The organism is Pseudomonas sp. CFBP 8771, from assembly GCF_014841695.1.
GTDB lineage: Bacteria > Pseudomonadota > Gammaproteobacteria > Pseudomonadales > Pseudomonadaceae > Aquipseudomonas > Aquipseudomonas baltica.
Genome location: NZ_JACYUJ010000006.1, coordinates 396,303 through 453,973 on the forward strand (window position 1 = coordinate 396,303; position 57,671 = coordinate 453,973).

General features: G+C 62.0%; 43 protein-coding genes and 1 pseudogene (2 of these 44 cut by a window edge). 18 read left to right on the forward strand and 26 right to left on the reverse strand.

What is annotated here, in order from left to right:
* From IFT80_RS16330 to IFT80_RS16365, 8 genes are all read right to left on the reverse strand, one after another.
* On the reverse strand, window positions 1–240 hold the 5' portion of the coding sequence (locus tag IFT80_RS16330) for a TldD/PmbA family protein (protein ID WP_192137879.1). 1,089 nt of this gene lie to the left of the window's left edge; the window shows 240 of its 1,329 coding nt (coding positions 1–240); it begins with the start codon at window positions 238–240; its stop codon lies beyond the left edge, outside the window.
* Window positions 237–1,679, reverse strand: coding sequence for a TldD/PmbA family protein (locus IFT80_RS16335; protein WP_192054997.1), 1,443 nt, complete (start codon window positions 1,677–1,679; stop codon window positions 237–239). The genes IFT80_RS16330 and IFT80_RS16335 overlap by 4 nt, the downstream gene beginning before the upstream one ends.
* 174 nt (window positions 1,680–1,853) lie before the next feature.
* Window positions 1,854–3,560, reverse strand: a complete 1,707-nt coding sequence (gene betA, locus IFT80_RS16340) for a choline dehydrogenase (RefSeq protein ID WP_192054995.1) — start codon at window positions 3,558–3,560, stop codon at window positions 1,854–1,856.
* A gap of 90 nt (window positions 3,561–3,650) precedes the next feature.
* Window positions 3,651–5,123 (reverse strand): betaine-aldehyde dehydrogenase, encoded by a 1,473-nt coding sequence (betB, locus tag IFT80_RS16345; protein ID WP_192137880.1) that lies wholly within the window; start codon window positions 5,121–5,123, stop codon window positions 3,651–3,653.
* A 48-nt stretch (window positions 5,124–5,171) separates the two neighbouring features.
* A complete protein-coding gene (gene betI, locus IFT80_RS16350) occupies window positions 5,172–5,765 on the reverse strand; it encodes a transcriptional regulator BetI (protein WP_122479801.1) in 594 nt (197 codons plus the stop codon).
* Window positions 5,766–6,332: 567 nt separating this feature from the next.
* Window positions 6,333–7,514, reverse strand: a complete 1,182-nt coding sequence (gene choV, locus IFT80_RS16355) for a choline ABC transporter ATP-binding protein (protein ID WP_122715900.1) — start codon at window positions 7,512–7,514, stop codon at window positions 6,333–6,335.
* On the reverse strand, window positions 7,511–8,356 hold the full coding sequence (gene choW / locus IFT80_RS16360; protein ID WP_043192362.1) for a choline ABC transporter permease subunit: 846 nt from the start codon (window positions 8,354–8,356) through the stop codon (window positions 7,511–7,513). The genes choV and choW overlap by 4 nt, the downstream gene beginning before the upstream one ends.
* A gap of 75 nt (window positions 8,357–8,431) precedes the next feature.
* Window positions 8,432–9,379: a choline ABC transporter substrate-binding protein gene (locus IFT80_RS16365; RefSeq protein WP_122479799.1), complete on the reverse strand. Its 948-nt coding sequence runs from the start codon at window positions 9,377–9,379 to the stop codon at window positions 8,432–8,434.
* A 650-nt stretch (window positions 9,380–10,029) separates the two neighbouring features.
* On the opposite strand from IFT80_RS16365, the gene gbdR reads away from it, so the two are divergent.
* Window positions 10,030–11,124, forward strand: coding sequence for a choline metabolism transcriptional regulator GbdR (gene gbdR, locus IFT80_RS16370; RefSeq protein WP_122479798.1), 1,095 nt, complete (start codon window positions 10,030–10,032; stop codon window positions 11,122–11,124).
* Between the two features lie 105 nt (window positions 11,125–11,229).
* Here the strand turns inward: gbdR and IFT80_RS16375 are convergent, their stop codons facing one another.
* Entirely contained in the window at window positions 11,230–11,487 is a 258-nt protein-coding gene (locus IFT80_RS16375; protein ID WP_185794758.1) for a hypothetical protein, read from the reverse strand.
* A 212-nt stretch (window positions 11,488–11,699) separates the two neighbouring features.
* Between IFT80_RS16375 and IFT80_RS16380 the strand changes: the two genes are divergently transcribed.
* Both IFT80_RS16380 and IFT80_RS16385 read left to right on the forward strand, forming a co-directional pair.
* Entirely contained in the window at window positions 11,700–12,932 is a 1,233-nt protein-coding gene (locus tag IFT80_RS16380) for an AAA family ATPase (RefSeq protein ID WP_192054993.1), read from the forward strand.
* Window positions 12,929–13,555, forward strand: a complete 627-nt coding sequence (locus IFT80_RS16385; RefSeq protein WP_192137881.1) for a hypothetical protein — start codon at window positions 12,929–12,931, stop codon at window positions 13,553–13,555. Before IFT80_RS16380 ends, IFT80_RS16385 begins: the two co-directional genes overlap by 4 nt.
* Before the next feature lie 140 nt (window positions 13,556–13,695).
* Here the strand turns inward: IFT80_RS16385 and IFT80_RS16390 are convergent, their stop codons facing one another.
* From IFT80_RS16390 to choX, 4 genes are all read right to left on the reverse strand, one after another.
* Entirely contained in the window at window positions 13,696–14,148 is a 453-nt protein-coding gene (locus tag IFT80_RS16390; RefSeq protein ID WP_185794761.1) for a thioesterase family protein, read from the reverse strand.
* Window positions 14,145–15,110 (reverse strand): L-carnitine dehydrogenase, encoded by a 966-nt coding sequence (locus tag IFT80_RS16395; protein ID WP_122715894.1) that lies wholly within the window; start codon window positions 15,108–15,110, stop codon window positions 14,145–14,147. The genes IFT80_RS16390 and IFT80_RS16395 overlap by 4 nt, the downstream gene beginning before the upstream one ends.
* Before the next feature lie 136 nt (window positions 15,111–15,246).
* A complete protein-coding gene (locus IFT80_RS16400; protein ID WP_122796258.1) occupies window positions 15,247–16,131 on the reverse strand; it encodes a 3-keto-5-aminohexanoate cleavage protein in 885 nt (294 codons plus the stop codon).
* A 281-nt stretch (window positions 16,132–16,412) separates the two neighbouring features.
* The gene (gene choX, locus IFT80_RS16405) at window positions 16,413–17,333 is read right to left on the reverse strand and encodes a choline ABC transporter substrate-binding protein (protein WP_185794763.1); all 921 of its coding nucleotides are present in this window, start codon (window positions 17,331–17,333) and stop codon (window positions 16,413–16,415) included.
* Between the two features lie 245 nt (window positions 17,334–17,578).
* Between choX and IFT80_RS16410 the strand changes: the two genes are divergently transcribed.
* Both IFT80_RS16410 and IFT80_RS16415 read left to right on the forward strand, forming a co-directional pair.
* Window positions 17,579–18,532 carry a GlxA family transcriptional regulator gene (locus tag IFT80_RS16410; protein ID WP_192137882.1) on the forward strand — a complete coding sequence of 318 codons (954 nt, stop codon included), beginning with the start codon at window positions 17,579–17,581 and terminating at the stop codon, window positions 18,530–18,532.
* Between the two features lie 378 nt (window positions 18,533–18,910).
* Window positions 18,911–19,168: a hypothetical protein gene (locus tag IFT80_RS16415; protein WP_122479790.1), complete on the forward strand. Its 258-nt coding sequence runs from the start codon at window positions 18,911–18,913 to the stop codon at window positions 19,166–19,168.
* Between the two features lie 19 nt (window positions 19,169–19,187).
* Here the strand turns inward: IFT80_RS16415 and IFT80_RS16420 are convergent, their stop codons facing one another.
* Entirely contained in the window at window positions 19,188–19,604 is a 417-nt protein-coding gene (locus IFT80_RS16420; protein ID WP_122479789.1) for a DUF3010 family protein, read from the reverse strand.
* A gap of 2 nt (window positions 19,605–19,606) precedes the next feature.
* On the reverse strand, window positions 19,607–20,008 hold the full coding sequence (locus IFT80_RS16425) for a lysozyme inhibitor LprI family protein (protein ID WP_192137883.1): 402 nt from the start codon (window positions 20,006–20,008) through the stop codon (window positions 19,607–19,609).
* Between the two features lie 286 nt (window positions 20,009–20,294).
* On the opposite strand from IFT80_RS16425, the gene IFT80_RS16430 reads away from it, so the two are divergent.
* From IFT80_RS16430 to etfB, 6 genes are all read left to right on the forward strand, one after another.
* On the forward strand, window positions 20,295–21,272 hold the full coding sequence (locus IFT80_RS16430) for a dipeptidase (RefSeq protein WP_122479787.1): 978 nt from the start codon (window positions 20,295–20,297) through the stop codon (window positions 21,270–21,272).
* 212 nt (window positions 21,273–21,484) lie between these two features.
* Window positions 21,485–22,015, forward strand: a complete 531-nt coding sequence (locus tag IFT80_RS16435; protein ID WP_122479786.1) for a DUF5943 domain-containing protein — start codon at window positions 21,485–21,487, stop codon at window positions 22,013–22,015.
* Window positions 22,016–22,033: 18 nt separating this feature from the next.
* Window positions 22,034–24,094 (forward strand): dimethylglycine demethylation protein DgcA, encoded by a 2,061-nt coding sequence (gene dgcA, locus IFT80_RS16440; protein ID WP_185794768.1) that lies wholly within the window; start codon window positions 22,034–22,036, stop codon window positions 24,092–24,094.
* 119 nt (window positions 24,095–24,213) lie between these two features.
* Window positions 24,214–26,166 carry a dimethylglycine demethylation protein DgcB gene (gene dgcB / locus IFT80_RS16445; RefSeq protein ID WP_192137884.1) on the forward strand — a complete coding sequence of 651 codons (1,953 nt, stop codon included), beginning with the start codon at window positions 24,214–24,216 and terminating at the stop codon, window positions 26,164–26,166.
* Window positions 26,166–27,386 (forward strand): electron transfer flavoprotein subunit alpha, encoded by a 1,221-nt coding sequence (gene etfA / locus IFT80_RS16450; protein ID WP_192137885.1) that lies wholly within the window; start codon window positions 26,166–26,168, stop codon window positions 27,384–27,386. Before dgcB ends, etfA begins: the two co-directional genes overlap by 1 nt.
* 28 nt (window positions 27,387–27,414) lie before the next feature.
* Window positions 27,415–28,188, forward strand: coding sequence for an electron transfer flavoprotein subunit beta (gene etfB / locus IFT80_RS16455; protein ID WP_122479782.1), 774 nt, complete (start codon window positions 27,415–27,417; stop codon window positions 28,186–28,188).
* 11 nt (window positions 28,189–28,199) lie between these two features.
* Here etfB and IFT80_RS16460 read toward each other — a convergent pair whose 3' ends face one another.
* The 3 genes from IFT80_RS16460 to gbcA form a co-directional block, all read right to left on the reverse strand.
* Complete coding sequence (locus IFT80_RS16460; protein WP_192137886.1) at window positions 28,200–31,220, reverse strand: RHS repeat domain-containing protein; 3,021 nt, start codon at window positions 31,218–31,220, stop codon at window positions 28,200–28,202.
* A 138-nt stretch (window positions 31,221–31,358) separates the two neighbouring features.
* Window positions 31,359–33,359, reverse strand: a complete 2,001-nt coding sequence (locus tag IFT80_RS16465) for an acyltransferase family protein (RefSeq protein WP_192137887.1) — start codon at window positions 33,357–33,359, stop codon at window positions 31,359–31,361.
* A gap of 197 nt (window positions 33,360–33,556) precedes the next feature.
* On the reverse strand, window positions 33,557–34,852 hold the full coding sequence (gene gbcA, locus IFT80_RS16470) for a glycine-betaine demethylase subunit GbcA (protein WP_122480123.1): 1,296 nt from the start codon (window positions 34,850–34,852) through the stop codon (window positions 33,557–33,559).
* Between the two features lie 286 nt (window positions 34,853–35,138).
* On the opposite strand from gbcA, the gene gbcB reads away from it, so the two are divergent.
* Window positions 35,139–36,239 carry a glycine-betaine demethylase subunit GbcB gene (gbcB, locus tag IFT80_RS16475; protein WP_122480122.1) on the forward strand — a complete coding sequence of 367 codons (1,101 nt, stop codon included), beginning with the start codon at window positions 35,139–35,141 and terminating at the stop codon, window positions 36,237–36,239.
* A gap of 393 nt (window positions 36,240–36,632) precedes the next feature.
* On the opposite strand, the gene IFT80_RS21905 is transcribed toward gbcB, so the two are convergent.
* On the reverse strand, window positions 36,633–37,505 hold the full coding sequence (locus IFT80_RS21905; RefSeq protein ID WP_425312018.1) for a methyl-accepting chemotaxis protein: 873 nt from the start codon (window positions 37,503–37,505) through the stop codon (window positions 36,633–36,635).
* Window positions 37,488–38,258 (reverse strand): annotated as a pseudogene (locus tag IFT80_RS21910) (MCP four helix bundle domain-containing protein); the annotation flags it as partial. The gene IFT80_RS21905 and the pseudogene IFT80_RS21910, both read right to left, overlap by 18 nt.
* A 257-nt stretch (window positions 38,259–38,515) precedes the next feature.
* Between IFT80_RS21910 and IFT80_RS16485 the strand changes: the two are divergent.
* The 3 genes from IFT80_RS16485 to hemE all read left to right on the forward strand — a co-directional run bounded on the left by IFT80_RS16485 (window position 38,516) and on the right by hemE (window position 40,207).
* Entirely contained in the window at window positions 38,516–38,740 is a 225-nt protein-coding gene (locus IFT80_RS16485; protein WP_185794775.1) for a hypothetical protein, read from the forward strand.
* Window positions 38,737–39,030: a cell division protein ZapA gene (locus IFT80_RS16490; protein WP_122479777.1), complete on the forward strand. Its 294-nt coding sequence runs from the start codon at window positions 38,737–38,739 to the stop codon at window positions 39,028–39,030. Before IFT80_RS16485 ends, IFT80_RS16490 begins: the two co-directional genes overlap by 4 nt.
* A 112-nt stretch (window positions 39,031–39,142) precedes the next feature.
* Window positions 39,143–40,207, forward strand: a complete 1,065-nt coding sequence (gene hemE, locus IFT80_RS16495; RefSeq protein WP_185794776.1) for a uroporphyrinogen decarboxylase — start codon at window positions 39,143–39,145, stop codon at window positions 40,205–40,207.
* Window positions 40,208–40,224: 17 nt separating this feature from the next.
* Here the strand turns inward: hemE and IFT80_RS16500 are convergent, their stop codons facing one another.
* Window positions 40,225–45,258 (reverse strand): RHS repeat domain-containing protein, encoded by a 5,034-nt coding sequence (locus tag IFT80_RS16500; protein ID WP_192137888.1) that lies wholly within the window; start codon window positions 45,256–45,258, stop codon window positions 40,225–40,227.
* Between the two features lie 212 nt (window positions 45,259–45,470).
* Between IFT80_RS16500 and IFT80_RS16505 the strand changes: the two genes are divergently transcribed.
* Both IFT80_RS16505 and IFT80_RS16510 read left to right on the forward strand, forming a co-directional pair.
* On the forward strand, window positions 45,471–46,481 hold the full coding sequence (locus IFT80_RS16505; RefSeq protein WP_192137889.1) for a hypothetical protein: 1,011 nt from the start codon (window positions 45,471–45,473) through the stop codon (window positions 46,479–46,481).
* A 159-nt stretch (window positions 46,482–46,640) separates the two neighbouring features.
* A complete protein-coding gene (locus IFT80_RS16510) occupies window positions 46,641–47,708 on the forward strand; it encodes a hypothetical protein (RefSeq protein WP_192137890.1) in 1,068 nt (355 codons plus the stop codon).
* A gap of 180 nt (window positions 47,709–47,888) precedes the next feature.
* Here the strand turns inward: IFT80_RS16510 and IFT80_RS16515 are convergent, their stop codons facing one another.
* Window positions 47,889–49,157 carry an MFS transporter gene (locus IFT80_RS16515; RefSeq protein ID WP_192137891.1) on the reverse strand — a complete coding sequence of 423 codons (1,269 nt, stop codon included), beginning with the start codon at window positions 49,155–49,157 and terminating at the stop codon, window positions 47,889–47,891.
* 186 nt (window positions 49,158–49,343) lie between these two features.
* Here IFT80_RS16515 and IFT80_RS16520 point away from each other — a divergent pair, with 186 nt between their 5' ends.
* On the forward strand, window positions 49,344–50,114 hold the full coding sequence (locus IFT80_RS16520; protein WP_122715876.1) for a ParA family protein: 771 nt from the start codon (window positions 49,344–49,346) through the stop codon (window positions 50,112–50,114).
* Window positions 50,115–50,433: 319 nt separating this feature from the next.
* Here the strand turns inward: IFT80_RS16520 and trxC are convergent, their stop codons facing one another.
* The 4 genes from trxC to IFT80_RS16540 all read right to left on the reverse strand — a co-directional run.
* Window positions 50,434–50,877, reverse strand: a complete 444-nt coding sequence (gene trxC / locus IFT80_RS16525) for a thioredoxin TrxC (protein WP_185794778.1) — start codon at window positions 50,875–50,877, stop codon at window positions 50,434–50,436.
* Window positions 50,878–51,040: 163 nt separating this feature from the next.
* The gene (gene selO / locus IFT80_RS16530; RefSeq protein ID WP_192137892.1) at window positions 51,041–52,486 is read right to left on the reverse strand and encodes a protein adenylyltransferase SelO; all 1,446 of its coding nucleotides are present in this window, start codon (window positions 52,484–52,486) and stop codon (window positions 51,041–51,043) included.
* Between the two features lie 26 nt (window positions 52,487–52,512).
* The gene (gene mscK, locus IFT80_RS16535; protein ID WP_122479771.1) at window positions 52,513–55,893 is read right to left on the reverse strand and encodes a mechanosensitive channel MscK; all 3,381 of its coding nucleotides are present in this window, start codon (window positions 55,891–55,893) and stop codon (window positions 52,513–52,515) included.
* A gap of 254 nt (window positions 55,894–56,147) precedes the next feature.
* Window positions 56,148–57,671, reverse strand: the 3' portion of a protein-coding gene (locus IFT80_RS16540) for a M60 family metallopeptidase (RefSeq protein ID WP_192137893.1). Its footprint extends 150 nt past the window's final position; 1,524 of the gene's 1,674 nt are visible here — the last part of the coding sequence; its start codon lies beyond the right edge, outside the window; the stop codon is at window positions 56,148–56,150.

Here is a 57,671-nt window from a genome sequence, read left to right on the forward strand (position 1 = left end):
CCGGTCCACCTCCAGGTCCTCGGCCAAGGTCAGTTGCAGCTCGGCCTGACGACCGTCTTCGATCAGCTTCAGCGACACCGTGGCCTGGGCAACCTGCCCCGCCTGGCGTACCCGGGCGTGGTTGAAACGGATGAAATCCGAGGCCTCGGCGTTGTAGCTCAGGGTGAAGCGCTGGGTTGGGGCCGCAGCCTGGCGCAGCCACTGCACCAGTGCCTGGAAATGCTCGGCGTGATGGCTCATGCGTCACCTCCAAAAACGTCGATCTGGCTGAACACGCAACTGGGCGAAGCGTGCCCCACACGAATGACCTGGTTGGGCTCGCCCTTGCCGCAGTTGGGCGTGCCCAGCACCTGCAGCGTGCTGGCGTCGCCCACGGCGCTGAGTTTTTTCCAGAAGCTCGCGGAAATACCGCGATAGTTGGGGTTCTTGACCACGCCCTTGAGTTCGCCGTTCTCGATCAACCGACCCCATTCGCAGCCGAACTGGAATTTGTTGCGCGCATCGTCGATCGACCAGGAACGGTTGGTGGACATCAGGATGCCGTGCTCGATGCCGGCGATCAATTGCGCCTGGCTGTGCTCGCCCGGTTCGATGTTGAGGTTGGCCATGCGGTCGATCGGCGCCCGGTTCCAGCTGCTGGCGCGGCTGTTGGCCACGCCCGCCATGCCGCTGCGGTATTGCGACAGCGCGCCGCCCAGTGGCCGGACCAGTACGCCATCGCGAATCAGCCACTGCTTGCTCGCTGCAGTGCCGTCGTCGTCATGGGCATAACTGGCCAGCTCGTGGGGAATGTCCGGGTCGAAGGTCACATTGAGCAGCGGCGAGCCATACTGCAGGTGACCGAAGTCTTCGACCTTGACGAAGCTGGTGCCCGCGTAGTTGCGCTCATCACCCAGGATGCGGTCCAGCTCCAAGGGGTGGCCGATGGATTCGTGAATCTGCAGCATCATCTGGTCGGGCGTCAGCAGCAGGTCGCGCGGGCCCTGTGGGGCGTTGGGCGCCAGCAGCAACTGCAGGGCCTGGTCGGCGACCTGGCGAGCCGCGCCAACGATGCCGCAGCGCTCTATCACGTCGACACCGCCTTGCTGGCCGAAATTGTCGCGGCCCAGGCTGCGGGTCTGGCTGTCGTTGCCATCGAAAGCGGTGACGCTCAAGCCAGGAAAGACGAAGCGCTGCGCCTGGCGGATCTGCGCGCCGGCACTGTTCAGGTAGATCTGTTCGACATCGGTGACGCCCAGGCCGGCATACCAGCTGACCAGGCGGGAGTCGTCGGGCACGCTGGCCGATTCTTCATTGAGCAGTTGGTAGCACTGCGCGAGCGTTGGAAAGGCAGCCTGTACGTCAGGCGAGAGGTAGTCGTTGCGCGCACTGCTGACGGGTTGCTCATTCAGGTCGAGCAGGGCATGGGCGGCGATCGCGCCTGCCTGCTGTTCGGCACGCGTCAATGCCTGCTGCAACCCCCGCAGGGAAAGGTCGCCGGTGGCGGCATAGGCTTCCACGCCATTCACTCGAACGGTGATCATCACCCCTTCGTCGAGATTCAGGCTCGGCGGTTCGGCAATGTTCTTGCGCACGGCCAGGTGCTGGCTGGATTGGCGCACGTGGCGCAGGGAGAAGAATTCGGCGCGGGTGCGCAAGGCGGCGAAACGTTGTTGCAGGGGGGCGGTGAAATCGAACATGGACGGGCCTCTGGAGGGCGTCGGCGCTTGGCCTTTTCGCGGCCGCAGGCCGCTCCTACAGGGGATTACAGTGTCCTGTAGGAACAGCACGCGGCCGCCAAAGGGCCCGCAGACCGACCCGGAATCTGGCAGGCCCACAGCTTAGGCCTGCCACCGGCACGGAGCAAATCCGGATCAGCCGCGGGTGGTCGCGCCCACTTCGCGCATCGGCTTGCCGCGTACTGGCGCATCGCCGGCGACATAGTAGGCCGCGGTCGAACGCGCTTCGGGCTTGCGGCCACGAATGCGGTCGGCGATCTTCTCGGCGATCATGATGGTCGGCGCGTTCAGGTTGCCGGTGGTGATGATCGGCATGATCGAAGCGTCGACCACACGCAAGCCTTGCAGGCCATGCACGCGACCCTGACCATCGACCACGGCCATGTCGTCGGTGCCCATCTTGCACGAGCACGACGGGTGATAAGCCGTTTCGGCATGCTCGCGGATGAACTGGTCCAGTTGCTCGTCCGTCTGCACTTCGATGCCTGGGCTGATTTCACGCCCGCGGTACTGGTCCAGCGCCGGCTGCTGCATGATCTCGCGGGTCAGGCGAATGCCGTCGCGGAACTCCTGCCAGTCCTGCTCGCTGGCCATGTAGTTGAACAGGATGCTCGGGTAGTCGCGCGGGTTCTTCGACTTGACGTTGACGCGGCCGCGACTCGGCGAGCGCATCGAGCCCACGTGAGCCTGGAAGCCGTGTTCCTGAACGCCCTTGGTGCCGTTGTAATTGATCGCCACCGGGAGGAAGTGGTACTGGATGTTCGGCCATTCGAACTCAGGGCGCGAGCGGATGAAACCACCGGCCTCGAACTGGTTGCTGGCGCCGATGCCGGTGCCCAGAAACATCCATTCGGCGCCGATCTGCGGCTGGTTCCACCACTTCAGCGACGGGTACAGCGAGACCGGCTGGGTGCAGCTGTATTGCAGGTACATTTCCAGGTGGTCCTGCAGGTTCTGACCCACGCCTGGCAAGTCATGCACGACGTCGATGCCCAGGGGGTGGAGCACCTCGGCCGGGCCGACGCCGGAGCGCTGCAGAATCTGTGGCGAGGCGATGGCGCCGCCGCACAGCAGCACTTCCTTGCGGGCGCGGGCCTGAATACGCTCGTCGCTGTCACCGACCAGGTAGCTGACGCCAACCGCGCGCTTGCCGTCGAAGACGATCTTGTCGGTCAGGGCGTGAGTGACGATGGTCAGGGTGTCGCGTTGCTTGGCCTGGTCCAGATAGCCGCGCGCGGTGCTGGCGCGTCGGCCCTTGGGCGTCACGGTGCGGTCCATGGGACCGAAGCCTTCCTGCTGGTAGCCGTTGAGGTCGTCGGTGCGCGGAAAGCCTGCTTGCACACCGGCTTCGACCATGGCGGCGAACAATGGGTTGTTGCCGGGCTTGGGCGTGGTGACGCTGACCGGACCTTCGCCACCGTGGTAATCGTTGGGGCCGATGTCACGGGTTTCGGCCTTGCGGAAATACGGCAGGCAGTCCAGGTAGCTCCAGTCTTCCAGGCCTGGCAGCTTGGCCCAGCCGTCGTAGTCCATGGCGTTGCCGCGGATGTAGCACATGCCATTGATCAGCGAAGAGCCACCCAGGCCCTTGCCGCGGCCACATTCCATGCGACGGTTGTCCATGTGCGGCTCGGGCTCGGTCTCGTAGGCCCAGTTGTAGCGGCGGCCCTGCAGTGGAAAGGCGAGGGCGGCGGGCATCTGGGTACGGAAGTCCAGACGATAGTCCGGTCCGCCGGCTTCAAGCAGCAGGACCGTCACGCCCGGATCTTCGGTCAGGCGCGTGGCCAAGGTGTTGCCGGCCGAACCGGCGCCGATGATGATGTAGTCGAATTCCTGGGACATGGAGGTTCCCTCTTTGAAAAAATGGGTCGGTGGGGCTGATGACCCTGTAGGAGCGGTCATCGGCCGCGAACGGCGCGCTGCGGTCCCGGGTCAGAACACCGAAACGTAATCGCCCAGTTCTACCTGTACCGATTTGATCCGGGTGTACTGCGCCAGCGAACTGATACCGTTCTCGCGGCCCACACCGGATTGCTTGTAGCCACCCACCGGCATCTTCGCGTCGGACTCGCCCCAGGCGTTGATCCAGCAAATGCCTGCTTCGAGCTGATGGATCACACGGTGCGCACGGTTCAGATCGCGGGTGACCACACCGGCAGCCAGGCCCATCTCGGTGGCGTTGGCGCGGCGGATCACTTCTTCTTCGCTGTCGTAGCCGAGGATGCTCATCACCGGGCCGAAGATTTCTTCACGCACGATGGTCATCTCGTCGCTGCAGTCGGTGAACACGGTCGGGACGACGAACGCACCCTTGCCCAGTTCACCTTCGCTCAGCCGCTCGCCGCCGCACAGCAGGCGCGCGCCTTCGGCCTTGCCCTTGGCGATGTGGCCCAGCACGTTTTCCATGTGGGCAAAGCTCACCAGCGGACCGAAATTGGTGTTCTCGTCTTCAGGGTTACCGATGCGGATACGCTGCACACGTTCCAGGATCTTCGCTTCCAGCTGGGCCTTCAGCGCGTTGGGCACGAACACTCGGGTGCCGTTGGTGCACACCTGGCCGGAGCTGTAGAAGTTGGCCATCATGGCGATGTCGGCGGCCTTGTCGAGGTCGGCATCGTCGAAAATGATCAGCGGCGACTTGCCGCCCAGTTCCATGGTCACTTCCTTGAGCGAAGAGCTCGAGGCGCTGGCCATGACCTTCTTGCCGGTGCTGACGCCGCCGGTAAACGAGATCTTCTCGATACGCGGATGCTCGGTGAGCCACGCACCGACTTCGCTGCCGCTGCCGGTGAGCACGTTGAACACGCCATCGGGCAGACCGGCTTCGGTGTAGATCTCGGCCAGCTTGAGCGTGGTCAGCGAGGTGACTTCGCTGGGCTTGAAGATCATCGCGTTACCGGCGGCCAGCGCCGGTGCGGACTTCCACAAGGCGATCTGGATCGGGTAGTTCCAGGCGCCGATACCGGCGGTCACGCCCAAGGGCTCGCGGCGGGTGTAGACGAAGGAAGTGTCGCGCAGCGGGATCTGTTCGCCTTCGATGGCGGGCACCAGGCCGGCGTAGTACTCCAGCACGTCGGCACCGGTCACGATGTCGACGTAGCGGGTTTCCGAATAGGACTTGCCGGTGTCCAGGGTTTCCAGCAGGGCCAGTTCGTCGTTGCGTTCGCGCAGCAGGTCGACGGCTTTGCGCAGCACTCGCGAGCGCTCCATGGCGGTCATCGCGGCCCAGACTTTCTGGCCTTTCTCGGCGCTGGCGACGGCTTTCTCGACGTCCTGGGCAGTGGCGCGCTGGACCTGCGCCAGCACCTCACCGGTGGCCGGGTTGACGGCATCGAAGGTGCCGCTGCCGCTGGCGTCCACGTAGCCGCCATCGATGTAGAGTTTTTGCGTTGGGAAACGGGCCATAAGATCCTCGCGGTGCAGTTAAGGTGGCAGCAGGCGAGGCGCGAAGCTTCAGCGCTGCTGTTTTGCCAGTTGCATGTCCATGTATTCGCAGGCGATACGGTGAGCCTGGGCGGTGTCGAAGGCATCGCCCGACAGCGCGCCGCGCAACCACAGACCGTCGATCAGGGCGGCCAGGCCGCGTGCGGCGTTGCGTGCCTGTTCCACCGGCAATTCACGGCGAAACTGGCAGCACAGGTTGGAATACAGGCGGTGATCGTTGATCCGCTGCAACCTGTGCAGAGACGGCTGATGCATGCTGGTGGCCCAGAAGGCCAGCCAAGTCTTCATGGCCGGAGCGTTGACCTGGCTGGCGTCGAAGTTGCCTTCGATGATCACCTGCAGGTGCGCCCTGGCGCTGTCGTCGTTCAAGGCTTGTCGCCGTGTGGCGACGTTGTCGATCAGAACGTTCATCAAGTGGCGCATGGTCGCCGCGATCAGGCCGTTCTTGTCCTGAAAGTAGTGACTGATGATGCCGTTCGACACACCGGCCAGACGGGCAATCAAAGCGATGCTGGCGTCACTCATGCCGACCTGATCGACCGCCTGGAGCGTGGCTTCGATCAACTGTTGGCGGCGGATGGGTTGCATACCGACCTTGGGCATTGGGCAAATCTCCTTGGGCCTGCAGTACGGGCAGTGAGTGACAGCCGACTGAAGCCAGTCTAGTTTATTTTTATTGAACGATCAATCAATAAAAAAGGACAGGTGAATGTGCGCGTGGTTTTAGAGGATTGGGAAGGGGAAGGCAATGGGCTTCGAGAGGGGGGTGTCAGGTAGGTTGCGGTGATGCATTCGCGGCCGCTGACCGCTCCTACAGGGAATCGCACAGTCGTGTAGGAGCGGTCGGTGGCCGCGAAAAGGACGGCGCGGTGGATCAGGGGGAATGCGGCAAGGCCTTCGCGGCCGCTGACCGCTCCTACAGGGAATCGTACAGTCGTGTAGGAGCGGTCCGTGGCCGCGAAAAGGGCGGCGCGGTGGATCAGGGGGGATGCGGCGAGGCCTTCGCGGCCGCTGACCGCTCCTACAGGGAATCGAACAGTCGTGTAGGAGCGGTCGGTGGCCGCGAAAAGGACGGCGCGGTGGATCAGGGGGAATGCGGCGAGGCCTTCGCGGCCGCTGACCGCTCCTACAGGGGATGGCGCCCACAGGGTGTGGCCAGCGGAGGGAAGCTCAGCCCAGGTTCTTGCCCAGCAGGGCGTGGTACAGCTCGGTGTCTCCGAGAATGCCTACCACCTGCTTGTCGCTGTCCTGCAGCACCAGTTTGTGCCCGGTCTGGTAGCGGATCTGCAAGGCGTCGCGCATGCCGATGTCGGCATGGACCAACGTCGGGCGCCGCCCCAGGCCTTCCATGGCTTGCCCCGGTGCCCAGCCTTGCAGGTCGAGCACGGCATCGCCCTGACGTGCGCTGGTCAGCGAGTTGCCGGCGCCCAGGTTCAGCCATGAATCCACGCCTGGGTCCAGGCACACCGAACCATTGACGCGCGTGCACTTGTCCAGCGTGCGCATCAGGCTGCGCCCGCACAGCACATTGAGTGGATTGGTGTGAGCCACGAAGGTCCGCACGTAGTCGTCGGCCGGGTTGAGCACGATGTCCTCGGGCACGCTGTACTGAATGATCCGCCCGTCTTTCATGATGGCGATACGGCTGCCCAGTTTGAGCGCCTCGTCCAGGTCATGGCTGACGAACACGATGGTCTTGTTCAACTTGCGTTGCAGCTCCAGCAGCTCGTCCTGCAGGCCTTGGCGGATCAATGGATCGAGCGCCGAAAAGGGTTCGTCCATCAGCAGGATGTCGGCATCCATGGCCAGCGCCCGAGCCAGGCCCACACGCTGCTGCATGCCACCGGACAGCTCATCGGGTTTCTTGTTGCGCCACTGGGTCAGCCCCACCAGCTCCAGCTTCTCGTCGACCAGCTTGCGCCGTTCCTTTTCCGGACGGCCCTGCATCTCCAGGCCAAAGCTGATGTTCTCGCGCACCGTCAGCCAGGGCATCAGGGCGAACTTCTGGAACACCATGGCGATGCGCTGGGTGCGCATCATCTTCAGTTCCGCAGGTGTGCAGGCGGCGATGTCGATCTGGCGATCTTCATGCTCGACGAACAGCTTGCCGCGGCTCACGGTGTTCAACCCGTTGATGCAGCGCAGCAGGCTTGACTTGCCCGACCCGGACAGCCCCATCAACACGCAGATCTCGCCCTTGTTGACGTCCAGGCTGGCTTTTTCCACGCCCACGATCTGCCCGGTCTTTTTCAGGATCTCGTTGCGGGTCAGGCCCTGGTCGAGCAGCTTCAGCGCTTCGCGTGGATCCTTGGCGAAGATCACATCGACGTTGTCGAATCGAATAATGCTCATGCATCACCCCCTATCTTCACGTCAGGTTGTTTGCAGATTCGGTCCAGCATGATCGCCAGCAATACGATGGCCAGACCGGCTTCGAAGCCCAGGGCGATGTCGGCGGTGTTCAGCGCGTTGACCACCGGCTTGCCCAGGCCATCGGCGCCTACCAGGGCGGCGATCACCACCATCGACAGCGACAGCATGATGCATTGAGTGATACCGGCGGCGATGCTCGGCATGGCGTGCGGCAGTTCGATGCGCGACAGCAGTTGGCGTCGCGAGCAGCCGAAGGCCTTGCCGGCGTCCATCAGCTCTTGCGGCACGTCGCGGATGCCCAGGTAGGTGAGGCGAATCGGCGCGGCGATGGCGAACACCACCGTGGAAATCAGGCCTGGCACGACGCCCAGCCCGAACAGGGTGAGCGTGGGAATCAGGTAGACGAAGGTCGGTACCGTCTGCATCAGGTCGAGGACCGGGCGCATCATCGTGTAGAACATGGGTTTGTGCGCGGCCACGATGCCCAGCGGCACGCCGATGATCACGCAGACCAGGGTGGCGAACAGCACCTGCGCCAGGGTCTCCATGGTTTCCTGCCAGTACCCCAGATTGAGGATCAGCAGGAACGACAGCGCCACGAACAGCGTGAGTCCCCATTTGCGTTGGATGAAGTGCGCCAGCGCGGCGATCAGTGCGGTGAGTACGTAGGGGTTGAACCAGGTGAGGCCGGCGGTGAAACCATGAATGATCGCTTCGAGCGTGGATGCGATGGCATCGAACGTCGAGGCCCCGTGTTGAGTGAGCCAATCGACGAACGCCGCGATGTACTCGCCCAGGGGGATCTTGTGGTCTGTCAGCATGGTAGTGAGTGTCCGCATGCGAGGGAACAAAGTGCCGGCCGGTGAGGCCGGCAACCGCCGGCCCGCTTGCCTGCGTTATTGCGCGAGCTTGGCCTTGACGGCTTCAAGACCCGGCTTGCCATCAATGGTGGTGACGCCAGCCAGCCAGGTATCGAGCACCTGTGGGTTGTTTTTCAGCCAGGCCCGTGCGGCCGCGTCGGGTTTCTGCTTGTCGTCCAGGACATTGCCCATCAGCGTGCTCTCCATGGCCAGGCTGAACTGCAGGTTTTTCAGCAACTGGCCAACGTTGCTGCATTCTTGGGTGTAGCCCTTGCGGGTGTTGGTGTAGATGGTGGCCTGGCCGAAGTTGGGGCCGAAGAAGTCATCGCCGCCGGTCAGGTACTGCACCTTGAAGCGGGTGTTCATCGGGTGCGGTTCCCAGCCCAGGAACACCACGTCGGTGTTGCGCCGCTGAGCACGGTCGACCTGCGACAGCATGCCGGCCTCGCTGGATTCGACCACCTTGAAGCCGGCGTCCTTGAGGCCGAACGCGTTCTTGTCGATCATGCTCTGGATCAGGCGATTGCCGTCGTTGCCCGGCTCGATGCCGTAGATCTTGCCGTCCAGTTCCTTCTTGAACTTGACGATGTCGGCGAAATCCTTGAGGCCCTTGTCGTACAGTCCCTGAGGCACGGCCAGGGTGTACTTGGCGTTTTCCAGGTTGGCCCGTACCGTTTCCACGGTGCCGGCGTCGCGGTAGGGCTTGATGTCGTTTTCCATGGTCGGCATCCAGTTGCCGAGGAAGACGTCCATGTTCTTGCCATCGGCCAGGGACTTGTAGGTCACCGGCACGGAAATCATGGTGGTCTTGGTCTTGTAGCCCAGTGACTGCAGCACCGCACTGGTAACCGCGGTGGTAACGGTGATGTCGGTCCAGCCGACATCGGAGAAATTCACAGTGGCGCATCGCGCCGGTTCCGCTGCTTGAGCCAGTGCAGGCAGGCCCAGCAGAGTAGCCAGCAGAATCGATGATGGACCTTTCATGGTGTGCTCCCGGTTTTTCTCGGCGTGGGCCTGACGGCGCGCCACGCTTGTCTGGATGCTCGATCGCCGCGCATGCGGCGGGTGCGCCGACACGGTGCCAGCGATGAGCCGTGAGTGATCATGTACCAGCGCAAATCAACCGCCTACAGGGTGCGTCGTATCCAGTGCGGACAGAGTCGTATCCAGTGTCGGTGACGTCGCTTACAGCTCATGGGGCTTGCAGCAGCGACCTTACCCGCGACATCGACGTACATCCACCTCTATGAGGTTGCCACACGAGCGTGCAGGCGTGACCGCCACGCCTCATTTTCGCGCGCGGTGCCTGGAATCCATCGACACACGCGTGCAGGGCTCGGCGATAGCGGGCAACGTGCTTGCGGTGACACTTGGCGGCGCAATGCCCCAACGGCTGCTACCGAATTGCTCAGACCCCACGGCGGCTATGCTTTTGGCAAGAATCCAACGCCGCCGACGAAGACCCTGCGCACGGCTCTGCATAGCCCTGCGCGACGTCGTTTTCAGGCGCCATGGAGTTCCCGACCAATTGTCGGCATGGCGTTTGCGTAGCAAAGCAAAGCCCCTGTCAAACAGAGGGTAATAACAAGAGCCTGCCTGAGGCCACCATCCGCTTCGCGTAAGGAGATACCGCAATGACGTCCTTCACCCCCGGCGCTCAACCGCAGACTCGCAGCCCTCAGTCCATCGGCTTCCTGTTGCTCGACAACTTCACGCTCATCTCCCTGGCCTCGGCGGTCGAACCGCTGCGCATGGCCAACCAGTTGTCTGGGCGCGAGCTGTATCGGTGGACCACCCTCAGCGCCGACGGTGGCCAGGTATGGGCCAGTGACGGACTGCAGATCACCCCGGATGCGGCCATGCACAAGGCTGCGCCGCTGGACGCGGTCATCGTCTGTGGCGGTGTCGGTATCCAGCGTGCCGTGGGCCGTGACCACGTCAGCTGGTTGCAGAGCCAGGCGCGGCAGTCCAAGCGCCTGGGTGCGGTCTGTACCGGTAGCTGGGCACTGGCCTGCGCCGGTCTGCTGGATGGCTTCGAATGCAGCGTGCACTGGGAATGCCTGGCCTCGATGCAGGAGGCCTTTCCTCGGGTGGCCATGAGCACACGGCTGTTCACCCTCGACCGCAATCGCTTTACCAGTTCGGGCGGTACCGCGCCGCTGGACATGATGCTGCACCTGATCAGCCGCGATCATGGCCGCGAGCTGTCGGCGGCGATCTCCGAGATGTTCGTCTACGAGCGCATTCGCAACGAGCAGGATCATCAGCGCGTGCCCCTCAAGCACATGCTGGGCACCAACCAGCCGAAGCTGCAGGAAATCGTCGCGCTGATGGAAGCCAACCTGGAAGAGCCGATCGATCTGGACGAACTGGCGGTGTACGTGGCGGTGTCACGGCGCCAGCTGGAAAGGTTGTTCCAGAAGTACCTGCATTGTTCGCCGTCGCGCTATTACCTCAAGTTGCGCCTGATTCGGGCGCGGCAGCTGCTCAAGCAGACGCCCATGTCGATCATCGAAGTGGCGTCGGTGTGCGGCTTCGTTTCCACGCCGCATTTCTCCAAGTGCTACCGCGAGTATTTCGGCATTCCGCCGCGCGACGAGCGGGTTGGTTCCAATACCACCCAGCAGGTGGCGATGTTGCCGATTCCGCAGGCCATGGTGCTGGCAGGTCCGTTGTCGGCATTGAGCCAGGCGCGCAACGAATCGACCTTTGCCAGTGTAAGGATCTGATACTGCGGCGCACCCTTCGCGGCCACTGACCGCTCCTACGGTAGTTCAGGCATCGCGACCTTCCGTAGGAGCGGTCAGCGGCCGCGAAAGGGCCGCCGCTGAAATTCAGGCCCGTTTCGAATGCTGGGCCAACGCTGGGAGCAAGGTCCGGTCGATCGCCTGGCGCACTGCCGGCAGGATGGTCGCGCTGCCCATCAGCATCTGTTCCACCATCTTGCGCAGGGCCTGGGCCCGTCCGCTGTCCAGGCCGCGCACTGCGCATTCACAGGCCTGCTCGGCCGTGGCGCCGGCTGGCATGTCGAAACCCAGCGCGCGTAGCTGGCCCAGCAGGTCATCCTGATCAATCAAGTCTGCATGCATCATGATGCTGATCCTTCTTCAAATGGCGTGACGGTGTGCCGATTCTGGTAGCCCTGCACGCGCTCGGCAAGCGTCGACGGTCGCCATGGCCGGATTGCACACAGGCAGGTCGTTTTTCGCATGCCTGCGTTCGGCCCTTGTAGCACCGGGGTATGGCACCGTGCGACGCAACCCTGAATACCCTTGCCGTTCACTTCCTATGGACGGCAATGGACATGCTCGACTTTCTCTCCTTCAAGGGCGTCGGCCCTTCTCCCGCGCTGGGGCCCATCGGGCTGGCGCCACGGCTGAACTTCATCACCGGTGACAACGGCCTGGGCAAGAGCTTCGTGCTCGATGCCGCCTGGTGGGTGCTGACCCGTACCTGGGCTGCGGGCAAACCCATCAAGGCGCGCGACCAGACGGCATTGCCGGTGATCGACTATCGGTTCACGGGTGCGCACCGCAGCGCCGGGCAGTGGGCCTGGCAGCAAGGCCGCTGGGCGGCGCTGGGCGACAGCACGCCGAGCCGTTCGCTGGTGGTGTATGCCCACGCCAACGGCACCTTCAGCGTCTGGGATCCGCTGCGCAACGCGGGCGAGCTGGCAGCCTATCACTTCGATGAAACCCAGTTGTGGCAGGGCGCCTCGATGGCTGGCCAGGGTCGCTTGTGCAACGGTTTGATCAGCGACTGGGTGCGTTGGCAGCGCAATCATGGCTGCAAGGCGTTCGCCGCCTTGAAGCAAGTACTGCATGCCCTGTCGCCCTCGCGCGAGGAGCTGTTGCTGCCCGGTCGCCCGTGTCACATCGGCCTGCTGGATGAAACCCAGTACCCGACCTTGCAGCGGCCCCAGGGGCAGGTGCCCCTGCCCGAAACCTCCAGTGCCATCCGCCGCGTGGTGGCCCTGGCCTACATGCTGGTCTGGACCTGGGAAGGCCACCGCCGCGCCTGCCGCCTGGCCGGTGTGCGGCCGAGCGATGAACTGGTGTTCCTGGTGGATGAGGTCGAATGCCATCTGCACGCTCAGTGGCAGCGCCGTATCGTCCCGGCGCTGATGGCCGTGGTCGGGGCGCTGACCCGTCAACGCCTGGCGGTGCAGATGATCGTAGCCACGCACTCGCCGCTGGTGCTGGCCTCCATGGAGACGCAGTTCGTCGAAGCGCGCGATGCTCTCTTCACCTTGGGCGTGCTGGCCGGTGAAGTACAGCTGCACCGACACGTCTGGGCGCCCCAGGGCGATGTCGTGAACTGGCTGGTGTCCGAGAGCTTTGGCCTGCGCCAGGCGCGCTCGGTGGAAGCGGAAGCGGCGATCGGCGCCGCTGAGGCCTGGATGCGTGGCGAGCGGTCAGGGCTGCCAAAGGGGCTGGACAGTGAGGCAGCGATCGAGTCGCAGCTGCTGCGCACACTGCCCACCGGTGATCATTTCTGGCCCGCCTGGGTCGTGACCAAGTCTGGAGCAGGGGCATGATCGAGCTCGTCAATCCGCTGCCCGAACCTCACGGCTTCGACGAGCGCTGCCGCCAACGCGGCAATGCCTGGTTGCAGGACAATCCCGACGCTGCCAGGCCACGCGACTACTGGTCGCCATTTCGCCCGGAACTGGGCGAGGGCTTCACCAACCGCTGCGCGTTCGGCGCCATGTACATTCCCAGCGGCACCGTGGAACATTTCATCAGCTGTGACCAGGACCGTGGCATGGCCTATGAGTGGAGCAACTACCGTTATGTCGACGCCTGGATGAACAGCGCCAAGGGCAACAAGAAAGCCGAGGATTTTCTCGATCCGTTCGAGGTGCGCGAGGGCTGGTTCGAGGTGTTGCTGCCGTCGCTGCAACTGGTGTTGACCGACCAGGTGCCCGAAGCGGTGCGGGCGCGGGCCGAGTACACCCTCAAGCACCTGCCGCTGCGCGATGACGAGCGGGTGATGCGCGTGCGGCGGCAATGGTTGCGCTTGTTCGAAGAGGGCAAAGTCGGGCTGGAAGGGCTGCGCGAGATGGCGCCGCTGATTGCGGCGGCGGTGGAGCGCCAGGCAGACCGCAGTGCGGCTTTCGCGGCCGATGACCGCTCCTACGAGGCACCAGAAACCCCGTAGGAGCGGTCCGTGGCCGCGAAGGGCGCGATGCGATGTATCAGGCAGACCGCAGTGCGGCTTTCACGGCCGATGACCGCTCCTACGAGGCACCAGAAACCCCGTAGGAGCGGTCCGTGGCCGCGAAGGGCGCGGCGTGGTATTCAGCCAGGCAACGCAATCCGTCGCCCTGCGTACTCCGCCTCGGGCTGTTGTCGCTGCGCTTCGAAAGCCTCGGCCAGCACGGCCAATGAAGGCACCCCGAACAGCGCCGACTTCGGCCCCTTCAGATCCACATGCAAGAGCATCTGCTCGCTGGCGGCCAGCACCTCGTCCGCGCCTTGCAGGTGCAGCGTGTGGTACACCTGCACCCGTTTGTGGTCATGGGCCAGCACCCGCGTACGCACCTGAACCTGCGCCCCTTGTTTCACTTCATGCAGATAGTTGAGGTGACATTCCAGCGTGAACAGCGAGCGTCCGTCACGTTGCGGATCCACTCCGATCCGCAGCATGAACGCATCGGTGGCGTAGCTGAAGATCAGCAGATAGAACGCATCGCGCAGATGCCCGTTGTAGTCCACCCACTCCGCGAGCACCGGCGTCTGGTAGGTGATCATTCGGCGAAGCTCATGCCGTGCCGGGCCTTGGTCACCCGTACTGCGTCCAGCACCGCCAGCAGGCAATCATCGCGATAGCGCTCCAGGGCGCCGATGCTGTGTTCGCCCAGCTGCGCCGAGGTACCCGCAACCACCTCGTCGATCAGCGAGTCGGTCAGCTCCGGCGCCGGCAGGTAGGTCCAGGGCAGCTTCAGCGCCGGGCCGAACTGGTTCATGAAGTGCCGCATGCCGGCGTCGCCGCCCGCCAGGGTGTAGGTCAGAAACGTGCCCATGAACGACCAGCGCAAACCGGCGCCAAAGCGAATGGCGTCGTCGATCTCGCCCGTGGTAGCCACACCGTCGTTGACCAGGTGCAAGGCTTCGCGCCACAGCGCCTCGAGCAGGCGGTCGGCGATGAAACCAGGCACCTCCTTGCGCACATGCAACGGGCGCATGCCCAAGCTTTCGTACACGGCGATGGCCGCCTGGATCGCCTCGGGTGCGGTGTGTCGGCCGCCGACCACTTCCACCAGCGGCAGCAGGTAAACCGGGTTGAACGGATGGCCGACCACGCAGCGCTCCGGGTGTGTGGCGCCTTCATAGAATTCGCTGGGCAGCAGGCCCGAGGTGCTGGAACCAATCAAGGCGTCGGGCTTGGCGGCGGCGCTGATGCGGGCGTGCAGGTCCAGTTTCAGTTCCAGCCGCTCTGGCGCGCTTTCCTGGATGAAGTCGGCGTCGCGCACGCAGTCCTCGACGGTGGCCACAAAGCGCAGCCGCGACTGCGCTGCACCCGCCGCCAGGCCTTGCTTGACCAGGGCCGGCCAGGCGTTGGCGACGCGTTGGCGCAAGGCGGCTTCGGCGCCGGGCGCAGGGTCCCAGGCCACCACGTCCAGGCCATGGGCCAAGGCGCGGGCGACCCAGCCGCTGCCGATGACACCGCTGCCCAGGGCGGCGAAGGTTTTTATGTGGGTGATGAAAGTCATGGGTCATTCCTGGAGAGGTGTGTGGGGGATGCGGGCCTCTTCGCGGGCAGAGCCCGCTCCCACATGGGATCTTTGTGGGAGCGGGGCGGGCGGCGAGGCTGCTACCCGCGAAGAGGCCTGGAGAGCACCAAAAAAATCAGCGGCTGACGAGGTTCATCTTTTTCCGCCCCTCGGCCGGTGTCAGCACTCGGGCGCCCAGCCGGGTAAGGATCTCGCCGGCGCGTTCGACCAATTGACCATTGGTGGCCAGCACGCCTTTCTCCAGCCAGATGTTGTCTTCCAGCCCGACCCGCACGTTGCCGCCCAGCAGCACCGCCTGCGCGGCCATGGGCATCTGCATGCGACCGATGCCGAAGCCGGCCCACACCGCGTCTGCCGGCAAGTTGTCGACCATGGCCTTCATGGTGGTGGTATCGGCCGGCGCACCCCATGGAATGCCCAGGCACAACTGGAACAGCGGATCGTGCAGCAAGCCTTCCTTGATCATCTGCTTGGCGAACCACAGGTGGCCGGTGTCGAAGATTTCCAGCTCGGCCTTCACGCCCAGCTCGGTGATGCGTTTGGCACCGGCACGCAATTGCGCGGGGGTGGACACGTAGATGCTGTTGCCGTCGCCGAAATTGAGGGTGCCGCAATCCAGGGTGCAGATCTCCGGCAGCAACGCTTCGACGTGAGCCAGGCGTGCCAGCGGGCCGATCAGGTCGGTGCCGGGGCCGAACGCCATCGGCGTTTCCCCAGGGCCGATCTCGAGGTCGCCACCCATGCCGGCGGTGAGGTTGACGATGATGTCGATGTCGGCCTCGCGAATGCGCTCCATGACTTCCCGGTACAGCGCCACGTCGCGGCTGAAGCGGCCGGTCTGTGGGTCGCGGACATGGCAGTGCACGACCGTGGCGCCCGCCTTGGCTGCCTCTACGGCGGCGGCGGCGATCTGTTTCGGCGTGACCGGAACATGCGGGCTTTTCGCGGTGGTGTCGCCAGCACCGGTCAAAGCGCAGGTGATGATGACGTCGTGGTTCATTGCAGGGTTCCTTGAGGTATGTGTCTGATGTAACGCGGTTGTCGCCGGACGCGGCTTGCGCCGCTGCTACAGGGGATCGCGGTGTGTCCGGCAGAGCGCGGTTGTTCCCGCACGTACAAGCCAGGCGCAGTGTTCTGTAGCAGCGGCGCGAGCCGCGTCGGCGGTATTGCGGTGTAACTGATGCAGCGCGGTCTTGTTCATCTACCGTGGTGAACCATTCGCGGGTAGAACCCGCTCCCACAGAACCCGCTGCCACAGGCGGCGCTGCTACAGGGGTGTGTTCAAGCGGCGGGTTTGCCGTCGAAGGTGGTGACGCCTTGCAGCCAGCGCTGGCGGTCCTGAGGGTGGTCCTTGAGCCATTGCCGTGCCGAGTCGAAGGCGTCCTTGTGCTCCAGCAGCGGCTGCATCATTCGGCTTTCGTCGGCGGCGGTGAAAGTCAGGTTGCCCAGCAGCTTGTCCACGTTCGGGCAGCGGCTGGCGTAGTCCGGCGCGGTCACTGTCCACACCGTGGCCATGCCTTCGTTCGGGCCCAGGGCATCTTCACTGCCGCTCAGGTAGGTCATGTCCTGATTGACGTTCATCGGGTGCGGCGCCCACCCGAAGAACACGATGGCCTCGTTGCGCTTCACCGCGCGCGTCACCGCCGAGAGCATGCCGGCTTCACTGGACTCGACCAGTTGAAAGTCGCCCAGGCCGAAGCGGTTCTTGGCAATCATGTCCTTGATCTGCGTGTTGGCGCCCGACCCCGGTTCGATACCGTAGATCTTGCCGCCCAGTTCCTTCTTGAATTTGGCAATGTCGGCGAAGCTTTTCAGGCCTTTGTCGGCCAGGTAGGTCGGCACGGCCAACGTGGCGCGGGCGTCCTTCAAGCTGGGCTCGGCCAGCACGCGGACCTGCTTCTGTTCCACGAAGGGAGTGATGGTCTGGGTCATCAACGGGTTCCAGTAACCCAGAAACATGTCCAGGCGCTGGTCGCGGATACCGGCGAAGATGATCTGCTGGGACGCGCTGGTCTGTTTGACGCTGTAGCCCAGGTCGTCGAGCAGCACCTGGGTCATGGCGCTGGTGGCGATCACGTCGGTCCAGTTGACTACGCCCAGGCGCACGTTCTTGCAACTGGCCGGTTCCGCGGCGCTGGCCGTGCCGGTCAACAGCGCGGTACCGGTAAGCATCAGCAGGCAGCAGCTGATCAATCTGTTCATGATGGCTCCCTCAGGCGGCAGTTCGAATTGTTATGGGGGCGGCGTCTGCGCGCCGTTTGCATAAGGTACGCAGGCCGTTGGCGGAAAAAACGCACTGCGGCGACCGGCTCTTGCACAGTGGCGACGTGGTGGGTATTAGTGGTGTTTCACAGAGGCCCTCTTCGTGGGCAGAGGGCTCGCCGCCCGCCCCGCTTCCACAGGATCGCGCTGTGGGATCGCTGACCGCAGAATTCACAGAGCACACCATGGCCCAAGACTTCAATTTCCTGTTGCTGCCCGGATTTTCCGCAATCGGCTTCATCTCGGCGATCGAGCCTCTGCGCGTGGCCAACCGCTTTCGCGGCGAGCTGTACCGGTGGCAGGTGCTGAGCCTGGACGGCGGCGCGGTACTGGCCAGCAACGGCATGTCGGTGAATGCCGATGGGGGACTCGGGCCGCTGGCCAAGGGCGTGACGTTGTTGGTGGTGGCTGGCTTCGAGCCGCTGGCAGCCTTTGATGCAACGCTGCGCGATTGGCTGCGGCGGCTGGATCGCGAGGGCGTGACCCTGGGTGGTATCGACACCGGCAGTTTCGTCCTGGCCGAGGCGGGCTTGCTCGAGCGCCACCGCGTGGCGCTGCACTGGGAGGCCTTGGATGCTTTTCGCGAATCCTACCCCGCGCTCAGCGCCAGCCAGGAGCTGTTCGAGACCGACAGCCTGCGCATCACCTGCGCCGGCGGTACTGCCTGCATCGATCTGATGCTCGATCTGATCGGCCAGGCCCATGGCAGCCCGCTGGCCATCCAGGTGTCCGAGCAGTTCGTGGTGGGGCGCATTCGCCCGCGCAAGGACCACCAGCGCATGGAAATCGCTTCACGCTACGGCCTCAGCAACAAAAAGCTGGTGCAGGTGATCGGCGAGATGGAACAGCACACCGAACCGCCGCTGAGCACCTTGCAGCTGGCCGACCTGGCCAAGGTCACTCGCCGCCAGCTGGAGCGCTTGTTCCGTCTGCATCTGAACGACACCCCGAGCAACTTCTACTTGCGCCTGCGCCTGGAAAAAGCCCGGCAGCTGCTGCGCCAGACCCAGATGAGCGTGCTGGAGGTGAGCATTGCCTGCGGTTTCGACTCGCCGTCGTATTTCACCCGCAGCTATCGGGCGCGCTTTGCCCGCTGCCCGCGGGAAGATCGGCGCGGGCGCGTGCGCGAGTCGGGGTAGGTCGTTCACCATGCAGCGGCCGTGCCGACGCCTTCGCGGCCACTGGCCGCTCCTACGGAAGACTGTTATCCCTCTGCCTTCGCGGCCACTGGCCGCTCCTACGGAAGGACTGTGATCCCTCTGCCTTCGCGGCCACTGGCCGCTCCTACGGAAGACTGTTATCCCTCTGCCTTCGCGGNCCACTGGCCGCTCCTGCGGAAGGACTGTGATCCCTCTACCGCCTGGGGCACTGGCCGCTCCTGCGGATGGAATGTGTGCGTGTCGTAGGAGCGGTCTGTGGCCGCGAAGGCGCCGGTAGGGCCAATGCATATGTACCGTTCTGGCACGGCAGGCGGCCGCTAACCTGCGCGCTCATTCAGCGATAGAGGAATCATAGAGATGAGCAAGCAAGTCATGGGTGCGCCAATTCTGGCAGTGGCTCTTCTGGCATTGGCCGGGCCGGCGGCGGCGGCGTGGTACGACTGCCGGGTCATCGACAACCAGGCCGACGACGCCTGGAACAACACCCTGGTTGATCTGCCCGTGGAGGCCGACAGCCTGGCGGATGCCGAGCACAAGACGCGTGCGTTCGTGGCGCAGGACCCCAGCAATCCGACCGACATCGGCCTGGACTGCCGGGTAAACGAGGAGGAATGAAAGACGACTGTTGACCGTTTCAGCGCGCCTTGAGCAATACCGCGCAGGCAGCCTTGTAGGCTTCGTGCTGGTATTTGTTCAAGCTGCCTGGCAGCTCAACCAGCTTCTTGGCCTGGGCGCTGATGGTCTGCGGCGACACCAGCACTGCCTCGCAACCTTCGAGCAGCTGCAGCACGCCTTCGATCTTGAAGGTGGTCGGCCCGCCGGCGAACTCGCCTTTCTTGCCGCGCTTCTTGATGGCGAGCATCTTCAACCCGTTGTCGCCGACGAAAGCGGCCACCTGTTCGCGAAACTGCCGCACGTTCGCCGCGATGTCATCGTCTTCCAGCGCGATCTTCTTGAGGGAAGTGGGAAGATGCGCCAAGTCGGCACCGTCGAATTCCACCACTGCAAAGATCGCTTCGCTGCCCTTGATCTCGACCCCGACTATTTTCACGCTCACTCCAGGCCCACCGATTGCAGAAATTCGGAACGCTCGTCGCTTTTCTGCGCGCGACAATCGTTCTGGGCAATGTCATAGGCCTTGGTGCCTTTGCCGGCATTGACGGTGTACACGTCGCAATCGGCATCGCGCGACTTGGCCCACAGGTCCTGGGCAGTCTTGAGCCTGTCGGTGAACGCCTTGAGTTCGGGCGAGCCTTTGGGGAACTGGGAGTTGATGCGGTCGAGCAGGTCGGTGTACGACTCGCTCATCTCGGTTTCCGATGTCTTGCGGTTGTAGGCCGAGCACTCGTAGCTCTGCTGATCGGTTTCGACGTTATCGCACGGGGTGGGGCCGTCGGACTCTTCTGCCTGGGCGGCGAAGGACAGCAGGGCAAGCATCAGCAGCGTGAATCTCATGAGGATCTACCTAACCCGTTGAGCAGGACAATTGCCGCTGATTCTGTCTCAGGGGCGCTGGAAAGCATAGGGGCGCAGCGATGCCAGGCGGTTTATTTCATGCAGTGGCACGACCAAGCAGGTCTCCCCTGCAAGGGGGGTGGTCATCTTTTGCATCGTGCGTTGACGCTTTCGGCAATTCCCCTGTCGTTTTTGCATCCGGTCGCCCTGTCGCGCAGGCATATGCTGGCTCCATGAAGCGCCGACATACGATTCGGCGCCTGACTTGCCTGATGGGGACTGCCCGATGAGCCCAGCCGAACTGCACGCCGACAGCATCGTCATCGACGGGCTGATCATTGCCAAATGGAACCGCGAACTGTTCGAGGACATGCGCAAGGGCGGTCTGACCATGGCCAACTGCACGGTGTCGGTGTGGGAAGGTTTCCAGGCCACCATCGACAGCATCTGCAAGAGCCAGAAGCTGATGCGCGAGAACAGCGACCTGGTCATGCCCGTGCGCAGCACCGCCGACATCCGCAAGGCCAAGGAAACCGGCAAGACCGGCATCCTCTTCGGCTTCCAGAACGCCCACGCCTACGAAGACCAGATCGGCTACGTGGAAGTGTTCAAGCAGCTGGGCGTGGGTATCGTGCAGATGTGCTACAACACCCAGAACCTGGTCGGTACCGGCTGCTACGAGCGCGACGGCGGCCTGTCCGGGTTCGGCCGTGAAATCGTCGCCGAGATGAACCGTGTGGGCGTGATGTGCGACCTGTCCCACGTCGGCTCCAAGACCAGCGAAGAAGTCATCCTCGAATCGAAGAAACCGGTGTGCTACTCCCATTGCCTGCCGTCGGGCTTGAAAGAACACCCGCGCAACAAGTCCGATGAAGAGCTGAAATTCATCGCCGACCATGGCGGCTTCGTCGGCGTGACCATGTTCGCGCCGTTCCTGGCCAAGGGTATCGATTCGACCATCGACGACTACGCCGAAGCCATCGAATACACCATGAACATCGTCGGTGAAGACGCCATCGGCATCGGCACCGACTTCACCCAGGGCCACGGCCAGGACTTCTTCGAATACCTGACCCACGACAAGGGCTACGCCCGCCGCCTGACCAGCTTCGGCAAGATCATCAATCCGCTGGGCATCCGCACCGTGGGCGAGTTCCCCAACCTGACCGAAACCCTGCTCAAGCGCGGCCACAGCGAACGCGTGGTGCGCAAGATCATGGGCGAGAACTGGGTCAATGTCCTCAAGGACGTCTGGGGCGAGTGAATACCTCTGGAGCCTACTGCGCTCGCCGATAGCTGCGTCAGGTCCTCGCGAAAAGCTCGCCGTACCTCGGTACTGTCTCGCCTTTCGCTCCGGTCCTTCCTTGCTCTCGACGTGCTCGCTACGGCTCCAAAGGCATTCACACAACTGTCTATCTACGAGCAAAGCGATTGTGCGTTGCTTGCTCGAATCATGTTTATCGGAGATCACTCACCATGGCCAAGATCGCCCCGCAACTGCCCATCGAAGTCGACAGCGAAACCGGTATCTGGACCTCCGACGCCCTGCCCATGCTGTACGTGCCGCGTCACTTCTTCGTCAACAACCACATGGGCATCGAAGAGGTGCTGGGCGCCGACGCCTACGCCGAGATTCTCTACAAGGCGGGCTACAAATCCGCCTGGCATTGGTGCGAGAAAGAAGCCGAGTGCCATGGCCTGGAAGGCGTCGCGGTGTTCGAGCACTACATGAAGCGTCTGTCGCAGCGCGGCTGGGGCCTGTTCAAGATCCAGGACATCGACCTGGACCAGGGCACCTGTAGCGTCAAGCTGGAGCATTCCGCCTTCGTCTACGTGTACGGCAAGGTCGGACGCAAGGTCGACTACATGTTCACCGGCTGGTTCGCCGGCGCCATGGACCAGATTCTCGCCGCTCGCGGCAGCAGCATTCGTACCGTCGCCGAGCAAGTGTACGGCGGCTCCGAAGAAGGCCACGAAGATGGCCTCTTCACCGTGAAACCGTTGTAAGTCGAGGAATCAACCGTCATGGCTTTCGAAGCGATGTTCCAGCCGATCCAGATCGGCAAGCTGACGATCCGCAACCGCGTGCTCAGTACCGCGCACGCCGAGGTCTACGCCACCGACGGCGGCATGACCACCGATCGTTACGTGAAATACTACGAAGAGAAAGCCAAGGGTGGAATAGGCCTGGCCATCTGCGGCGGTTCCTCCAGCGTGGCCATCGACAGCCCCCAGGGCTGGTGGAAATCGGTCAACCTGGCCACCGACAAGATCATTCCGCATTTCCAGAACCTGGCCGACGCCATGCACAAGCATGGGGCCAAGATCATGATCCAGATCACCCACATGGGCCGGCGCTCGCGCTGGGACGGCGAGCACTGGCCGACCCTGATGTCGCCCTCGGGTATCCGCGAGCCGGTGCACCGCGCCACCTGCAAGACCATCGAGCCTGAAGAGATCTGGCGCGTGATCGGCAACTACGCCAGCGCTGCGGCCCGCGCCAAGGCCGGCGGCCTGGACGGCGTCGAGCTGTCGGCGGTGCACCAGCACATGATCGACCAGTTCTGGAGCCCGCGGGTCAACAAGCGCACCGATGAGTGGGGCGGCAGCTTCGAAAACCGCATGCGCTTCGGCATGGAGGTGATCAAGGCCGTGCGCAAGGAAGTCGGCGACGACTTCTGCGTGGGGCTGCGCATCTGCGGCGACGAATTCCATCCCGATGGCCTCAGCCACGAGGACATGAAGGAAATCGCCAAGTACTACTGCGACACCGGCATGCTCGATTTCCTCGGCGTGGTGGGCTCGGGTTGCGACACCCACAACACCCTGGCCAACGTCATTCCCAACATGAGCTACCCGCCCGAGCCGTTCCTACACCTGGCGGCAGGGATCAAGGAGGTGGTGAACATCCCGGTGCTGCACGCGCAGAACATCAAGGATCCGAACCAGGCGACGCGCATCCTTGAAGGCGGCTACGTCGACATGGTCGGCATGACCCGGGCGCACATCGCCGACCCGCACCTGATCGCCAAGATCAAGATGGGCCAGATCGACCAGATCAAGCAATGCGTGGGCGCCAACTACTGCATCGACCGGCAGTACCAGGGGCTGGACGTGCTGTGCATCCAGAACGCGGCCACGTCGCGTGAATACATGGGCGTGCCGCACATCATCGAAAAGTCCACCGGCGTGAAGCGCAAGGTGGTGGTGGTCGGCGCAGGGCCTGCCGGCATGGAGGCCGCGCGCGTGGCGGCCGAGCGTGGCCACGACGTGACGTTGTTCGAGAAGAAGGACTTCATCGGTGGGCAGATCACCACTGCGTCCAAGGCGCCGCAGCGTGACCAGATCGCTGGCATTACCCGCTGGTTCCAGCTGGAACTGGCGCGCCTGAAGGTCGACCTGCGCCTGGGCACGGCTGCCGATGCCGATACCATCATGGACCTGCGCCCGGACATCGTCGTGCTGGCGGTGGGTGGCCACCCGTTTCTGGAACAGAACGAGCACTGGGGCGCCGAAGAGGGCCTGGTGGTCAGCAGCTGGGACGTGCTCGACGGCAAGGTCGCACCGGGCAAGAACGTGCTGGTGTACGACACCATCTGCGAGTTCACCGGCATGTCGGTGGCCGACTTCCTCGCCGACAAGGGCAGCCAGGTGGAGATCGTCACCGACGACATCAAGCCGGGCGTGGCCATCGGCGGTACGTCGTTCCCCACCTACTACCGCAGCATGTACCCCAAGGAAGTGATCATGACCGGCGACATGATGCTGGACAAGGTCTACCGCGAAGGCGACAAGCTGGTGGCCGTGCTGGAGAACGAATACACCGGCGCCAAGGAAGAACGCGTGGTCGACCAAGTGGTGGTGGAGAACGGCGTGCGTCCCGACGAACAGCTCTACTACGCGCTCAAGCAGGGGTCGCGCAACAAGGGCCAGATGGACATCGACGCCTTGTTCGCGATCCAGCCGCAGCCGTCGTTGAGTACTTCGGGCGACGACTATCTGCTGTTTCGTATCGGCGACTGCGTGGCCCAGCGCAACACCCACGCGGCGATCTACGACGCGCTGCGCCTGTGCAAGGATTTTTGACCCTGCTCCCGTAGGAGCGGTCATCGGCCGCGAAGGGATCACTGCGGTGTACCTGATACAGCGCAGTGACCGTTTCGCGGCCGATGACCGCTCCTACGAGGGTCCACAGAGGCTTCACCATGCTCAATACACTGCTTCCCATCCTGTTGTTCGCCGCCCTGGCCCTGGCTGTTCTGGGCGCCGTGCGGCGAATCAATATGTGGCGCCGCGGTCGGCCATCCCAGGTCGACCTGCTGGGCGGCCTGCTGGCCATGCCCAGGCGCTACATGGTCGACCTGCACCATGTGGTCGCGCGCGACAAGTACATCGCCAACACCCACGTCGCCACGGCCGGTGGCGCTGTGCTGGCGGCGGTGCTGGCGGTGCTGGTCCATGGCTTCGGCCTGCACAATCGCATGCTTGGCTATGCGCTGCTGTTCGCCACCGCGCTGATGTTCGTCGGTGCCTGCTTCGTCTATGCCCGCCGCCGCAACCCGCCCGCGCGCCTGTCCAAGGGCCCGTGGATGCGCCTGCCGAAAAGCCTGCTGATGTTCTCGGCCACCTTCTTCATCGCCACCTTGCCGGTGGCCGGTATCTTGCCGATGAATTTCGGCGGTTGGGTACTGGCTGCGGTGCTGGGCATCGGCGTGCTGTGGGGCGTGTCGGAACTGTTTCTCGGACTGACCTGGGGCGGGCCGATGAAGCACGCTTTCGCTGGCGCCTTGCACCTGGCCTGGCACCGCCGCGCCGAACGCTTTGGCGGTGGTCGCTCCACCGGCCTGAAGCCGTTGGACCTGAACGACCCCACTGCGCCGCTGGGCGTGGAAAAACCCAAGGACTTCACCTGGAACCAGCTGCTGGGCTTCGATGCCTGCGTGCAGTGCGGCAAATGTGAAGCCGCGTGCCCGGCGTTCGCCGCCGGTCAACCGTTGAACCCGAAGAAGCTCATTCAGGACATGGTCGTAGGCCTGGCCGGTGGCACCGATGCGAACTTCGCCGGCAGCCCCTATCCTGGCAAGGCCATTGGCGAACACGCCGGCAACCCGCACCAGCCTATCGTCAATGGCCTGGTCGATGCCGACACCCTGTGGTCGTGCACCACCTGCCGCGCCTGCGTGGAAGAGTGTCCGATGATGATCGAGCACGTCGATGCCATCGTCGACATGCGCCGCCACCTGACCCTGGAAAAAGGCGCCACGCCCAACAAGGGCGCCGAAGTGCTGGACAACCTGATCGCCACCGACAACCCCGGCGGTTTCAATCCCGGTGGCCGGATGAACTGGGCCGCCGACCTGAACCTGCCATTGTTGAGCGAGCGCAAAACCATCGACGTGCTGTTCTGGGTTGGGGACGGCGCCTTCGACATGCGCAACCAACGCACCTTGCGCGCCTTCGTCAAAGTGCTGAAAGCGGCCAAGGTCGATTTCGCCGTGCTCGGCCTGGAAGAGCGCGACAGCGGAGACGTGGCGCGGCGACTGGGCGACGAGGCCACCTTCCAGCTGCTGGCCAAGCGCAATATCGGCACCCTCGCCAAGTACGGCTTCAAACGCATCGTCACCTGCGACCCCCACAGCTTCCATGTGTTGAAGAACGAGTACGGTGCGCTGGGCGGCAACTATCAGGTGCTGCACCACAGCACCTTCATGGCCGAACTGGTCACCGCCGGCCAGCTCCATCTGGGGCAGCACAAGGGCGGCAGCGTGACCTACCACGACCCGTGTTATCTGGGTCGCTACAACGGCGAGTACCAGGCCCCGCGCGATGTGCTCAAGGCGCTGGGTATCGAGGTCAAGGAAATGCAGCGCTCGGGTTTCCGTTCCCGCTGTTGCGGTGGCGGTGGCGGCGCGCCGATCACCGACATACCCGGCAAGCAGCGCATTCCCGACATGCGCATGGAAGACATCCGCGAAACCCAGGCCGAAGTCGTGGCCGTGGGCTGCCCGCAGTGCACCGCCATGCTAGAAGGCGTGGTGGAACCGCGGCCGTTGGTCAAGGACATCGCCGAACTGGTCGCCGAGGCGCTGGTCGAGGACAGTGTTGCCCCCGCCAGGCCCGCACCGGCCAAACGTGAAGTTGTCGAGGAGGTGCATTGATGAGTGACCTCATCCGTCGTGATCCGCGGGCCGAGTGGATCGCCCGCAACCGCCTGCATCCCTTGCACAGTGCCCTGCAGCCTCAGGCCAGTGCGTGGATGGGGCCCAATGGCGTCATGCGCAAGAACCCCCACGGCATCGGTTTCATCGGCGCCAACGGGATCAAGCGCATCGACCGCAGCGGCGCCCAGCAGGGCGGCGCGAGCAAGCGTTCGGCAGCCGTGGAAGTCAAGCTGCCCTTGCACCAGGTGGCGGTGCCCCAATTCTACATCGCCGTGGTACCGGACATGGTCGGCGGCCGCCTGAGCAGCCACGACCGCGACGTGCTGGGCCTGGCCCATCGCCTGGCAGCAGGGGGTGGCGCGGTATTGGCTATCGTCTTCGGCGAACACAAGGAAAACGCTTTCGATAGCGCAGGCGTCGACCGGCTGTTGATCCTGCAAGGCGGCGAATTCGAAGGTTATGCGCCGGAACAGCGAATCCACGGCCTGCGCGCGGTGGATAATCAGTTCAGCCCACGCCATTGGCTGCTGCCCGACAGCCGTACCGGCGGTGGCGAGCTGGGTCGGCGTTTTGCCGCTTGCCAGGGTGAACGTCCCGCCACACGTGTGTGGCAGGTCAAGGACGGCCAGTGCATCAGCCGTGCCGGTGCCGGCCAGCAGGACATTGCCCGACCGCTGCCGCGCTTGATCCTGGCGGCCGCCGAGTGCGCCGAACCGGTTGACGAGACTCGTCACGAAGCGCTGCCGGTGGCGTTGTCCACAGCCACGGCGCGCAGCCTGCCGCGCATCGAAGACCTCGGTGCGGTAGCAGTCGACCCGGCGGCCGTGCCCATGGCCGAATCGGAATTCATATTCTCGGGGGGTAATGGGGTCAAGGACTGGGAACTGTTCCACCGGACGGCCCAGGCCTTGGGGGCGACCGAAGGTGCCTCGCGGGTGGCGGTGGACGATGGTTTCATGCTGCGCGACCGTCAGGTCGGCGCCAGTGGTACCTGGGTGACCGCGCGGGTCTACGTGGCGGTGGGCATTTCCGGTGCCATCCAGCACTTGCAGGGCATTGGTGGTTGCGACAAGGTCATTGCCATCAACCTCGACGCCAACTGCGACATGGTCAAGCGTGCCGACCTGTCGGTGATCGGCGACGGGCAGGCGATCATGCACGCCTTGATCGACGCCATCCAGGCCTATCGCAACCAAGCCAAGCGCGATGCCGCCTGATGGGCGCCACGATGAGAGAGACACAGCCATGAACACCAAGGTCATCACCCTCGTTTCCATCGGCGCCCACCCGACGTCCGGCCGCCCCCGGCGCGCAGACCAGGATTCACGCGCCGTGGAGCTGGGGCTGCAACTGGCCGGAGATGACCTGCAGGTACTGCACGCCGGCGATGTCGCCGAGCCTGCGTTGCGCGCGTACCTGGGCATGGGCCTGCAACAGCTGCACGTGCTCGAACAGCCACAAGGCGCCGATGCCTTGCCGGCCCTGTGCGACTACCTGCAAGCGGCCGGTGCGCACGTGGTGCTCACCGGTACCCAGGCCGAAACCGGCGAAGGCTCGGGCATGTTGCCCTTTCTGCTGGCGGAAAAACTCGGCTGGCCGTTGATCGTTGGCCTGGCCGAGGTCGAGTCCATCGACAACGGCGTGGCCCAGGTGCTGCAGGCCTTGCCCCGAGGCCAAAGACGGCGCCTCAAGGTGCGACTGCCGTTGCTGGCCACCGTCGACAACGCCGCGCCCAAGCCCCGGCAGAGCGCCTATGGCCCGGCGCAGCGCGGACGGCTGCCGGTGGATGCGGTGGAGGTGATCAACGACGAACTGTTCGACAGCGCCGAGCTGCAACCGGCCAAGCCCCGGCCCAAACGCCTGAAGGTGATCAAGGCCAAGAGCGGCGCGGATCGCATGAAGGCCGCCACGGCCAAGGCCAGTGGCGGAGGAGGGCAGGTGCTCAAGGGCCTGAGCGCCGAAGAGGGCGCTCAGGCGGTGCTCAAGGCGTTGATCGAGGAGGGGGTGGTGCGGCTCTGATGCGCGCGTCGCTACAAGGCAAGTACGTCGACTTGATGCCGCTGGCGGAATGCGCTGGTGGCACCGGCAGCCGTTTGCAGATGGTCAACAGCCGTACTGAATTGCGCGGCCAGGCCGCCCAACGTCATGCTTTTTCCAGTAAGCGTGCTATTGGTCAGCCCGGTGAGTTTATCGTCGGCCTCGGTCGCGTTGTACATCTTTGCTATCTGTAGCGTCCGCCGATAAAGCTCGGCGAACGCACCGTCCGCGCTGGTTTCCAAAAGTTCGAGTTTCGCCGGGTCTTTGTCTTGTTGGGTTTTATACAGTTCATAGCCAGCCTTGATTGCATCGACGCCGATCTTGACGGCGACGCCCGCTGGCCCCGCGGCTTTGGAGCCTGCGGTTTTGGCGGCTTCAGTGCCGAGGTTCAGGGCATTCTTGGGATTGTCGGGTACGTAAGTGCGAGACTTGTAGTAGAGCTTACCCACCAGGCCGTTCTTGCGAATCTTCGCGTCATGAATGATTGATGAAGCACTCAGAGTTCCAGTACGCAGATGCAGAGTGGCGGTATTACCGGCTTTCTCCATTGCCTTTTCCGAGGCGACACTGGCCAGCTTGCCGAGCACCATGCCTATGCCAGCACCGGCCAGAGCACCCGCCGGGCCCAATGCCATCGCCCCGACGGCTGTGCCAATGGCTGTTCCCGTGGCTGTAGAACTCAAGTTGGAAACGACGATGGTCGCCCCTCGAAGTCCGACCGACTTCGCCAGCTCGGTATTGCTTTCCATATTTTTCAGTGCCTGGATCACACCCTTGCTATTGGTTACAGAAATTTCGTAGGCCGAAAGCAGTACCTGCGCGCGGCTCTGCCTGGTGCGATTGAACCAGGTCTTGCAATGGCCTTTCCAGTTCTCGTATTTACGGCGTCGCTCGCTCTCGGAACCGGCTCCCCAATACGGCTGCCCCGCCAGGTATTCGTCTGTAGGGCCCGCTTCAATCATGCTTTCAAGGGTGTCATGCTTTGTTTTGGCGCGCCCATCACCGTCCACCATGGTGATCGGATTATTGCCTACCATCGCATAAAGGTTCAGACCGTCGATATCGCCCGCCGGATCCGGATTGATCCATCGCATCAGCCAGGGTGCGTAGTAGCGCAAGCCGTAATAGTAAAGACCGGTGGCGTCACGTTCCTTGCCGGAGTAGCGGATGGTTTTGTACTTGGCTTGCAGTGCACTGCGACCAGCCCAGCAGGCGGTGCCTCCGAACGGATAGTATTCTTCCCGGCTCAATAACTGGCCGTCGCTGCCCAACTCCAATGTGGCTGAGCGCAAATGGTTGCTCAGCGTGAAACGCAGTTGATCATTAGGCAAACCCTCGGGTTTGCCATGTGCCCAATGCAGCAGACGGACGCCGTTCTTACCCGCTTGCGCAACGATGACATGCAAGCGCTCACCGCTGCGGCTGTCCGTCCGAATTTCCAGCCCCGGCAGGTAGCGGACCTCACATCGACGTGCACCGCTGCGCTGTTGGGCATGGGATATCTTGCGCAAACGACTTCCCGCAGCGTCGTAGATGTAGCGCTCATAGTCGTCTTCTTCATCGTCGCGCTGCACCGGTGCCACGCGCTGCAGCTGGTTGTATTCATCCCATGTCATTACCTGCCCGGGCAGCAGTTCGCGGGAGTTTCCATTGGCATCGAAGCCATCGGTCAACTGGCTTTCATCGGGGAGTTGCCCATTGCGCTCGGGCAGCGATCTGTTGCTGGCACTTGCCACCGCCATTCTGAGTGTTCGGTTTCGTTGCCCATTGACGTGGCGAAGCTCTGTCAGGTTGCCCGCCCGGTCATACTCCATGTTCTGCCTGTAGTTGAGCAGCAAGGAAGGATCCTGAGGCATTGCCAGCAACGGCGGCAGTGATGGGCCTTCGCCGCCCGCATTTGCGGCTTCGCGACCGGTAGATTCGATCAGTTGGCAAAACGAGTCATAGCGATATTCGTTGACCGCTTCGATGCGACGATTGGCGTGGTACCTGGTGGGTTGAGATTGATCGCTGACTTTGATGATGTTGCCGACTGGGTCATACAGGTAGTGCAAATCCTGAAGCACGACCGCGTCGGCGCTTACGGACGTTGCCCTGAGTAGCTGTTGGTCGATGGGGTCGTACTCGGCGCGGCTTGTCACGCCATTGCCTATCGTTTGCGAAACGATCCGCCCGCCTGCATCATGAGTCAACGCCGACAGCAGTTCACAGTTCAGCCCTTCGGCGGTCACCAGCCGGCTGGTAGCCTCCAGACCACTGATGTCATGGCCAAAATGTTGCGCATTACCCAAGGCGTCTCTGTGAGTGACAAGCATGCCGGTGGCATCGTGGGTATAGGAGGTGCGATAACCCGGCCCAGGCTCCAGCAGGGCATCGCGTTCCGCCAGGGAAACGGGCCAGTCGGGTAGCACCTCTGCGTCCAGAAAACGCTGCGTATAGCTGATCGCTTCGCCATTGATGTCAAACCCATGGGCGATTCTGCTGCCCGCGTCATCGTCATGCCGATAGCTCGTGCCGCACAGATTGCGAGCAGCGTGCTCGCTGTTGACCGCTGCGTAATCGACGCGCTGCGTGACGCGTTGCCGGCCCTCGGCATCGCGTTTGGCAACCGATATCAACCTGGCGTGCCGGTCATAATTCAGCGTGGTGTGGATGCCTTTGCTGTCCCAGCTTTCCCGGTTGGAGCCTTGGGCGTCGAGCAACATCGCTTTCCAGCCAGAATCCGCATTGCGCTGCAACAACGGTGTACCCGAGAAGCTGAACACCGTTGCTTGATTCGGCGTCTCGCTCACACCGCTCTGGAAATGCTCGAACTGACGCGGATCCCACTGGCTGACAGGACGGCCTGCGTGGTCATGCCATTGGGCGCTGACCCGGGGCTCGGCAGGGACGTCGGCTTCGCGTCGGTAATAACCGATGGTACGTACGGCCAGGCCACGGGGGTCGGACACCACCAGCGCCGGCGTGCGGGCATGGATGGCGAGTTGATCGGAGATGCTTCGAAGGGGCGACATGCTGTCCTGCCTTGCTCGGATAGATTTCCCTCTTTATCTCTGATCGACCGGCAGCCAGCCATGAACACCCACGGTATCAACGCTGCGCACAACTGTAGCGGCGATGTAGGCCGCGTTCGGCTTGCCGTGCCGGGTGCGTCATCGCGTTCGCAGGGGTGCGTAGAGGTGTATCAAAAGCGCTGTGAAAGAGGGTTCGAGCACACGGTTGCCGTGGCCGCTCAGGTGGTCGGCATCGGCGAAGAGTGGTGTTTCGTTCGAGTCGTAGGCCGAGCAGGTGTTGCCCGGGCAAAGGATCGGCAACGGATCCCAGACGTTCAGCGCCGGGTATTCGCGGGTCAGTATCGTCAGCAGATGCATCTGCGGCGCACGTAGCTGCACTATCCGGTCGTGTTCCACGCTCAGTCCGGGCGTGCAGATCGGATTCATTCGGTTGAATGGATCCGAGCAACGGTTCGCCGGGGCCTTGAAGACCGGCGACGGTGCGTCGATCAGTACGGTCAAGCCCGCCGCCTGCAGCGGTTCGAGCACGGCGTCGGCGGCCTGGCGGGCCGCTTGGGCGTGTTGCACAGTGCGCTCGCCGCGTGCTTGTTCGAAGATTGCGTCCTCGCCCTGCTGCCAATCGCGGCCCGCCAGCTCCGGCATGCGCAGGGACGCCAGGAACACCACATCGCCTGGCTTGGCGCGTGCCTGAATATCGGCCAACGCGCTGCTCTGCCAAGTCGCGCAGGCGGGCGGATCGGCATTCAGCAGGCTGACCACCGCGCAGCCGCCGCGTTCGTATTCCACCACGTCGATGCCCAATCGCAGCGAGACGATGTTGAGCATCGTGCGGTAGGCGGCGGTGTGTGAGTCGCCCAGCACGAAAAGCTGGCGCCCGTGCAGGCCCGGCTGGTCGATCTTTTCGATCGGCTCCCGAGGGTAGTGTCTGTAGGCATGCCAGGTGTAGCTATCGGCCACGGTACTCAGCGATAAACGCTCGGTGGAGTGGATTGTCCACGCCGCAATTCCGGCGCACAGCCCCATGGCACCCAGCCCACCGCACACGGACAGGCCCGCACGGCGATGCCACCGCGTGCCGCCACGGCGCACTGGCATTTCGACCCAGTGGTAGGACGCCGCTGCCAGGCCGAACACCAGCAACGGGTAGGCCAGCTGGATCCACAATGCTTCCAGGCCAATGGTCCAGCGCAGGAATACCGCCACGGGCCAGTGCCACAGGTACAGCGAATATGACAGGCGCCCCACGTACGTCAGGGCTGGCCATTGCAAGACCGTCAGCAACGGGCCTGCGGGTCGATCGCTGCCGAGCACCACGGCGGCGATCAGCAACACCGTGCCCAGCACCGGGACTAGCGCCCATGGGTACGGGAAGCGTGCAGCCGGCGTCAGGATGAAGCCTGCCGCCAGCAACGCCAGCCCGGCCACCAGCATCGCCTGTCGATGCCACGGTTGCAGGCGAGTCAGGCGGCCTTGGCCAATGGCCTGGAACAGCAATGCACCAGCGGCCAGTTCCCAGAAACGGCTGGGCAGCAGATAGAACGCCGACAAGGGTGCGGCGTGGGTCTGCACCGCGCACCAGGCCAGCGAGGCTAGGGTCAAGGCAGGCAGCAGGCAGCGCGCGATCACGCTGTTTTCGCGGTAGCGCAGCCAGAGCAGGAAGACCGTGGGCAATAGCAGATAGAACTGTTCTTCCACGCCCAGCGACCAGGTGTGCAGGTACGGGTTGAACTCGGCTTTCGGTGAGAAATAGGTGTCGGTCTGCCAGGCCAGAACCAGGTTGCTCAGCCCCACGAATGCGGCCAGGCCAGTGTCTTCGTTCTGGCTGCTGAGCCATACCGGGGGAACGATCAGCGCCGACATCAGGACACTGGCGGTGAGCACAAGCAATAACGCCGGAAGAATGCGCAGCAGGCGTCGTTGGTAGAACTCCAGCAGGAAGGTGCGCAGCGGCAGGCCACTCGTTTGCGCCAGGGAGCGGCTGATCACGTAGCCGGAAATGACGAAGAACATGTCTACGCCGGTGAAGCCTCCTGGCAGAAAGCGCAGGAAATCGACATGGAAAACGATGACTGCAAGTACCGCGATCGCGCGCAGGCCATCGATGCCCGCAACGTATGGCAAGCCGGGAGTGGAGGACATGGTGCCGCCCTTTTATTGTTGGGCAGCGACCATAGAATGCCTGGGCAGGCAAACGCCAGATTGCATCTTTTCAGGATGTATCCCGAGCTGGGCGACTGGTGCTCACAGCTCCGCAGGGGCGGTCCGCGGCCGCGAAACGCGCGCCGCGCACTGTCAGGTTTACCGAACCAAGCCTTCGCCGCCGACGAGCGCGCCTGTTACTCGTGCACTGCCACGCCCTTGAGATACGCCGCAGGCTCCGCCCCCAGGTTGCTCAGCAGCCGCTCGCTGTACCAGTCGATGAAGTTCACCACGCCGAACTCGTAGGTCTTGGAGTACGGCCCCGGCTGGTAGGCGGTGGAGTTGATGCCGCGCTGGTTTTCCTCGGCCAGGCGGCGGTCCTGATCGTTGGTCGCGTCCCACACCTGGCGCATCCGCGCGACGTCGTAGTCCACGCCTTCCACGGCGTCCTTGTGCACCAGCCACTTGGTGGTGACCACCGTTTCCTGCGCGCTGATCGGCCACACCGTGAACACGATGATGTGGTCACCCATGCAGTGGTTCCAGGAATGCGGCAGGTGCAGGATGCGCATCGAACCCAGGTCCGGATTCTTGATGCGCCCCATCAGTTTCTTGCAGCCGACCTGGCCGTCCAGCGTCATCGACAGCGTCCCCTTGAGCAGCGGCATGCGCACGATGCGGTTGCGCAGGCCGTGGCTGGCGTGGGCGTAGGGGATCTTTTCGGCATCCCAGGCGGCAGCCGAGGCGGCCACATGGTCCTTGAAGGCCTGGTCGGCGCGCGGGTCGGTGACGTCGTCCCATTCCAGCAGGGTCTTGAGCAATTCGGGGTGGGCGCCGCCGCAGTGGTAGCACTCGCGGTTGTTCTCCAGCACCAGTTTCCAGTTGGCCTTTTCCAGCAGATCGGTCTGCACCGCGACCTTGGTGTTTTCCATGTCGTACGGTTCCATGTAATGGTTCAGCGTACTGAGGAAATTGTCGATCGCAGGCGGGTTCTCCGCCAGGCTGATGAAAATGTAGCCGCCTGAGGTTTTCACATGCACGGGCTTGAGGCCGTACTGCTTCATGTCGAAGTCGGCGCCCATCTCGGTGCCGGCGAACAGCAGGCGGCCATCCAGCTCGTAGGTCCATTGGTGGTAATGGCAGACCAGCTTGGCCACCTTGCCTTTTTCCTTGGTGCACAGTCGCGAACCGCGATGGCGGCAGACGTTGTGAAAGGCATGCACCACCCCTTCGGCCCCGCGCACCACGAGGATCGGATTGCTGCCGATCTGCAGGGTGAGGTAGTTGCCCTTGGCCGGGATCTCGCATGTCATGCCGGCGATCAGCCATTCCTTGTTGAAGATCTCCTGCATGTCGATCTGGAACAGGCGTTCGTCGTTGTAGAACGGCTGCGGCAGCGAGAAGGTACGCTCGCGTTCCTGCAGCATCTGGGCGGTTGCCTTGCGTGCGGGTTCCAGCGGATCGCCCAGACTCAGGGTAGTGGTGGCATCCATCGTGTTCATCCTCATGGCCAGGCAGTGTGGCCGCGAAAAAAGTGGCTGTTACGGTTGTCGACGCAAGGCGGCTGAAACTGCGTTCAGATGCGGTGGAGTGTGCGACTCGGCGCGCCATGAACCTTATCCATGGGCGACATGGCCAAATCCATTCCCGACGCTGCAGGCTAGGCGGCATGGGGCTGGTCGCCATGAGCATGTGGATGTCGCGGATGGGAATGTGGCGGTGGCGGTGCACCCGCAGAATCGCTGCACGCACAGTCGGCAGTCGACCTTGGAGACCAGCATGTCCAACCCCTTCCTGATGCCCGTCAATACCCAGACCTGGGCCAATGGGCGCCACATCGTTCGTTGCGTCAAGGTGATCCAGGAAACCTGGGACGTGCGCACCTTCTGCTTCATGGCCGACCAGCCCATCCTGTTCTTTTTCAAGCCAGGCCAGTTCGTGACCCTGGAGCTGGAAATCGAAGGCCAGCCGGTGATGCGCTCGTACACCATCTCCAGCGCGCCGTCGGTGCCGTACAGCTTTTCCATCACCATCAAGCGAGTGCCGGGCGGGCGGGTTTCGAACTGGTTGCACGATACCCTGCACGAGGGCCAGGAGCTGGCGGTACATGGCCCGGTCGGGCTATTCAATGCCATCGACTTTCCGGCACCGAAGATTCTCTATCTCAGCGGCGGGGTCGGTATCACGCCGGTGATGTCGATGGCGCGCTGGTTCTACGACACCAACGCCAACGTCGACATGGTTTTCGTGCACAGTGCGCGTTCGCCCAAGGACATCATCTACCACCGCGAACTGGAGCACATGGCCTCGCGGGTCGACAACTTCAGCCTGCACATCATCTGCGAGAAGCATGGGCTGGGTGAGCCGTGGTCGGGCTATCGTGGCTACCTGAACCACAAGCTGCTGGAATTGATCGCGCCCGACTTCATGGAGCGCGAGGTGTATTGCTGCGGGCCGACCCCGTACATGACTGCGGTCAAGCGCCTGCTGGAAGCCGCTGGCTTCGACATGACCCGTTACCACGAGGAATCGTTCGGCGCCACGCCGCCCGAGGCGCGCGCCGACGCCGTGGAACAGGCCGAGCAGGCTGCCGATGCGCCGGAAGTGGACGTCTCGGAACTGCACCTGGTGGAGTTCACCGCCAGCGGCAAGAGCATCCGCGTGGCGCCGGGCGAAACCGTGCACGCGGCGGCTTCCAAGCTCGGGATGATGATTCCCAAGGCCTGCGGCATGGGCATCTGTGGCACCTGCAAAGTGCTCAAGCTGGGAGGCGAGGTGGAGATGGAGCACAACGGCGGCATCACCGAGGATGACGAAGCCGAGGGCTACATCCTGTCCTGCTGCAGCGTGCCGAAGGGAGATGTGCGCATCGAGTTCTGATGTGCGATTGCGATGTCAGTCGTGGTTTCGGACGACTGCATCGAGGCCAGACGCGGCTTGCGCCGCTGCTACAGGGGGTCGCGGTGTTTCTGAACGACTGCGTCGAGGCGGGACGCGGCTTGCGCCGCTGCTACAAGGTATTGCGGTGCATCTGAACGCCTGCGTCGCGGCCGGACGCGGCTTGCGCCGCTGCTACAGGGGGTCGCGGTGTTTCTGAACGACTGCGTCGAGGCGGGACGCGGCTTGCGCCGCTGCTACGAGGTATTGCGGTGCATTTGAACGACTGCGTCGAGGCGGGACGACGAGGCATTGCGGTATTTCTGTAGCAGCGGCGCGAGCCGCGTCGGCGGTGCGCGCGGTGTCTATGAGTGAACGCGTGAAGGCGCCTGGTGCTTACACCTTGAAGCGCGCCACCAGCCCATTCAGATCCACTGCCAGGCGCGCCAGTTCGCCGCTGGCCGCCGTGGTCTGCGCCGAACCTGCAGCGGTCTGCACCGACAGGTCGCGAATGTTCACCAGGTTACGGTCCACTTCGCGTGCCACCTGGGCCTGCTCTTCGGCGGCGCTGGCGATCACCAGGTTGCGTTCGTTGATCTGCACGATCGCGCCATTGATCGTCTCCAGCGCCATGCCGGCGCCTTTGGCTATGTTGAGGGTCGACTCGGCGCGCTCGGTGCTGTTGCGCATCGAGTCCACGGCCTGCTCGGTGCCGCCCTGGATGCTGCCGATCATGCGTTCGATCTCGCTGGTCGACTGCTGGGTACGGTGCGCCAGCGCGCGGACCTCGTCGGCCACCACGGCAAACCCGCGGCCTGCCTCGCCGGCACGTGCTGCCTCGATGGCAGCGTTGAGCGCCAGCAGGTTGGTCTGGTCGGCCAGGCCACGAATCACGTCCAGCACCTTGCCGATGTCGCGCGACTCGGTTGCCAGGTTGCCAATCAGCTCGGCGGTGCTCTGCACGTCGCCGCTCATGCGTTCGATGGCGCTGACGGTTTCCATGACCAGGTCACGGCCATCGCTGGCCGACGTGGTCGCGTCCTTGGACGCCTCGGAGGTGCTCACGGCGTTGCGTGCCACTTCTTCGACCGCACTGGTCATCTCGTTGACCGCAGTGGCGGCCTGTTCGATCTCGTTGTTCTGCTGAGTCAGGCCGCGAGCACCTTCGTCGGTGACGCTGTTGAGTTCCTCGGCAGCCGATGCCAATTGGGTCGCCGAACCGGAAATGCGCTGCAGGGTATCGCGCAGCTTGCCCTGCATCTTCTGCATGGCCAGCAGCAACCGCGCGGCTTCGTCGCGCCCCTCGGCATGGATCGGCCGGGTCAGGTTGCCTTCGGCAATTGCCTCGGCCGCCACCAGTGCCTGGTCGATCGGCCTGACGATGCTGCGGGTCAACAGCCAGGCAAACAGGAACGTCAGCAGGGTCGCCACGATCAGCATGCCCACCACCCAGGTGAACGCCGAGCGGTATTCATCCTCGGCTTGCTGATTGATCTCGCGGGTTTGCACATTGTTGATCTTGACCAGTTTCTCGAGCACGGCATTGACCTGCTCGGAATTGCTCAGCATGTCGCTGTTGAGCATGGTCCGCAGCTCTTCCACCTGACCGTTGGCCGAAAAGCTCTTCATGCGAGCTTCGAGCTGGCGATACTGGCCCAGCAAACGCTTGTAGTCATCGTAGGCCGCCTGCTCTTCGTCATTGGAGATCATTTTCTCGTAACGGGCCTGGGCCTGGTTGATCTGCTCGTTGCGCTGGTCGAACAGCTGCACGGTTTTCTGCTGGATGTCGGCTTCGCGATTGAGCAACAAGCGGTACGACAGCACACGCAGGCGCAGCGTCAGCTGGGTCAGCTCGTCCAGGCTGGTGATGCTGGGTACGGTATTGTTCTCGATGTTCTGGCCGGCGGCGCGGATGTGGCTCATCTGGACCAGGGAAAACACCCCGAGCACGATCATCAGCACGCCGATGAGGGAGAAACCGAGCAGCGCGCGCGGGGCGATGTTCATGTTGCGTAAAGACATGTGAGGTTACCGAAAGGTAGGGCGCGTCCGTGCGACACAAGAAAGGGCTGCACGGCTTATCGGTCGAATGTAAAAAGTCTGAAGGGGACAAATTGCCGCAGGTGATGCGCGTCATCGCGAACGCTCAAGCGATGAAGACCGATGAACGGGACGAACCGAACAGCGATTTGGGGGTCCATCGGGGTCCTATCAAAGCTGGCCCGGGCGAGGTTTTTTCTTTATCGTTCGCGCCCCTGACAAAGTGTTGGAAATAGCAAATGTTGGAAGCATCCCTGAATCAATTGGAAAGCCTGGTAAACGACCTGGTCAAGCACAACCGGGAACTGGCCGAACGCAATGCCCAGCTGGCCGGCGAGCTGGCCCAGGCCAAGGATGACAACGACACGCTGCAGCTCAGTCTGCTGGAACAGGAAGAGCAGCAGGGCGCGACCACCGCACGTATTCAAGCACTGGTCGAGCGTGCTACCGCGGCGGCGGTATGAACCTTGACGACGGGGTTGAGGTCTTCTCGATCCTGGGCAACGAATATTCAGTGAAAGCGCCGCCCGGCGAACAGCAGGCGCTGCGTCAGGCGTTCGGCATGCTCGAGCGCACGCTGGCGCAGACCAAGCGCAGCCATCCGACATTGATCGGCGACCGCCTGCTGGTGCTGGCCGCGCTGAATCTATGCCAGCGCCAGGTCGAGCTGAGCCAGGGCCACGCCCATGCCATGGACCAGTGCAAAAGCAGGATCGACGCCCTGGTGAGTCGCTGCAGCGATACGCAGGACTGATTCAGCCAAGCGGCCGGGTGGTGCTGCTGCGCAGACCACCGCCCAGCCCTCGCCGGTGGCTTGTTGTACTTTGCTCTGCGAAAATCCTCATACTTTTCTGCCGGATGTTGACATGACTCCCCTCAAGAACGACCGCTTCCTGCGTGCCCTGCTCAAGCAGCCCGTTGACGTCACCCCGGTGTGGATGATGCGCCAGGCCGGACGCTACCTGCCCGAGTACCGCGCCAGCCGCGCCAAGGCCGGTGACTTCATGAGCCTGTGCAAGAACCCGTCGTTCGCCTGCGAAGTCACCATGCAGCCGTTGGAACGCTACCCGCTGGATGCGGCCATCCTGTTCTCCGACATCCTCACCATCCCCGATGCCATGGGCCAGGGCCTGTACTTCGAAACCGGCGAAGGCCCGCGCTTCAAGAAGGTCGTCAGTACCTTGGCCGACATCGAAGCGCTGCCGATCCCCGATGCGCATCAGGATCTGGGCTACGTCATGGACGCGGTCAGCACCATCCGCCGCGAACTCAACGGCCGGGTGCCGCTGATCGGCTTTTCCGGGAGCCCCTGGACGCTGGCCACCTACATGGTCGAAGGCGGTTCGTCGAAGGATTTTCGCAAGACCAAAGCCATGCTCTACGACCAGCCCCAGGCCATGCACCTGCTGCTGGACAAGCTGGCGCAGTCGGTCACCAGCTACCTTAATGGCCAGATCATGGCCGGGGCCCAGGCGGTGCAGATCTTCGATACCTGGGGCGGCAACCTGTCGGCCGCGGCGTATCAGGAATTCTCCCTGGCCTACATGCGCAAGATCGTCAGCGGCCTGATCCGCGAACACGAAGGGCGCAAGGTGCCGGTGATCCTGTTCACCAAGAACGGCGGCCTGTGGCTGGAAAGCATCGCCGACGCCGGCGCCGACGCGCTGGGCCTGGACTGGACCTGCGACATCGGCGAAGCCCGTCGCCGCGTTGGCCACAAGGTCGCCCTGCAGGGCAACATGGACCCTACCGTGCTGTACGCCAAGCCCGAAGCGATTCGCACCGAAGTGGCGCGGATCCTCGCCAGCTACGGGCAGGGCACAGGCCATGTGTTCAACCTCGGCCACGGCATCACCCCGGAAGTCGATCCCGAGCATGCCGGCGCGTTCATCAACGCCGTGCATGAGTTTTCAGGGCAATATCACGGCTGACAGTCAACCCAGTATCGCTATGGGCGCCCGCCTCGAAGAAAACGGCCAGTACTGTAGCTCGAGGCGTCGGCGCCAGCATTTAATATCGCACCGACGTAATTGAAAGTCATCCCTACAGCCCCGTCGACACCTCCACGTTCGAACCATAACCTGGATGAGTTCAAGTGCCCTGTCACATTACTGATTTCCCCGCTCGCGACTTGCCGAGCAATGTCCGCGTAGTTTTCAGCATGTTGAGTCGACAGTGCCTGGTTACCCCAACTTCCGAGGCGTGAGTTGACCCCCCTGAGTGCTTGGTTGAAGGGTTGTGTATTATTTGGTATCTCTGTCAACGCTGCGTCCAACACTGCTCTTGCAGGCGAAAGCGGGACAGGGGTGGGCGAGTAAGTCAAGGCTTGCCGAGTTGTGGTTGCGAACTCTTGTGCAGCGCGTGTGACTTCTGCCCAGATTCTGCTGACGGAGGGTGGCCCCCCGGCGTGTTGCAGTCGATACTGCCAGTTACCGACGAATGCCCCTATTCTGTTCGCCTTGCTGGCTACTTTTGTAGCCACGTTGGAGAGGCCCACCCCGCTGGACACTGCGGACCCTATGCTAAGCCCGAGGGTGACCCATCCCAGGATGCCGGCAGCTTTCTCGTTCCCTTGTGCTTCCAGAATCGGCTCCGCAATTCCAGTGCCTATCGTGGCCACTTCCAGGACTGCTCCGGTCAGTGCCGCAATACCCACTGCCGACAACGCCACGGCACCTACGGCGCCGGCGATGGTTGCGGCACTGATGGTCAGGGCGCCCGTAGTCGCAGCGGTGCTGGCCCCTACAGCACTTATGGCGACACCCATTGCACCCGCGAACGCTCCGGCGGTTATCACCGTTGCAGCCACCGCGAAAACGACCGCAACGCCAACAACGAACCATTTCCAGAAACTTTGGCCCGAAGGGTCAATGTTATTGACCGGGTCGCCGCCGCAGTAGGCGTAGCGATTCAGCCCGCCTGCGCCGAAGGGGCTGGAATCGTCGGGGGCTAGGAACAGCATCAGCTCCGGGCAGTAAGGCCGGTAGCTGCCTAGATGATAGAGGCCGGTGAAGCGGTCGCGTTGTTCACCCGCATATCCTAGCAAGCCTTCGGCGCCGGAGGCGTCGGCACCATGAGGCGTGTAGCTGATCGATCGTGCCACGTGATCCAGCTCCATTCGCACAGATCCTTGAGCGTCGGCGCCCAAAAGCATCACCTTGCGAACCTCACTGGCCAGATGGCTCTGTGCGTAAGGAGCCCTTTGACTGCCGACGAGAGTAACCTGTTGGCCGTTCGCCAAGATCTGGCCAATCAGCGCAGAGCCATTATAGATTGATAGTTGCCGGCTCGCGCCGACGGTCTGCGACGCAAGCCGGCCCATGGGGTCGTAACCGTACGAGATGCTGCCTGCGGCAGTGGTGACCTTTTCCAGCTTGCTCTCATCGTTCCACTGCAAGGCCCGCATGACCTCGCCGTTGCGCCGCTGCTCGCGAAGGCGCCCTGCGGCGTCCCATTCCAGTGCGATGTCACAGTCATCCACGCCACGGTGGATAATCATTACAGGTCGGTCATGTGCGCAGCTGTCGTAGGTAAAGCTCATGACGTTCACCTCGCCGCCAGTGAAGGTCGTGGTGACTGTAGAGTAGCTATCCAGGGGAGTAAGCACGAATTCGCAACGTGCGATTTGTCTACCTGTGCGCAAGTCGCTCGGTGCCTCCGGTCCTTCGGCTTCCATCAGGACAAGTCGGCCCATGGTGTCGTATTCATACCGTTCCTGGCTCAGCAGCCGGTTGTTCTCGACAAAGCTGCGACTGGCCAATTGGCCTCGTCCCGTCCAGGTCAGCGTTTGCACTTTCTCAGTCGTAATGCCGGCGGACGACGAATGCCAGGTGCGAGTCAGTTCGCGGTCGAAGTCATCGTAAGTGTTCAGCTGATCAAGGCTCAGGGTGCCGCTGGCGAACGTCTGGGTACGGGCGACTCGGCCATGGCTATCGTAGGTGAGGTGCACCTCGACGTGTGCCGCACCTGTACCGCTGATGAGACTTTGCAGCTTTCCCTCACTGTTGTAGCTAAGAGTCTGCAAGGTGCCATCGGGTAGCGTCACGGTCGAGCGACGTCCGCCAAGAGACTGGGTTCCCTGTACACGGAGGGTCTGACCGTCGACCTTCCAATCCGAATACTGGGGGCGGCCGTCGGGGGTGTAGCCTTGGTGCATTTCCCCTATGCCTCCGAAAACATCACTCAGTCGCCCATTGGGGGTTGCGTAGGTAAAGCGGTTCACAGCAGCGCCATTTCTACTGACGCTCAGCAACTGGTTGCCCAGTTCAGCCTCATAGGTGTACGTCGTTGTCTGCCCCAGTGCGTCAGTGCTACTTGTCGGCTCCCACTGTCCTGCAATGAAAGCTTGATGACGGCTGAGCCCCATGCAGTTGACTTGGGTCGCCCGGCCAAGCGCATCGAAGGTTCGCGTTCCCAGTACCGTCTGACTGCCATCAATGGCCGTAAGGGTCACTTTTGAAGGTTTTTCGTCACTGAACCCGTCGTAGGCCCACGTGACCCGGTTGCCGTCGGCGCGTTGGAATTCGGTAACTCGGTCAAGTGCGTCGTACTGGGTGGTCGATGTGGTCCGCACCCCGTCAGCCTCAGTGCTGTGCGACACCGCACGACCAAAGCCGTCGATCTGCCAGCTTTCCGTACGCAGCAGATTACCGTCTGTTGCGAAGAATTGGGCCAGCTCTACAGCGCCCGACCGGTGTTGAGTCGTTATTACGCTGCCCGCAGGCGCGCCATCAGCGGTTTCGCGCCACTTCTTGACCCTGCGGTTGATAGGATCATGCTCGGTGCGGGTGATGGTGGTGTCAGGATTGTACTCGCTAGCCACTTCTCCCCAGTCACCAAGAAAGCGGTTTACCTGCTGGCGGATAGGGAAGGCCATGTCCCGCAACCAGTCTTGGGTCAGCTCTGATTGCAGTGATCCTTCGACGTTGTAAGCGCCCGTCCAGACGACCTTGAACTCGCTGGCTGTAGTATCGGTATTCTTGCGCAGGACTTTGATGGTTCTCCCGTCCCCGTCGAACAGGGTGCGGGTGGCCACGCCGTCCATCGTGGTTTCCTCTTTGTAGACGTCTGTTTCGCCCTCTTGGTGAACGCAGTAGCGGTAAGAGGTGGTGACAGCATAGGGGCTATTGGCCGCATCAGTTCTGACACTCAGTCGCCCCAGTACATCGTAGGCAAAGTGAGTTTGCATACCGGTCGAGGCAGTTTCGATCAAGGTCGATCCCGTCAGGCCGTGCTGCAATGTGGTGCTGTCGATCGAAACAGCACCATCGCCATGAATGGTTTCCGTGACCTTGATGTTTCCCTGCTCAATGCTTCTCAGCCAGGCTGTGGTGCGAGCTACGCCGTTGCGCACGACTGTCTCCGAGGTCGGCCTGCCGAAGAATGGATGGTTGACATCCGTTTCCCAAACCCGGGTCAGCTCGGTGAAGACGGCTTCATTGCCATCTATAAGGTGTGCCGTACGCTCACCGATGAGCATAGGATGAGGAATGTCATCCGGGTCTCGATGCCGAGGGGGCAGGGACTCGTACACGGTGGTTTTCCTGGTGGGCAGCGCGCCGAGCGCTGGACTGGCAGGTGTGAGTGTCGACGTGTGAGGGCGCCGTACGAACCCACTTTCATCAGCGGCGTAGTACGTGTTCGTTTCGATACTGCCATCGGGTGCTTGACGCGTCAGCAGGTTTCCGCACTCGTCGTAAGTTGTCAGGGTGGTTTCCGTACGTTCACCGCCGGGCCCCTTGAAAGTCGTTTCTTCTTTCCATGGTAGTTGGCAGAAAGCTGGCTGCGATTCCCATTCCTGGTCCGTGTGGTGATACGTGGTAATACGAGTGACGGTATTGTTACCCCGCTGTACGACGTCGTGGGTCAAAAGATGAAATCGGTTCCAGGTAAACGTGCGTACCTCGACAGGCTGGTCGTTGAGATTCCACAACGTTTCCGCGCAGCTGTAGATATAGCCTGCCGGCAACCAGTAGAGGTTGTCGCGATCATTGTTCCAACCGTCTGAGGGGAGCGTATTTCCACCCATGTGATTGTTGTTACTCAGCCACTCCCAAGTACGTAGAACAGAAGGTTGCTCCTGACCTGGCTTGTGCTCAACCGAAGCGACTCTTGGCATGCGTGTGAGCGGAGCGCCGGGTGGAAGATGGTGCCCAGCGTCACCCTCATCGTAAGTGACCAAGTCTTCGCTACCCAAAGGACCAATGACTTTTATGGGGACCAGCTGGCCATCTGACGTCGCATAATCGAACTGCCATTGGCTGGCATCGGGTAAGGTGAACAGGCGCAGTTGTTGCTCCAGAATTTCAATGGAGTAGACGGCAGCCTCTGGCGTACCCGGAAACTGAGTAAAGTGAACTTTATCCGGTTGTCGGTCGATGCTCAGCAGAACCGTGGCCAGCTCGTCGGTGATATGGGTCAGTAGAAGGTGGTCGTCGATCAGCTCCCAATGATAAGTGGCGGTGTAACCCAAATGGCTGCGTTGCTGCGTCCTGATGGCAATACTGGTGCCTGACCGCTGTTGCAGCCACTCACTGTCACCGGTTTTGTATTCCACTCGAAAGCTTTCTTCACCGTCGGTGGTAGACATTCTTCGGACATGGAAAGTCTTAAGCTTCACATCGTGGAATGCCAGCAGGCCGCCTGGCGTTTGATCGGATGCTTGCCAGTCCACTTTGAACGACTCACCTGTGCTTAGTACCAGATCACCAGTAGCCAGGTCCAGTGCACTGGTGACCCAGTGCCAGCCGGCTCCCAGTGTGTGGTCCATGGCCCCTGCGGTTGGAGTGAAATGGAGCTGCGGGCACACCACTGGACCACTGAGCCGATTGGCTTGCATGGAAGGCAAGGCAATATTGAGCGTGTAATACCCTGTGCGTGCGTCCACCCCGGTATTCACTGCACTCGTGAAGTTGCTGGCCTGACTGTAGACTGTGTTGCTCAAAGTGAGTGGCTGCGCAGTAAGCGAGTTTAGGTTTGTCATGGTCATATATCCCTAAGCAAGTGCTTCGAAAAGAGGTGCTTTAGATACGCAGCATAGGAGCTATTTAATAGAGCGCAACGCTGTTCATCGAATTTTCTGAATGTTAAATAATTTTCAATACAGGCCATTGTGAATAATCATAGTTATTGACGTGTTGCGAAAGACTGCTAGTTTAAACGTTGCGAGATAACTGAAATAAATGGAGTGATGTCATGACTGATGATTCCAGTAAGGCCGACCCCGGTTTAGGGGCGTGGATGGAAAAGTTCAGTGTTGCGGGGCTTAATGTCAATAAATTGTATCCTAATGGTCGACAGCAGCTCGAACTCACCATCAAACTTAAAGCAGACCCTGGCATCACGTTGTCACCTGCTGAATTGGCCACCGTTCGGCTGTCCGTACTTAACGATGAAGGCGCAGTGGTCGACGTGCCGGAAGTCGTGGACGAGCCTGGTAACCATATTCAGGGCTGGTATTTTTCAAGAACCGAGAATGAGTATGATTGGTACCCGGGCGCTACACGCCTTGCATCATCCGAGGCACGAGATAACCCCGAGCTTACTCGCCGGTTGTATTTGATGAACAAGGCTGGACGAGCCAGGAGCCACCAAACGTTTTATTTGAGTATGACTCGGATCATGCAGGATGAGGCAGGAAAGGAGGTGCGTTACGATTACAGCACAGCCAAGCATGCCAGCTTCAATACGAAGGTGGAGTGTGCAATTGAGGAGGTACCGGAATTTATTGCACCGCAACATTATCAATTTGAGCTTGAGCAAGTGTCGGGTTCGCAGGAGGTGGGTATCCGCCAATACCACCTGATTGCCTTGTTCAACGGCGCCCTTTGCCATTTCCGCTCAGCGCATATGATGCCCGCCGGGATGATCCAGTGGTCGGATCTAGATCCTACCTCAACAAGGGCATCGTTGGTGGGTTACGCCAAGCCTGTAGCAACTGGGCAGGCCGCGCCATTGATCTACAACACCAATATCAAGTTAGGCAATTTCACGCCTGCGGTGAACGCCAGTCGTCCACGGGAGGGGTACGTTACGTTCAGCTTGCAAAGTAGCAATAACATACCGTTTGATCGAAACAGTGCCTTGCAGGAAAAGGGGCCGTGCATCATTAAAGCTGTGGATCGGTACGGGAATGACCACCAAATTGCCTTGAGTTTCGGCGACGGCACCCAAGGACGTTTCGAGCTGAAGATAGCCAATGGGTAAGTAGGCCGCTAATGCCTTGCTGCATGGTTGATCCGGGAGTTGATGCAAACATGCCCCCGGTTTAAAGACCGGCCATACAGTCTTCGATATGGCGCTTTGTGTGACGTTTACACGATGAGCCGACACGTCCGTGTTGGCACTATTGCAGGTAAGGTAGACATGAATAAGTTAAGGAACAACGTGAGCGCCTCTGGTTGGCGATCCCTGACACTTTTCGAAGTGTATGTAAATTCTGTCGCGGCCGGGGCGGCCTCGCTGTACGCCAATGGGCGGCAGCAAGTGAGGATCGACGTGCGATTGCAAGCCAGGGACTCAAGTAATGTAATTGTGAGTTTGACCGCCGATGATTTAAAAAATCTTAAGCTCATAGATGCAGTAACCATGAGTGATCTTTCTAGTGACACGGATTACAGGTCGGCACATCGAGAAAAATATGAAATTTACCACGGTTCTTACTTTGCTGCCCTGCAACCGTCAGTGGAATCGGTAGATGCTCCATGTCTACTATCTAGTGATATGGCGAGCGTAATTCAGTCAACCGGAATGGGTGAGGTAGCAGAGGAAACTTCAACAGCTGACGAGCGCGATCAGGGGCTGGGCTATCAAGTGGTCACCTATTGGCTCAGCACGACAAACCTCCAACCACGCGCCTTGGCTGCCCATATCCATAAAGGATCAGATGTGATTTATACCACGGCCAGTAGCACACATGACCCTGTTAGCGGGCAGTTTAGAAGTATTGTGAATATAAGGCCGGTGCGTCCAATAAGCTATACTACGGCCGACTGGGTTTCTAGACGTGTCGATACAGTCGTCAGTAATCCTGATTTTGACGTGGATTTGTATTACACGAAAATTAAAAACGAAATTCCGAAGCATTACGCAATGAAGTTTGTCGGTTGTATTGTCGACAATATTGCTCTGGACGGATGGTTTTACTCCATCCGAAAATCGGACCGGAATAAAATTCACTATTTTTATGAGCCCACCCCGCCGCGGCAAATCCTTTACACCTCGATCGGTGAACCCCACAGAGTTGTGCGGTTCAGGGTAAATGACTATACGGCTGTCGGTGAAGTGACTTCTGCACGAATCATTGATGTCTCGGCGCATCAGTATGGGAGAGGCGATGTCCTTAGTGTCTTTCCTATCGATAGCCAAGGAAATAAGCATCATCTGAAGCTGCAGGTCACCAGTGACGGTAATGGGCATTTTCCTGTTGCATGATGGGCACTTGGGTTCACTCGATGTCCTGCCCTGACTGTTCTACAGCAATTAGCAGTTAGGATTGGAGCATCGAGCGAATTCCAGAAGCGCCATGAGCTTGGGCGGGTTGAACCTGAAAAAAAATTGGTAGCCAGAGACGTAATGCCTGCTGGCGCTCCGATCCTTGTAGGTACCGCCCGATTACGCGTTCGGCGCTCTAACAGGCTGCAACTTCGCCAGCCTCGCCGCCACCACCAACGCCACCGTCAACAACCCCGCAATGAACCCGCCCACACCCGTCCAGCCACCGTAGTGCCAGGCCATCCCTCCCGCCGTCCCGGCCACGCTTGACCCCGCGTAATAACTGAACAGGTACAACGAAGACGCCTGCCCCTTGGCCGTCAACGCACGCCGTCCGATCCAGCTGCTGGCTACCGAGTGCGCACCGAAAAAGCCAAAGGTGAACATCAGCATCCCCAGCAGGATCACTGGTACCGGATTGAACAGGGTCACCAGCAGGCCTGCGAACATCAGCACGATGCTCATCCAGAACACCTTGCGTCGGCCATGCTTGTCGGCCAGCGAGCCCACCTGCGCCGAGCTGTAGATGCCGGCCAGGTACACCACCGACAGCAGCCCCACCAGCGCCTGGCTCATGTGGTAGGGCTCGGCCAACAGGCGGTAGCCAATGTAGTTGAACAGCGTCACGAAGCTGCCCATCAGCAGGAACGCTTCGAGAAACAGCCACGGCAGGCCGGCATCCTTGAAGTGCATGGTGAAGCCTTCCAGCAAGCCACGTGGGTTCATCTTGCGGGGGCGGAAGTTACGCGATTCCGGGAGGATCCTGACGAACACCGCCGCTGCGACCAGGGCCAGGCCGCCGACCACCAACAGTGCAGTGTGCCAGCTGACGAAGTCGATCAGCACGCCGGTGATCAGGCGTCCGCTCATGCCGCCGATGGCGTTGCCGCCAATGTACAAACCCATTGCCAGACCGATGTGTTGCGGATGAATTTCCTCGCTCAGGTAGGTCATGGCTACCGCAGCCAGGCCGCTCAGGCTCAATCCGGTCAAGGCGCGCAGCAACAGCACGCCGTCCCAGGTGGGCATCAAGGCACTGCCGAGGGTGCACAGCGCTGCGCTGAACAAGGCTGCCACCATCACCGGCTTGCGTCCGACACTGTCGGAAATCGGCCCGGTGATCAGCAATCCGATGGCCAGCATCCCGGTAGCCACCGACAGCACCAGGCTGCTCTGGGCGGCGTTGATGCCGAACTCGTGGGACAGGATCGGCATCATGGGTTGCACGCAATACAGCAGGGCAAAGGTGGCGAAGCCGCCGCTGAACAGGGCGAGTACCGTGCGCAGGAACTGCGGGGTGCCTTTTTCGATGTACTGCTCGTTGACTTGAGCGGCGTTTTGATGGGAGGTATCAACAGCTTGCGCAGCAGGCGCGACAGCAGTTTTCACGGTGACCTCGGGAGGGGGGCGGCAGGAGTTGAAAAACTATATAGCTGGCTAATGATTTCTGCCAACACTAGCACCCAGACTGCAGGAAATTGTAGGAAAAATCCGAGAATGAACGTCCCGGCGCGCTAGCAACTGTAATATTCTGGCCGCTACACTCGAGGCTTTGCCTGTCATGGAGGGATATAGATGCGGCGCGTGGTGTTCAATCAGAAGGGCGGCGTAGGCAAATCCAGCATTGCCTGCAACCTGGCGGCCGTCAGTGCCAACGAGGGCTTTCGCACGTTATTGATCGACCTCGATGCCCAGGCCAACTCTACCCAGTACCTCACCGGGCTGACCGGTAACGATATCCCGATGGGCATCGCGGACTTCTTCAAGCAGATCCTGTCGTCGGGGCCGGCCAGCAAGAAAGGCAAGGTGGATATCCATCAAACGCCCTATGACAACCTGCATGTAGTCACGGCTTCGGCGGAGTTGGCTGATCTGCAGCCCAAGCTGGAAGCCAAGCACAAGATCAACAAGCTGCGCAAACTGCTCGACGAGCTCAGTGAAGATTATGATCGGATCTATATCGACACGCCGCCGGCGTTGAATTTCTATGCGGTGTCGGCGCTGATCGCTGCGGATCGGGTGCTGATTCCCTTCGATTGCGACAGCTTTTCCCGGCATGCGCTCTATGGGCTGCTGAGCGAAATCGCAGAGTTGAAAGAGGACCACAACGAGGGTCTTGAAGTCGAAGGTATCGTCGTCAACCAGTTCCAGCCTCGGGCCAGCCTGCCTCAGCAGATGCTCGACGAACTGATCGCCGAGGGCCTGCCCGTGCTGCCGGTGTATTTGAACAGCTCGGTCAAGATGCGCGAGTCCCATGAGCTGAATATCCCGCTGATCCACCTGGACCCGCGACACAAGCTGACCCAGCAATTCGTGGAGTTGCACGACCTGCTCGAACAAGCCTGACCTCCCACCCCTGTGATCGACTGTGGGAGCGTTCTGCGGCCGCGAATCAGGCACCGCGATCTGCCTGATCCACCGCGGCGTTCGCCGACGCGGCTTGCGCCGCTGCTACATCGCGATCTGCCTGATCCACCGAGGCGTTCGCCGACGCGGCTTGCGCCGCTGCTACGGGCACGGTGATTCGCCTGACCCGCTGCGCCGTTCGCTGACGCGGCTTGCGCCGCTGGTGCACGCACCGCGATCAACCCAATGGCGGGCCTTGCTCAATTCCCTGTAGCAGCGGCGCAAGCCGCGTCCGGCCTCGATGCGGTGCATCAGGTTGCTACAGGTTGGCGATACCCTGGGCAGCAAGCCAGGCCAGCAACTGCGGCAGCGGCATCGCGCCGCTCTGCCGCGCCACTTCTCGACCATTCTTGAACAGGATCAAACTCGGTATCGAGCGGATGCCAAGTTGCGTGGACAGCTGCGGGTTGGCCTGGCTGTCCAGCTTGGCCAGTCGGCATCGCCCCTGCAGTTGCCCCGCCGCCCGCTCGAACACCGGCGCAAAGGATTTGCATGGCCCGCACCAGTCGGCCCAGACGTCCACCAGCAGCGGCAGATCGCCCTTGATCTGGCTGGCATAGTCGCCTTGAGTCAGCTCGAAGGGTGTATCGAGCAACACCGCCGCCTTGCACCGCCCGCATTTGGGCTGGTCGGTCAGGCGCAAAGCAGGAATGCGATTGAGCCCGTTGCACTGCGGGCAGGGGATTACCAGTGAGTCGCTCATGTCCGGCTCCGATTTGAAAGATGGCCCGTGCGTATCTGGAGGCAGAAAGATCGGTTATCAACCCAAGCGCCACAGCCTACTCCGTAGGAGCGGTCATCGGCCGCGAAGGGCAGGATGCGGTCTGCCTGATGCACTGCGGTGCAGCGTTCGCGGCCAGTGTTGCTCACGACGAACAACTGATCTCCAGATGCTTGCCCCACTCCGGTGGCCGTTCGGCGTAACCTTCCATGCCCGGCTGCGCTTCGAATGGATTGCAAAGCACCTGGTGCAGGCGGCGCACCTCCGAATAGTCACCGTCTTCGGCCGCATCGATGGCTTTTTGCGCCAGGTAATTGCGCAGGATATACAACGGGTTGACCTGGTTCATGCGTTCCGTGCGGCCTTCCACCACATCGCGCTCCATGCGCGCCTGGTAATCGCCTGCCCAGGCATCGAAGCCCTGGATATCGACGAAATCATCGCGCAGCACGGCCAGCGAGCCATCCTCACCCAAGCGGCGGAAGAACAGGTTGTAGTCCACACCGCTGTTCTGCATAAGCTCCAGCAGGCGTTCGAGCAACACCTTGTCGCCCTCTTCGGCCAGGGTGAAACCCAGCCGCCGCCGCATGATGTCCAGCCAGGCCGCCTCGTACAGTGGCAAGAACAACGCTAACGCTTCCTGCAGAGCCTCCACGCTGATCAGCGGCGTCAACGACTGAGCCAGGGCACTGAGGTTCCAGTGCGCCACGGGCACCTGGTTGCTGAAGCTGTAGCGGCCTTGATGGTCGGAGTGGTTGCAGATGAAATTCGCATCGAAATCGTCGAGGAAGGCGTACGGCCCGAAGTCGAAGGTAATGCCCAGAATCGACATGTTGTCGGTGTTCATCACCCCATGACAAAACCCGTAAGCCTGCCACTGGGCGATCAGTTCGGCGTTGCGCTCGACGACTTCGCGGAACATGTCGAGGTAGGGTTCGGGCTGGGTTGCACAGCCGGGGAAGTGGGCTGCCAGCACATGGTCGACCAGCTGTTTCTGCAGTTCGGGTTGGCGCGTGTAGTAGAAGTACTCGAAATGCCCGAAACGCACATGGCTGGGGGAAAGGCGCAGGAGCATGGCAGCGCGTTCCTGTTTCTCGCGCCACACCGGGGTGTCCGATGCAATCACGCACAGTGCGCGACTGCTGGGAATGCCCAAGGCATGCAAGGCTTCGGAAGCGAGGAACTCGCGGATCGAGGAACGCAGCACCGCCCGGCCATCGCCCATGCGCGAGTAGGGCGTCTGCCCGGCACCCTTGAGATGCAGGTCCCAGTGCTCGCCGGCCTCGTTGTACACCTCGCCCAGCAGCACCCCGCGGCCATCGCCCAGCTGTGGCGTGTAGCCGCCGAACTGATGGCCCGAGTAGATCATCGCCCGTGGTTCGGTCTCGCTCCACAGTTTGTGCCCGCTGAACAGCTCGGCGAACAGTGGCGTTCGGGCGCATGCCGGGTCCAGGTCCAGCAGGCTCATCGCCGCATCGCTGGCCACTACCAGCCGTGGGTTGTCGATCGGCTCGGGCAGCACGTGGGTGGAGAAAACGTCGCCCAGGCGGGCGAAGCGGTTGTCGAAGATCAGTTCGTCGAGGCCTTTCATGTGCGTTCTCCGTTGGCGCGGTGCGCTCAATCAAGTTTCGAGGGCGGTGGCTTGGGTGCTTCCACGGCCTGGGGTGCGCTCGGTGGCTCGGCCGGCGCAGGCGTCGCCGCCGGCTGCAGGGTGCCGGCACTTTCTCCAGGCTCGGCGGGCACCAGCTTGTACTCGCGGCCGGTGGTGTTCTTCAGGTAGATCTCCATTTGCCGGAACGAAATGTTGATGTTCTGACGCTTGAATTCCTTGTTGATGAAGCGGTTGATCTCGTCCAGGACCGGGTTGCGGTCACCCAGGTCACGCACGTGCATGCGCAACTCGTGGTCCAGGGTGCTTTCGCCGAAGTTGAGGAAATACACCAGTGGCTCCGGGTCCTTGAGCACCCGCGGGTTGTCCCGCGCAGCCTTGAGCAGCAGGGTGCGCACCAGGTCCAGGTCCGAGCCGTAGTCCACGCCCAGCTTCAACGTCACCCGGGTGATGGTGTCGGTCAGCGACCAGTTGATCAGTTGCCCGGTGATGAAGGTCTTGTTGGGGACGATGATGTCCTTGCGATCGAAGTCGGTGATGGTGGTGGCGCGAATGCGGATCTTGCTCACCGTTCCCGACAGGTTGCCGATGGTGATGGTGTCGCCGATGCGCACCGGGCGCTCGAACAGAATCATGATGCCGGAAATGAAATTGGCGAAGATCTCCTGCATGCCGAAACCCAGCCCTACCGAGAGCGCCGCGACCAGCCACTGCAGCTTGTCCCAGCTCACTCCCAGGGTCGACAGCGTGGACACGAAACCCACCCCGGCGATTACGTACGACAACAACGTCGTGGTGGCGTAGGCGCTGCCCTGGGCCAGGTTGAGCTTGGACAGCACCAGCACCTCCAGCAGCCCCGGCAGGTTGCCGGCCAGCACGAAGGTGATACCGATGATCACCGCCGCACCGATGAAGTCGCTGAGGCTGATCGGCACCATGCTCATGGCCGCGCCGGTGCCGCTGGTGTACTCGTACAGGGTGATGTTGTCCAGATAGGCGAACACGCTGATCAAATCGCTCCAGACCCAGTACAGCGCGCCGATGAAGCCGGCCAGCAAGGCCAGGCGCACCAGGCGCAGGGACTGCTGGTTGACCTGCTCGATGTCCAGGGTCGGCTCTTCGGCGACTGCTTCGCCTTCGCCGCTGTCCTTCGCCGTCTGCCGCTTGGCCAGTGCCCGTTGGTAGGCCAGGCGCCGGGCGGCGACGCTCAGGCCACGCACGAATGCGGCTTCGATGACCAGCCAGATCATCAGCAGATACAGGGTGTCGATCAGCCGGTCGGTGAGCTTGAGCGCCGTGTAGTAGTAGCCAAAACACACAGCCACGAACAGCGCGATCGGCAGCGCGGTGAACAACAGGCCGATGGTACGGCGGAACAGCGAAGCGCTCTTGTGCGTCGGGCTGCTGACCAACAAGCGTCCCAGCAGCCAGGCCATCAACGCGTAGCAGGTCAGCACCACGGCAATGCCGAGTACGTCATCCGCCAGCGCCGAGGGTTGCAGTTCGGCCACCGCCACCACCGACACCAGCGCCAGCACGACGAAGCCCAGCCGGCGCACCCAGCCCTGGAGAAAGGCCACCTGCGCACGCTCCCAGCGAAAATGCAGCTCGGCCACGCCGCCGGGGGCGAGGATGCGATAGGCGGTGTAGAACACCAGCCAGGCTTGGGCGATCTGCAACATGGCCGCGCCAAGACCGGCATTCTGCCCGCGAGCATCGATCAGCAGGGCGTAGCCGCACAGGGCCAGGCCCAGGGCCATGGGCATGGCCAGCAGAATGTTGATCAGAATCGCCGCCGGTGTGTGCCATTGCCGGTCGCGCTTGAAGTGGCCGATGTCCTGATGGACCGCATTGAGCTTCTGGTAGAGAAACTTGCGCTTCCACTGCAGCAGGCCGATCACCAGCAGCAGGGGCAGGAACAGCAACGGCCGCTGCACCAGGCCATCGGTCAGTTCGCTTACGCTCGATGCCCAGGGCAGGGTGGTGACCTGGTTTTCCAGGCGTCGCGGCACGGCTTTGAACCACTCGTCATCCAGCGGCTTGTTACTGGGGATCCAGAACATCTGCTCGTCCAGCGTGGCACGCAGGCCCTGCGCGGTGCTGAGCAGTTGCTTCTGGTTGAGCTGCAGGGTGATCGACTCGTTGAGCAGTGCGCTCAGCTCCCGGTTCAGGCGTTCGAGCAGGTCGCTGCGGGTGACCGCCAACTCCAGCAGGCTTTTGCGCAATTGCGGCGCGTTCTGGTCCTGTGGCTGATTGACCATCAGGTTGTCCACGTACGCCGCCGGGTTGCCGATGGCTTCGCGCTGTTGGTTGACTTCGAACTGATAGAGGCGGATGTCGGCGATCTCGTCGGCCAGGTCGCGATCGACCTTCAAGTGCGGCAACGCCTGCTTCTGTTTGTAGAGAATCTTGGACAACAACAGGCTGCCCTTGAGCACGCTGATCTGCTCGTCCAGGGCCTGGTCGCTCTGCGTCACGCTGTCCAGCTGCTGGCGGGTCTTGAGGTTCTGCTGGGTCAGCTCGTTGAGCCGGTCGGTGCTGCGCAGCAGGTAGTCGGACAGCTTGACGTTGGTTGCACTCTCCGTGGCCAGCACGCTGCTGCCGCCGGCTTTCTGTGCTTCCAGCGACTGCTTGGTGACGGTTTCCTGGGACTGCGCCAGGCGCTTCTGGTTGATCAGCGTCTGCAGGTCCTGGATTTCCTGCTCCAAACGGGTGGTCTTCTCCAGCACCAGGTCGTGACGGGCATTGCCCAGGTCCTGCAGGGTACTGTTGCCGGCCAGCTCCTGGCGGCGCAGGTTGATCAAGGCATTGATCGACGCCTGTTCGGCCGCCAACTGGTTGCGCGTGTCGGGGGTCAGCGCCTTGCCGTCGTTCTTGCCCAACTTGAGAATGCCGCTGATCTGCTGGATACGGTTCTGGCTGGCGCTGATTTCGGTCTGCGCGCGTTCCGGGCGGGTCTGCGCGGTGATGATCAGGCTGTTGGCATCGGACAAGGCCTTTTGCAATTCGCCCTGCTCGGTGGTGCGCTCGCTGAAGATCTGCTCCAGCTGCGGCACGCTCAAGGTGGCATAGCGCTGGCTCACAGGGATGATCGGCATGCCCTTGAGACGGCTCAGCTCGCGCTGCGCCTCCAGGGTCTGCTTCGGCGCATCGGCCAGTTGCTGCTTGAGCTCGGCCAGCTTGCGTTCATTGTCGGCCTGGTTGCCAAGCAGCCCCAGGGTCTGCTCGAACACCTGCTGCAGCGCCTTCTGGTCGGCTTCTGGCAGCTTGCGCTCGGCGATCTTGTCGAGGTTCTGTTGCACCGTTTCACGGTTGAGGGGGTCGGCAGCCTGAACGCCGGCGACAGCCATGCACAGCCCCAGCAGGGCTGCGGAAAGAAAATTGCGCATAGGTTAGACGTCGTACAGCTCGAAGAGAGATGGGCAGTTTAGAGGAAGAGCCCAGGCGCTGGACCACTTCTTTCGCAGAATTTGACGCCCACTTTCATGATCCGGTTCCCGTGCATGACCGCATTGCCTGACGCAGGCCAGGCTATGTCACGTGAACAGTCCGGTTCATGCCCCTTCGGTCCGTCGCACAGTCTTGGGCGGGCCCGGACTGCGGCCCCGACCAAATCGCTGGAGCCAGAGCCCTTCGAGCCAGTCTAGGTACCTTTGAGCAGAGACGTGTCGCCGGGCGGCTCGGTGCCACATTCCGGCTCTTTCTCAGGGCCGGAGCTCGCACTCACTCCAGCCCGAGGCTCCCTGAGCGTCAGCAGATCTGCAGGCGGCGCAGGCAGGCGCATCTCGGCAATTTGCTGATCGGCTGCCGTTGAAAGAGGCATCCCCCAGGCGCGCACGAAGGCTCGCAGATCAGCCCAAGCGGCCATGCTCCCAAACAGTGCTAAGTTATCGAACGATTGGGCTCGCGAGGGCGTTGTGCTCCAAGGGCCATGCTCACGGGCAATCCGGTTCAACCGTGGCCAAACAGTGTCGCCGAACCCGAGGCGTAGTTGCTCCAGGGCTGCAAGACGCTCGAACGCAGATAGCTGGGTTATGTCCAGATCAGACGCGGCCTGCTTTTCCAGCGCATTGTCCCAGGTGTCCTTGCCGTTCGCGCCGGGGTGAGTCAGATTCGACCGCACACCGAATACCCGCTGGGTCGCCATGGCGGAAAGGTTGTTGGTCACTTCGCTGAAATCATTGGGCAGGTAGGCGCGCATCTGGTTCTGATGACCTATTTCGTGAGGCACTGCCCACTCCGCCTTGAGGCGCTCGGGTTCAAGCAGCCCTTGTGCATACGCCATGTTGTATGCCGTGTACCCGGTGGTGGCATGTGCCGATCCAGCGCCACCGTGGTTACCCAGTACAAGATGATATTTCAGCGGAGCCGGTGCATGAAGTTCTTCTGCCTTGTCCAGACCCAGTAACGTCTCTTGCACGTCAATGATGCGCTCGTAAGTTGCCATCAGCAGCGGTATGTCACTGTTCTTGTAAGCCTGCGCCGACGCCCGATCGACGGTCAGAACGACCCGGGCACTGTACAACTCCACGTACGGGGTTGGCCGCGCATCGAGCATAGCGTGATAGACCGCTGTTGAGGTATTGCCGTGCTCGAAGTAGGGAAGTTCCTGTGCACCCAGAATGATGACATTGGCGGCGTTTATTTCATTGGCCAGTTGGAAGTAGATGACCCCTCCACCAGGATCGGTAATGGTATTGGTGCCAAGTTGAAGGGGATAAGTTCGTTGCTGGGAGTATTGCGTGTCCGTGTCGGCGTAAGGGGCGCCAATGAACAGGTTCATCGCGATGGGCGGGGTGTCCGTGTGTACGACGATCACTTTGAAAGCGCTATTCTTGGGGGCGTAGAAACCTGTTGGTTGCCGGTTCATCAGGGGAAAGCGCGTACCCAGTCGATACACGGCCGCGAAACGGTCCACGGTGGCCTCGAACGTCGCCCAGCGGTGCCTTCGGATGCCTATGGAGCCATCGCCCTGGGTGACCAGCCGGAAGCGCTGGTTCAAGTTGCCGGCCACCAGGATCTCCATGGTCGGTGTCTGATGATTGAAGGTCAGCACGTACCCTGTCAGTACTGACTGGATCGATACGGTGTCATCCGAGTAGCGCCTGATTCGGAAGCGTTGTGTGCGAACGTCTTCTTCCGGCTGCGCCCACAGTCGGGTGCCTTC

Coding starts and splice junctions, on each gene's coding strand:
- IFT80_RS16335 (WP_192054997.1), bottom strand. CDS start 1,679: ATGTTCGATTTCACCGCCCCCCTGCAACAACGTTTCGCCGCCTTGCGC.
- betA (WP_192054995.1), bottom strand. CDS start 3,560: ATGTCCCAGGAATTCGACTACATCATCATCGGCGCCGGTTCGGCCGGC.
- betB (WP_192137880.1), bottom strand. CDS start 5,123: ATGGCCCGTTTCCCAACGCAAAAACTCTACATCGATGGCGGCTACGTG.
- betI (WP_122479801.1), bottom strand. CDS start 5,765: ATGCCCAAGGTCGGTATGCAACCCATCCGCCGCCAACAGTTGATCGAA.
- choV (WP_122715900.1), bottom strand. CDS start 7,514: ATGAGCATTATTCGATTCGACAACGTCGATGTGATCTTCGCCAAGGAT.
- choW (WP_043192362.1), bottom strand. CDS start 8,356: ATGCTGACAGACCACAAGATCCCCCTGGGCGAGTACATCGCGGCGTTC.
- IFT80_RS16365 (WP_122479799.1), bottom strand. CDS start 9,379: ATGAAAGGTCCATCATCGATTCTGCTGGCTACTCTGCTGGGCCTGCCT.
- gbdR (WP_122479798.1), top strand. CDS start 10,030: ATGACGTCCTTCACCCCCGGCGCTCAACCGCAGACTCGCAGCCCTCAG.
- IFT80_RS16375 (WP_185794758.1), bottom strand. CDS start 11,487: ATGATGCATGCAGACTTGATTGATCAGGATGACCTGCTGGGCCAGCTA.
- IFT80_RS16380 (WP_192054993.1), top strand. CDS start 11,700: ATGCTCGACTTTCTCTCCTTCAAGGGCGTCGGCCCTTCTCCCGCGCTG.
- IFT80_RS16385 (WP_192137881.1), top strand. CDS start 12,929: ATGATCGAGCTCGTCAATCCGCTGCCCGAACCTCACGGCTTCGACGAG.
- IFT80_RS16390 (WP_185794761.1), bottom strand. CDS start 14,148: ATGATCACCTACCAGACGCCGGTGCTCGCGGAGTGGGTGGACTACAAC.
- IFT80_RS16395 (WP_122715894.1), bottom strand. CDS start 15,110: ATGACTTTCATCACCCACATAAAAACCTTCGCCGCCCTGGGCAGCGGT.
- IFT80_RS16400 (WP_122796258.1), bottom strand. CDS start 16,131: ATGAACCACGACGTCATCATCACCTGCGCTTTGACCGGTGCTGGCGAC.
- choX (WP_185794763.1), bottom strand. CDS start 17,333: ATGAACAGATTGATCAGCTGCTGCCTGCTGATGCTTACCGGTACCGCG.
- IFT80_RS16410 (WP_192137882.1), top strand. CDS start 17,579: ATGGCCCAAGACTTCAATTTCCTGTTGCTGCCCGGATTTTCCGCAATC.
- IFT80_RS16415 (WP_122479790.1), top strand. CDS start 18,911: ATGAGCAAGCAAGTCATGGGTGCGCCAATTCTGGCAGTGGCTCTTCTG.
- IFT80_RS16425 (WP_192137883.1), bottom strand. CDS start 20,008: ATGAGATTCACGCTGCTGATGCTTGCCCTGCTGTCCTTCGCCGCCCAG.
- IFT80_RS16430 (WP_122479787.1), top strand. CDS start 20,295: ATGAGCCCAGCCGAACTGCACGCCGACAGCATCGTCATCGACGGGCTG.
- IFT80_RS16435 (WP_122479786.1), top strand. CDS start 21,485: ATGGCCAAGATCGCCCCGCAACTGCCCATCGAAGTCGACAGCGAAACC.
- dgcA (WP_185794768.1), top strand. CDS start 22,034: ATGGCTTTCGAAGCGATGTTCCAGCCGATCCAGATCGGCAAGCTGACG.
- dgcB (WP_192137884.1), top strand. CDS start 24,214: ATGCTCAATACACTGCTTCCCATCCTGTTGTTCGCCGCCCTGGCCCTG.
- etfA (WP_192137885.1), top strand. CDS start 26,166: ATGAGTGACCTCATCCGTCGTGATCCGCGGGCCGAGTGGATCGCCCGC.
- etfB (WP_122479782.1), top strand. CDS start 27,415: ATGAACACCAAGGTCATCACCCTCGTTTCCATCGGCGCCCACCCGACG.
- IFT80_RS16460 (WP_192137886.1), bottom strand. CDS start 31,220: ATGTCGCCCCTTCGAAGCATCTCCGATCAACTCGCCATCCATGCCCGC.
- IFT80_RS16465 (WP_192137887.1), bottom strand. CDS start 33,359: ATGTCCTCCACTCCCGGCTTGCCATACGTTGCGGGCATCGATGGCCTG.
- gbcA (WP_122480123.1), bottom strand. CDS start 34,852: ATGGATGCCACCACTACCCTGAGTCTGGGCGATCCGCTGGAACCCGCA.
- gbcB (WP_122480122.1), top strand. CDS start 35,139: ATGTCCAACCCCTTCCTGATGCCCGTCAATACCCAGACCTGGGCCAAT.
- IFT80_RS21905 (WP_425312018.1), bottom strand. CDS start 37,505: ATGCAGAAGATGCAGGGCAAGCTGCGCGATACCCTGCAGCGCATTTCC.
- IFT80_RS16485 (WP_185794775.1), top strand. CDS start 38,516: ATGTTGGAAGCATCCCTGAATCAATTGGAAAGCCTGGTAAACGACCTG.
- IFT80_RS16490 (WP_122479777.1), top strand. CDS start 38,737: ATGAACCTTGACGACGGGGTTGAGGTCTTCTCGATCCTGGGCAACGAA.
- hemE (WP_185794776.1), top strand. CDS start 39,143: ATGACTCCCCTCAAGAACGACCGCTTCCTGCGTGCCCTGCTCAAGCAG.
- IFT80_RS16500 (WP_192137888.1), bottom strand. CDS start 45,258: ATGACAAACCTAAACTCGCTTACTGCGCAGCCACTCACTTTGAGCAAC.
- IFT80_RS16505 (WP_192137889.1), top strand. CDS start 45,471: ATGACTGATGATTCCAGTAAGGCCGACCCCGGTTTAGGGGCGTGGATG.
- IFT80_RS16510 (WP_192137890.1), top strand. CDS start 46,641: ATGAATAAGTTAAGGAACAACGTGAGCGCCTCTGGTTGGCGATCCCTG.
- IFT80_RS16520 (WP_122715876.1), top strand. CDS start 49,344: ATGCGGCGCGTGGTGTTCAATCAGAAGGGCGGCGTAGGCAAATCCAGC.
- trxC (WP_185794778.1), bottom strand. CDS start 50,877: ATGAGCGACTCACTGGTAATCCCCTGCCCGCAGTGCAACGGGCTCAAT.
- selO (WP_192137892.1), bottom strand. CDS start 52,486: ATGAAAGGCCTCGACGAACTGATCTTCGACAACCGCTTCGCCCGCCTG.
- mscK (WP_122479771.1), bottom strand. CDS start 55,893: ATGCGCAATTTTCTTTCCGCAGCCCTGCTGGGGCTGTGCATGGCTGTC.